The organism is Bacillus sp. jun7, assembly GCF_051034795.1.
GTDB lineage: Bacteria > Bacillota > Bacilli > Bacillales > Bacillaceae > Bacillus > Bacillus velezensis.
This window is the reverse complement of record NZ_CP093219.1, coordinates 1,311,805-1,369,137: the sequence shown is the minus strand read 5'-3', so window position 1 is coordinate 1,369,137 and position 57,333 is coordinate 1,311,805. Positions and strand designations below refer to the sequence as shown.

At 47.5% G+C, this 57,333-nt stretch carries 56 protein-coding genes and 3 pseudogenes (1 of these 59 only partly in view); 30 read left to right on the top strand and 29 right to left on the bottom strand.

The features are described from left to right. Positions 1-56, bottom strand: partial view of a DNA alkylation repair protein gene (locus MJQ52_RS06195; RefSeq protein ID WP_173612612.1) — the 5' portion only. 1,084 nt of this gene lie to the left of the window's left edge; only the first 56 of its 1,140 coding nucleotides appear in the window; its start codon is at positions 54-56; the stop codon falls past the left edge of the window. A gap of 383 nt (positions 57-439) precedes the next feature. On the opposite strand from MJQ52_RS06195, the gene MJQ52_RS06190 reads away from it, so the two are divergent. The 3 genes from MJQ52_RS06190 to MJQ52_RS06180 all read left to right on the top strand — a co-directional run bounded on the left by MJQ52_RS06190 (position 440) and on the right by MJQ52_RS06180 (position 4,312). Further along, on the top strand, positions 440-1,306 hold the full coding sequence (locus tag MJQ52_RS06190) for a Cof-type HAD-IIB family hydrolase (protein WP_031378450.1): 867 nt from the start codon (positions 440-442) through the stop codon (positions 1,304-1,306). Positions 1,307-1,418: 112 nt separating this feature from the next. Next, entirely contained in the window at positions 1,419-2,921 is a 1,503-nt protein-coding gene (locus MJQ52_RS06185) for a coproporphyrinogen III oxidase (RefSeq protein ID WP_007409236.1), read from the top strand. Positions 2,922-3,022: 101 nt separating this feature from the next. Next, positions 3,023-4,312 carry a lysine N(6)-hydroxylase/L-ornithine N(5)-oxygenase family protein gene (locus MJQ52_RS06180; protein ID WP_003155267.1) on the top strand — a complete coding sequence of 430 codons (1,290 nt, stop codon included), beginning with the start codon at positions 3,023-3,025 and terminating at the stop codon, positions 4,310-4,312. 26 nt (positions 4,313-4,338) lie between these two features. On the opposite strand, the gene MJQ52_RS06175 is transcribed toward MJQ52_RS06180, so the two are convergent. Genes MJQ52_RS06175 through MJQ52_RS06165 form a run of 3 tightly spaced genes read right to left on the bottom strand, consistent with a single transcriptional unit; the run spans position 4,339 to position 6,439 of the window. Beyond that, entirely contained in the window at positions 4,339-5,553 is a 1,215-nt protein-coding gene (locus tag MJQ52_RS06175; protein WP_003155266.1) for a cation:proton antiporter, read from the bottom strand. A 7-nt stretch (positions 5,554-5,560) separates the two neighbouring features. Next, positions 5,561-6,058 (bottom strand): cation:proton antiporter regulatory subunit, encoded by a 498-nt coding sequence (locus MJQ52_RS06170; protein ID WP_061890517.1) that lies wholly within the window; start codon positions 6,056-6,058, stop codon positions 5,561-5,563. A gap of 27 nt (positions 6,059-6,085) precedes the next feature. Next, complete coding sequence (locus MJQ52_RS06165) at positions 6,086-6,439, bottom strand: hypothetical protein (RefSeq protein WP_094247100.1); 354 nt, start codon at positions 6,437-6,439, stop codon at positions 6,086-6,088. A 184-nt stretch (positions 6,440-6,623) separates the two neighbouring features. Here MJQ52_RS06165 and MJQ52_RS06160 point away from each other — a divergent pair, with 184 nt between their 5' ends. Continuing rightward, complete coding sequence (locus MJQ52_RS06160) at positions 6,624-7,391, top strand: enoyl-CoA hydratase (RefSeq protein ID WP_015239501.1); 768 nt, start codon at positions 6,624-6,626, stop codon at positions 7,389-7,391. A 24-nt stretch (positions 7,392-7,415) separates the two neighbouring features. Here MJQ52_RS06160 and MJQ52_RS06155 read toward each other — a convergent pair whose 3' ends face one another. Further along, a complete protein-coding gene (locus MJQ52_RS06155; RefSeq protein WP_070081577.1) occupies positions 7,416-7,601 on the bottom strand; it encodes a YhzD family protein in 186 nt (61 codons plus the stop codon). A gap of 105 nt (positions 7,602-7,706) precedes the next feature. Between MJQ52_RS06155 and MJQ52_RS06150 the strand changes: the two genes are divergently transcribed. The 6 genes and pseudogenes from MJQ52_RS06150 (at position 7,707) to MJQ52_RS06125 (ending at position 15,426) form a co-directional block, all read left to right on the top strand. Then, positions 7,707-8,603: an ABC transporter ATP-binding protein gene (locus tag MJQ52_RS06150; RefSeq protein ID WP_003155257.1), complete on the top strand. Its 897-nt coding sequence runs from the start codon at positions 7,707-7,709 to the stop codon at positions 8,601-8,603. Next, positions 8,596-9,855 (top strand): ABC transporter permease, encoded by a 1,260-nt coding sequence (locus MJQ52_RS06145; RefSeq protein WP_014304724.1) that lies wholly within the window; start codon positions 8,596-8,598, stop codon positions 9,853-9,855. The genes MJQ52_RS06150 and MJQ52_RS06145 overlap by 8 nt, the downstream gene beginning before the upstream one ends. 110 nt (positions 9,856-9,965) lie before the next feature. Continuing rightward, entirely contained in the window at positions 9,966-11,189 is a 1,224-nt protein-coding gene (locus MJQ52_RS06140) for a metallophosphoesterase family protein (protein ID WP_043866965.1), read from the top strand. Then, entirely contained in the window at positions 11,186-14,068 is a 2,883-nt protein-coding gene (locus MJQ52_RS06135; RefSeq protein ID WP_094247099.1) for an ATP-binding protein, read from the top strand. Before MJQ52_RS06140 ends, MJQ52_RS06135 begins: the two co-directional genes overlap by 4 nt. Positions 14,069-14,141: 73 nt before the next feature. After that, positions 14,142-15,084, top strand: a pseudogene (gene yhaM, locus MJQ52_RS06130) (3'-5' exoribonuclease YhaM). Positions 15,085-15,198: 114 nt separating this feature from the next. Continuing rightward, complete coding sequence (locus tag MJQ52_RS06125; protein WP_007409227.1) at positions 15,199-15,426, top strand: sporulation YhaL family protein; 228 nt, start codon at positions 15,199-15,201, stop codon at positions 15,424-15,426. 38 nt (positions 15,427-15,464) lie between these two features. Here MJQ52_RS06125 and MJQ52_RS06120 read toward each other — a convergent pair whose 3' ends face one another. Beyond that, entirely contained in the window at positions 15,465-16,316 is an 852-nt protein-coding gene (locus MJQ52_RS06120; protein WP_003155249.1) for a peptidylprolyl isomerase, read from the bottom strand. A gap of 158 nt (positions 16,317-16,474) precedes the next feature. Here MJQ52_RS06120 and yhzE1 point away from each other — a divergent pair, with 158 nt between their 5' ends. Continuing rightward, positions 16,475-16,561, top strand: coding sequence for a sporulation protein YhzE1 (gene yhzE1, locus MJQ52_RS06115; protein ID WP_017417375.1), 87 nt, complete (start codon positions 16,475-16,477; stop codon positions 16,559-16,561). A 124-nt stretch (positions 16,562-16,685) separates the two neighbouring features. Continuing rightward, on the top strand, positions 16,686-16,772 hold the full coding sequence (yhzE2, locus tag MJQ52_RS06110) for a sporulation protein YhzE2 (RefSeq protein ID WP_003155248.1): 87 nt from the start codon (positions 16,686-16,688) through the stop codon (positions 16,770-16,772). Between the two features lie 56 nt (positions 16,773-16,828). On the opposite strand, the gene MJQ52_RS06105 is transcribed toward yhzE2, so the two are convergent. Both MJQ52_RS06105 and MJQ52_RS06100 read right to left on the bottom strand, forming a co-directional pair. Next, positions 16,829-17,047, bottom strand: coding sequence for a hypothetical protein (locus MJQ52_RS06105; RefSeq protein ID WP_003155245.1), 219 nt, complete (start codon positions 17,045-17,047; stop codon positions 16,829-16,831). 60 nt (positions 17,048-17,107) lie between these two features. After that, positions 17,108-17,638, bottom strand: a complete 531-nt coding sequence (locus MJQ52_RS06100; protein ID WP_007409225.1) for a DUF3267 domain-containing protein — start codon at positions 17,636-17,638, stop codon at positions 17,108-17,110. A gap of 211 nt (positions 17,639-17,849) precedes the next feature. On the opposite strand from MJQ52_RS06100, the gene MJQ52_RS06095 reads away from it, so the two are divergent. After that, a complete protein-coding gene (locus MJQ52_RS06095) occupies positions 17,850-18,191 on the top strand; it encodes a DUF1878 family protein (protein ID WP_094247098.1) in 342 nt (113 codons plus the stop codon). Here MJQ52_RS06095 and MJQ52_RS06090 read toward each other — a convergent pair. Both MJQ52_RS06090 and MJQ52_RS06085 read right to left on the bottom strand, forming a co-directional pair. Next, positions 18,188-18,799, bottom strand: coding sequence for an HTH-type transcriptional regulator Hpr (locus MJQ52_RS06090; RefSeq protein WP_003155240.1), 612 nt, complete (start codon positions 18,797-18,799; stop codon positions 18,188-18,190). The two genes, MJQ52_RS06095 and MJQ52_RS06090, sit on opposite strands and share 4 nt — an antisense overlap. Before the next feature lie 179 nt (positions 18,800-18,978). Beyond that, positions 18,979-19,335, bottom strand: coding sequence for a YtxH domain-containing protein (locus tag MJQ52_RS06085; protein ID WP_007409224.1), 357 nt, complete (start codon positions 19,333-19,335; stop codon positions 18,979-18,981). A 117-nt stretch (positions 19,336-19,452) separates the two neighbouring features. Between MJQ52_RS06085 and MJQ52_RS06080 the strand changes: the two genes are divergently transcribed. Next, positions 19,453-19,644, top strand: a complete 192-nt coding sequence (locus MJQ52_RS06080) for a hypothetical protein (RefSeq protein ID WP_007409223.1) — start codon at positions 19,453-19,455, stop codon at positions 19,642-19,644. A gap of 57 nt (positions 19,645-19,701) precedes the next feature. Here the strand turns inward: MJQ52_RS06080 and MJQ52_RS06075 are convergent, their stop codons facing one another. From MJQ52_RS06075 to MJQ52_RS06065, 3 genes are all read right to left on the bottom strand, one after another. Further along, on the bottom strand, positions 19,702-20,220 hold the full coding sequence (locus MJQ52_RS06075; protein WP_003155234.1) for a tryptophan transporter: 519 nt from the start codon (positions 20,218-20,220) through the stop codon (positions 19,702-19,704). A 120-nt stretch (positions 20,221-20,340) separates the two neighbouring features. After that, positions 20,341-21,420, bottom strand: a complete 1,080-nt coding sequence (serC, locus tag MJQ52_RS06070; protein ID WP_060386843.1) for a 3-phosphoserine/phosphohydroxythreonine transaminase — start codon at positions 21,418-21,420, stop codon at positions 20,341-20,343. A 136-nt stretch (positions 21,421-21,556) separates the two neighbouring features. Further along, positions 21,557-21,994: an HIT family protein gene (locus MJQ52_RS06065; protein ID WP_057080120.1), complete on the bottom strand. Its 438-nt coding sequence runs from the start codon at positions 21,992-21,994 to the stop codon at positions 21,557-21,559. Positions 21,995-22,484: 490 nt separating this feature from the next. Between MJQ52_RS06065 and ecsA the strand changes: the two genes are divergently transcribed. From ecsA to MJQ52_RS06050, 3 genes are read left to right on the top strand one after another with little or no spacing between them, the layout of a single operon-like run. After that, a complete protein-coding gene (ecsA, locus tag MJQ52_RS06060; RefSeq protein WP_003155231.1) occupies positions 22,485-23,228 on the top strand; it encodes an ABC transporter ATP-binding protein EcsA in 744 nt (247 codons plus the stop codon). Then, positions 23,221-24,447, top strand: a complete 1,227-nt coding sequence (locus tag MJQ52_RS06055; protein WP_007409219.1) for an ABC transporter permease — start codon at positions 23,221-23,223, stop codon at positions 24,445-24,447. The genes ecsA and MJQ52_RS06055 overlap by 8 nt, the downstream gene beginning before the upstream one ends. Positions 24,448-24,489: 42 nt before the next feature. Further along, a complete protein-coding gene (locus tag MJQ52_RS06050; RefSeq protein WP_025649550.1) occupies positions 24,490-25,194 on the top strand; it encodes an EcsC family protein in 705 nt (234 codons plus the stop codon). Positions 25,195-25,214: 20 nt separating this feature from the next. On the opposite strand, the gene MJQ52_RS06045 is transcribed toward MJQ52_RS06050, so the two are convergent. The 3 genes from MJQ52_RS06045 to hmoB form a co-directional block, all read right to left on the bottom strand. Then, positions 25,215-26,402: a M20 family metallopeptidase gene (locus tag MJQ52_RS06045; RefSeq protein ID WP_167860027.1), complete on the bottom strand. Its 1,188-nt coding sequence runs from the start codon at positions 26,400-26,402 to the stop codon at positions 25,215-25,217. A 68-nt stretch (positions 26,403-26,470) separates the two neighbouring features. Next, positions 26,471-27,856 carry a hypothetical protein gene (locus tag MJQ52_RS06040; protein ID WP_058906679.1) on the bottom strand — a complete coding sequence of 462 codons (1,386 nt, stop codon included), beginning with the start codon at positions 27,854-27,856 and terminating at the stop codon, positions 26,471-26,473. A gap of 118 nt (positions 27,857-27,974) precedes the next feature. After that, positions 27,975-28,475 (bottom strand): heme-degrading oxygenase HmoB, encoded by a 501-nt coding sequence (gene hmoB / locus MJQ52_RS06035; RefSeq protein ID WP_265210061.1) that lies wholly within the window; start codon positions 28,473-28,475, stop codon positions 27,975-27,977. A 125-nt stretch (positions 28,476-28,600) separates the two neighbouring features. Between hmoB and MJQ52_RS06030 the strand changes: the two genes are divergently transcribed. From MJQ52_RS06030 to MJQ52_RS06005, 6 genes are all read left to right on the top strand, one after another. After that, complete coding sequence (locus tag MJQ52_RS06030) at positions 28,601-30,739, top strand: transglycosylase domain-containing protein (protein ID WP_265210163.1); 2,139 nt, start codon at positions 28,601-28,603, stop codon at positions 30,737-30,739. A gap of 123 nt (positions 30,740-30,862) precedes the next feature. Further along, the gene (gene hemE, locus MJQ52_RS06025; protein WP_167860028.1) at positions 30,863-31,924 is read left to right on the top strand and encodes a uroporphyrinogen decarboxylase; all 1,062 of its coding nucleotides are present in this window, start codon (positions 30,863-30,865) and stop codon (positions 31,922-31,924) included. Positions 31,925-31,999: 75 nt separating this feature from the next. Next, positions 32,000-32,935: a ferrochelatase gene (gene hemH, locus MJQ52_RS06020; protein ID WP_003155221.1), complete on the top strand. Its 936-nt coding sequence runs from the start codon at positions 32,000-32,002 to the stop codon at positions 32,933-32,935. Between the two features lie 27 nt (positions 32,936-32,962). Further along, positions 32,963-34,396: a protoporphyrinogen oxidase gene (gene hemY, locus MJQ52_RS06015; RefSeq protein ID WP_146283662.1), complete on the top strand. Its 1,434-nt coding sequence runs from the start codon at positions 32,963-32,965 to the stop codon at positions 34,394-34,396. Positions 34,397-34,544: 148 nt separating this feature from the next. Continuing rightward, a complete protein-coding gene (locus tag MJQ52_RS06010) occupies positions 34,545-35,117 on the top strand; it encodes a TetR/AcrR family transcriptional regulator (RefSeq protein ID WP_032874350.1) in 573 nt (190 codons plus the stop codon). 74 nt (positions 35,118-35,191) lie between these two features. Continuing rightward, positions 35,192-37,525 (top strand): YhgE/Pip domain-containing protein, encoded by a 2,334-nt coding sequence (locus tag MJQ52_RS06005; RefSeq protein WP_033574487.1) that lies wholly within the window; start codon positions 35,192-35,194, stop codon positions 37,523-37,525. 50 nt (positions 37,526-37,575) lie between these two features. Here MJQ52_RS06005 and fabHB read toward each other — a convergent pair whose 3' ends face one another. Both fabHB and MJQ52_RS05995 read right to left on the bottom strand, forming a co-directional pair. Further along, a complete protein-coding gene (fabHB, locus tag MJQ52_RS06000; RefSeq protein WP_003155217.1) occupies positions 37,576-38,553 on the bottom strand; it encodes a beta-ketoacyl-ACP synthase III FabHB in 978 nt (325 codons plus the stop codon). 137 nt (positions 38,554-38,690) lie between these two features. Then, positions 38,691-38,897, bottom strand: coding sequence for a hypothetical protein (locus MJQ52_RS05995; protein ID WP_052585646.1), 207 nt, complete (start codon positions 38,895-38,897; stop codon positions 38,691-38,693). A gap of 131 nt (positions 38,898-39,028) precedes the next feature. On the opposite strand from MJQ52_RS05995, the gene MJQ52_RS05990 reads away from it, so the two are divergent. Beyond that, positions 39,029-40,060 (top strand): M42 family metallopeptidase, encoded by a 1,032-nt coding sequence (locus MJQ52_RS05990; RefSeq protein ID WP_015388474.1) that lies wholly within the window; start codon positions 39,029-39,031, stop codon positions 40,058-40,060. Positions 40,061-40,100: 40 nt separating this feature from the next. Here MJQ52_RS05990 and MJQ52_RS05985 read toward each other — a convergent pair whose 3' ends face one another. Beyond that, positions 40,101-41,390 (bottom strand): cation:dicarboxylate symporter family transporter, encoded by a 1,290-nt coding sequence (locus MJQ52_RS05985; protein WP_003155211.1) that lies wholly within the window; start codon positions 41,388-41,390, stop codon positions 40,101-40,103. Positions 41,391-41,624: 234 nt separating this feature from the next. Next, positions 41,625-41,747: a protein YhfH gene (yhfH, locus tag MJQ52_RS05980; protein WP_370465857.1), complete on the bottom strand. Its 123-nt coding sequence runs from the start codon at positions 41,745-41,747 to the stop codon at positions 41,625-41,627. A 169-nt stretch (positions 41,748-41,916) separates the two neighbouring features. Here yhfH and MJQ52_RS05975 point away from each other — a divergent pair, with 169 nt between their 5' ends. From MJQ52_RS05975 to MJQ52_RS05960, 4 genes are all read left to right on the top strand, one after another. Then, a complete protein-coding gene (locus MJQ52_RS05975; RefSeq protein WP_014304736.1) occupies positions 41,917-42,651 on the top strand; it encodes an MBL fold metallo-hydrolase in 735 nt (244 codons plus the stop codon). Between the two features lie 12 nt (positions 42,652-42,663). After that, positions 42,664-43,659 (top strand): lipoate--protein ligase LplJ, encoded by a 996-nt coding sequence (lplJ, locus tag MJQ52_RS05970; protein ID WP_017417390.1) that lies wholly within the window; start codon positions 42,664-42,666, stop codon positions 43,657-43,659. Positions 43,660-43,739: 80 nt separating this feature from the next. After that, complete coding sequence (locus MJQ52_RS05965; RefSeq protein WP_017417391.1) at positions 43,740-44,384, top strand: SDR family oxidoreductase; 645 nt, start codon at positions 43,740-43,742, stop codon at positions 44,382-44,384. A 131-nt stretch (positions 44,385-44,515) separates the two neighbouring features. Beyond that, positions 44,516-46,057, top strand: coding sequence for a fatty acid--CoA ligase family protein (locus MJQ52_RS05960; protein WP_017417392.1), 1,542 nt, complete (start codon positions 44,516-44,518; stop codon positions 46,055-46,057). 47 nt (positions 46,058-46,104) lie between these two features. Here MJQ52_RS05960 and MJQ52_RS05955 read toward each other — a convergent pair whose 3' ends face one another. Further along, positions 46,105-46,500 carry a hypothetical protein gene (locus tag MJQ52_RS05955; RefSeq protein ID WP_007409201.1) on the bottom strand — a complete coding sequence of 132 codons (396 nt, stop codon included), beginning with the start codon at positions 46,498-46,500 and terminating at the stop codon, positions 46,105-46,107. A gap of 154 nt (positions 46,501-46,654) precedes the next feature. Between MJQ52_RS05955 and MJQ52_RS05950 the strand changes: the two genes are divergently transcribed. After that, on the top strand, positions 46,655-47,905 hold the full coding sequence (locus tag MJQ52_RS05950; RefSeq protein ID WP_007409200.1) for a M48 family metallopeptidase: 1,251 nt from the start codon (positions 46,655-46,657) through the stop codon (positions 47,903-47,905). 44 nt (positions 47,906-47,949) lie between these two features. Here the strand turns inward: MJQ52_RS05950 and MJQ52_RS05945 are convergent. Continuing rightward, a pseudogene (locus tag MJQ52_RS05945) lies at positions 47,950-49,099 on the bottom strand (S8 family peptidase). A gap of 487 nt (positions 49,100-49,586) precedes the next feature. Between MJQ52_RS05945 and MJQ52_RS05940 the strand changes: the two are divergent. Continuing rightward, positions 49,587-50,465, top strand: coding sequence for an ABC transporter substrate-binding protein (locus MJQ52_RS05940; RefSeq protein WP_077722019.1), 879 nt, complete (start codon positions 49,587-49,589; stop codon positions 50,463-50,465). Between the two features lie 14 nt (positions 50,466-50,479). Here the strand turns inward: MJQ52_RS05940 and MJQ52_RS05935 are convergent, their stop codons facing one another. From MJQ52_RS05935 to MJQ52_RS05905, 7 genes and pseudogenes are all read right to left on the bottom strand, one after another. After that, on the bottom strand, positions 50,480-51,055 hold the full coding sequence (locus MJQ52_RS05935) for a histidine phosphatase family protein (protein ID WP_007610462.1): 576 nt from the start codon (positions 51,053-51,055) through the stop codon (positions 50,480-50,482). 50 nt (positions 51,056-51,105) lie between these two features. Next, positions 51,106-52,197: an acetyl-CoA C-acyltransferase gene (locus MJQ52_RS05930; RefSeq protein ID WP_070081591.1), complete on the bottom strand. Its 1,092-nt coding sequence runs from the start codon at positions 52,195-52,197 to the stop codon at positions 51,106-51,108. Then, positions 52,185-53,621, bottom strand: a complete 1,437-nt coding sequence (locus MJQ52_RS05925; protein WP_094247095.1) for an acyl-CoA synthetase — start codon at positions 53,619-53,621, stop codon at positions 52,185-52,187. The genes MJQ52_RS05930 and MJQ52_RS05925 overlap by 13 nt, the downstream gene beginning before the upstream one ends. A gap of 11 nt (positions 53,622-53,632) precedes the next feature. After that, positions 53,633-54,190 (bottom strand): biotin transporter BioY, encoded by a 558-nt coding sequence (locus MJQ52_RS05920; protein ID WP_094247094.1) that lies wholly within the window; start codon positions 54,188-54,190, stop codon positions 53,633-53,635. Positions 54,191-54,320: 130 nt separating this feature from the next. Beyond that, positions 54,321-55,118 carry a methyl-accepting chemotaxis protein gene (locus tag MJQ52_RS05915; RefSeq protein WP_371979927.1) on the bottom strand — a complete coding sequence of 266 codons (798 nt, stop codon included), beginning with the start codon at positions 55,116-55,118 and terminating at the stop codon, positions 54,321-54,323. Between the two features lie 9 nt (positions 55,119-55,127). Further along, positions 55,128-55,502: pseudogene (locus MJQ52_RS05910) on the bottom strand (protoglobin domain-containing protein); the annotation flags it as partial. A 233-nt stretch (positions 55,503-55,735) separates the two neighbouring features. Further along, entirely contained in the window at positions 55,736-57,259 is a 1,524-nt protein-coding gene (locus MJQ52_RS05905) for an FAD-dependent oxidoreductase (protein WP_003155183.1), read from the bottom strand. Positions 57,260-57,333 lie beyond the last annotated feature (74 nt).

Here is a 57,333-nt window from a genome sequence, read left to right as displayed (position 1 = left end):
GCTTTTTTTCTTTTATTATATGCGAATATATGTTCCCTTTCAACTTTATCATACATTCAGCACAGATATTTCCCCTGATTTTTTTAGTTAAAAAAACCCTTGTTTTTTAACAATATTATTGAGATAATAACTCTGAAAGCGCCTACACTTACAGATGATCTAAGGATACGGTCGCCTATACTGCCTGGTATGTTAAGGGGTAGCAACAGAGAGTAAGTGAAACGAGCGCATCAACGGTCAAATAAGGGGTTCCTGATATATTTCGTAAATAGAAATGCACATTGGGGAGAAGGCAGCAAATCGATCGTATCCCAACAAAACGACAGTTCAAAGTCTGCTTGAGGCAGGCTTTTTTGCTGCGGAGAAAAGGTTGTTCTAAACAAAGAGACAGGGTCATATCCTAATGACAAGTACAGTCATCAAGGAGGGGGACTTCTCTGTGTCAAAACAAATGCTGGCGTTAAATATAGACGGAGCGCTTCTTCGCTCCAACGGCAAACTTCATCAGACGACAAAGGATGCCATCGAATACGTCAAGAAAAAAGGGATTTACGTCACACTGGTCACAAACCGCCATTTTCGCTCCGCTCAAAAAGTGGCGAAAATATTAAAGCTTGATGCAAAATTGATTACCCACAGCGGTGCATACATTTCTGAAAAAATAGATGAGCCGTTTTTTGAAAAGAAAATATCAGAAGATCACACGTTTAATATCGTTCAGGTGCTGGAAAGCTATCAATGCAATATCCGGCTTCTTCACGAAAAATATTCGATCGGAAACAAGAAGAAAGTGAACTCCAATCTGGTCGGAAAAACGATGATTCATCCGTCTGACCCGATTTTTTATCCGGTGCAGTTTGTCGAATCATTAAGTGACCTGCTCCTTGATGAGCCGGTTTCAGCGCCCGTCATTGAAGTGCATGCTGAAGATGGCCTGCAGGCTGATATAACGGATACGATAATGAAAGCATTCCCGGCCGTCGATGTGATCCGCGTCAACGGAGAAAAACTGAACATCGTGCCTAAAGGGGTTTCAAAAGAAAGCGGACTTTCGATGGTCGCCGCTGATCTCGGGCTTTCAATGGAAGAGGTTGTAGCTATCGGCCATCAGGAAGATGATCTGCCGATGATCGAGCTGGCCGGTCTCGGCGTCGCGATGGGGAATGCCTCAAATGAATTAAAAAGAAAAGCGGACTGGGTGACAAGGTCAAATGATGAACAGGGAGTCGCCTATATGATTAAGGAATATTTCCGCATGCAGCACCGCAAAGGCTTTCTCGATAAGTTCCATATGAAACGGCCGTAATCAAGAGCCGCAGACGCGAAACGCCGGTCTGCGGCTTTTTCGCGGATTGATTTTAGCCTGTTCTTTCTGTACACTAAAGAAAGTTTTGAATCTGAAAAATAAGGTGATCACATTGCAAATAAAAATAGACGGCATAACGGATGACAGGCTGCATCGTCCGCTGCAAAACATCGCGAATTTATTTTTTGAAGAGTGTGTTCTTGCGTACGGCGAAACGGAGGAACCCTCTGATCTCGTCATCTCACTTGCCATTTCTCAAGATGCAGACAGCGTGTCGGTATCCGGAGAAATCAAAGGAACCGGCGAAAAGGAACATCACACGAAACCGCTTCTTGCCGGATGGAGCGAAAAAGAAGTATTTAAACAGGTGAAAAACACGCTGTCATATGTCTACTTAAATCTTCTTCAATCACATACGGGCATGACACAAAAATGGGGAATCTTAACCGGCATCAGGCCTACTAAACTTCTTCATAAAAAGCTGCAGAGCGGCCTGACAAAAGAAGAGGCGCATGCCGATCTGAAAAAAGACTATCTGATCCATGATGAAAAAATCAATCTGATGCAGGAGATTGTCGACCGCCAGCTCGCTGCGGTTCCCGATCTGTACCGGGTCAAAGATGAAGTCAGCATATATATCGGCATCCCGTTCTGCCCGACGAAATGCGCCTACTGCACGTTTCCGGCTTATGCCATTCAAGGACAGGCGGGAAGAGTCGGCTCCTTTTTATGGGGGCTTCACTATGAAATGCAGAAAATCGGAGAATGGCTGAAGCGGCATGATATCAAAGTGACGACCATTTATTTCGGCGGCGGCACGCCGACAAGCATTACCGCTGAAGAAATGGATCTTTTATATGAAGAAATGGTCCGCTCTTTCCCGGATGTCGCAAATATCAGGGAGATTACCGTTGAAGCGGGCCGTCCCGACACGATTACGGAGGAAAAGCTGGCCGTTTTAAATAAGTATAAGATTGACAGAATCAGCATCAACCCGCAATCTTATGAAAACGAAACGCTAAAGGCCATCGGCAGACACCATACAGTTGAAGAAACCATCGAAAAATACCATCTTTCCCGCAAACACGGCATGAATAATATCAACATGGACCTGATCATCGGCCTGCCGGGAGAAGGGACGGCTGAGTTCAGGCACAGTCTTGAAGAAACGGAAAAGCTGATGCCTGAATCTTTGACCGTTCATACGCTTTCTTTTAAACGGGCGTCAGAAATGACGAGAAACAAGCATAAGTATAAAGTTGCCGACAGGCAGGAAGTATCCCGCATGATGGATGACGCCGTCCGCTGGACAAAAGAGCACGGCTATACGCCGTACTACTTGTACCGGCAGAAAAACATTCTCGGAAACCTTGAAAATGTCGGCTACTCCTTCCCGGGTCAGGAGAGCATCTACAACATTATGATTATGGAAGAAGTGCAGACGATTATCGGTATCGGCTGCGGCGCGGCAAGCAAATTCATTCATCCGGAAACCGGAAAAATCACGCACTTCGCCAATCCGAAAGATCCGAAATCATATAATGACCGATTCGAGCATTATACAGAAGAGAAAATCAAATACTTAGATGAGATGTTCGTCAAATCTGCATTATAATATCAAAAACGGCACGGAATCAGCGTGCCGTTTTTTTATGTTTAACCGTCTGTAAAAACGGGAAAAGTTCATCAGACTGTTATTCGCAAGAGGTGCATAATATGTATGATGTCATAGGAGCGGGAATCGGGCCGTTTAATTTAGGGCTTGCCGCATTGTTAGAGGATATACCCGGAACAGACGCTCTTTTTTTCGATAAAAAGAAAGAATTTGCGTGGCATCCCGGTCTATTAATTAAAGGAACGGATTTACAGGTGGCGTTTCTGGCGGATCTGGTCACGCTCGCCGATCCGAAAAGCCGCTACACGTTTTTAAACTTTCTCCATGAACATGACCGGCTGTACCGGTTTTATACGTTTAATGAATTTGATATTCCGAGACGGGAATTTAACGACTATTTAAGCTGGGCGGCTTCAGAAATCAAATCATGCCGTTTCGGCTCAGAGGTAATCGGCGTGAAAAATGCCGGCGGACATTATGAAGTCAGCGTCAAAAACATTGAGGACGGAAGCATCAGTGTCTATCAGACGAAGCATTTCGTCATGGGGACGGGGTCTGAACCGCTTATTCCCGCAGAGATTGATGACGGAGCGCGTCAGGACACGATGGTCAGCACGGAATATTTGTTTCGGAAAGACGAGCTCGCCGGCGCCGAATCAATTACAGTGGTCGGCTCCGGACAGAGCGCCGCGGAGATCTTTTCTGACTTATTGCATGATGAACAATACCGCCGCAGCCGGCTGCAATGGGTGACACGCTCCGCCGGATTTCGAGAATTGGAAACCGCCAAGCTCGGGCAGGAAATGTTTACACCTGATTATGTGGAATATTTTAACCGCCTGCCTTTTAAAGAACGGCTGAACACACTCCCTGAGCTGGACGGACTGCGCCACGGCATTGATTCTGACACACTTGCCGCCATTTACGATGCCCTGTATCACAGATCGATCAGCGGAGGTTCGCCTGACGTGTATATTCAGCCGATGGCGGAGCTTGAAAAAATTGAAAAGCAAAACGGGCGCTGCGTACTGAGCTTTCATCAATGGCAGATGGATGAAACTTTTACGGCCGATTCAGAAAAAGTGATATTGGCGACCGGCTTTAAACCTCATATTCCGGAATGGTTTACGGCAATCGCCCCCGATATTGAATGGGAGGATGAGAAACGGTTTAAAGTGACGGCCGATTCCCGTCTTGTCTTTAAGGACGACAGGCGGCATCACTTTTTCACATTAACGAATCTTGATCATGCTCACGGAACGGGCGCTACGAATTTGAAGCTGTCTGTTTACAGAAACCAAAAAATCATCAATACCATTCTGGGAAAAGAGCATTTCTCCATTAATAAAAAAACGGCTTTTCAGCAATTTCTTCCCGCTCAAAAAAACTGACCTCTTATGAAGAGGTCAGCTTTTTTTTATGATTTCTGCGGCTTCTTTTCAGGCGTCTTCCATTTGAATACGCTGTTCAGCAGGAGATATATCCGCTTCGATTCTTTCGTGAGCAAAGGGCCGAAGATGGCCAGTATCAAAACATATAAGGCGGCGAAAGGTTTAAGTGAAGCGGACAGGCCGCCGGCGATGCCGAGGTTTGCGACGATAATGGAGAATTCGCCGCGGGACACAATGGTCAGCCCGATATTGGACGATGCTTTATGAGAAAGCCCCGCCCGGCGCCCGGCGATCATGCCGGCGATAAAGTTTCCGGCAATCGTCAGCAGAACGGCGCCGAGGGCAAGCCATACCGCATCTCCGAGTGAAAACGGATCAATGCTGAGGCCGAAGCTGAAGAAAAACATGGCGCCGAAAAAGTCACGGAACGGCACGACAAGATGCTCAATCCTGTCAGAATGGGCCGTCTCCGAAAATACGAGTCCGAGCAAGAGCGCGCCGATCGCTTCAGCGACATGAATCGTTTCGGAAAAGCCGGCAATGAAAAAGAGCGCGGCGAAAATGACGATGACAAATACCTCGTTTGAACGGATATCAAGCAGCTTGTTCAGCAGAGGCGGCAATTTCCGGGCGGCAATGAAAAACAGCAGCATATATCCGAAAGCGATCACGATTGACATCAGCGCGCCCCCGACAGACGTCGCGTCTCCCAGAACAAGCCCGGAAACGACGGACAAGTAAACCGCCAGAAAAATATCCTCAAACATAATGATGCCGAGAATCAGCTCCGTTTCCGGATTGGCCGTGCGCTTTAAGTCGACAAGCACCTTTGCGACAATGGCGCTTGATGATATCGTGATGACGCCCGCCAATACAAGCACTTCCAAAAAGGAAAAGCCCGTGATAAAGCCGTAGATCAGCCCTAAACTGAAATTAATCAGAATATAAATCGTTCCGCCGGCGGCGATTGAACGTCCGGATTTGACTAATTTTCCGACCGAGAATTCAAGCCCGAGGTAAAAGAGGAGGAACAGGACGCCCATCCGTCCGAAAAACTCAATCACTTCCCGGCTTTCGATAAACGTCAGGTCAATGATGCCCGCTTGGGGCGCGTGCGGCCCGACAAGCATTCCTAAAATGATCAGGAAGGGGATGATCGAGAATTTAATTTTATTGGCGATGACACTCGCAATGGCCACAAGAACTAACGCCGTACCGACTTCAAATACGAGATGATCCATAAACAGATCACACTCCGTCTCTGGAGAGGAAGTCTTGGATCAGTTTTTTCAGATGCTTTCTTTCACCTGAGAGGACGAGTGTATCGTTTGCTTCAAGGAGCGAATCAGCGCCCGGGTTTAAAAACTTTTTCTGGTCATGCTTAATGATGGCGATAACCGTCACGTCATAGTTTTGGCGCACATCCAGTTCGCCGAGCGTCCGCCCTGCCGCTTTTGCCCCTTTTTCAACTTTAAACCATTCGATAATCAGATCGCTGAACGCCATTTCAATCGATTCAAGCGCCTGCGGTTTGTACACCATCCCGCCGATAATCGCGGCAATCTGTCTTGCTTCCGTATCATCAAGTGAAATGCTTGCCAGAAGCTCATCAGGGTCGCGGTCATCAAATCTGTAAATTTCCCGCCTGCCGTCATCATGAATGATGATCGTCATTTTTTCATGATTTCTCGTTTCGATTTCGAATTTTTTCCCGATGCCGGGCAGATCGTTTTCTTTAATATTCATAAAAAATCCCTCCGGAATATACTGTTTTTACACCGTAAATACAGATTGGCAATGAGAAATGGTCTGATGCCGGAGGTAATTTGACTGGTATTGTATCGGAATGGCGCATGTCCTTTCCATTGTGGAATCAATGAATTGATCAAGAGGTTTGACAGATAACAGGGAGATCATCCGGGATAACGCACCGTATCCTTTTGACAGGCCTTGCGGAGCGGTTTTGGTTTGAACCGGCGTCTTTGCCGATTCCGTTTCCTGCGGGTAAACCGAAATTTGTACATGGCTGTCTGTTTCTGTCACCAATTGGGAAGGAAGAGCGACATCCGAAGGGGGGAACAGCACCATCAAAAAGCTCAGTAACAAGCTGAGTATCACATATTTCATTATCGGTGTTTTTCCCCCCTTTTGTTTTGTATATCAATTTCACTATATAAAAATGTATGTTCAGTTTCAAATGATATGCATTTTTCGGTATCTGTTGACCTTGAAAAATAGAGGAGTTTCGTTTCGGGGGAAGGAATATATCATTTGAACAAAATATGTAAGCGGATTCAAGGAGGGAGTAAACATGAAGTATATTCGTTATGAAGAAAAGGGAAAGATCGCAGAGATTGTGCTGAACCGGCCTGACAGTTACAACGCGCTGAATGAACAAATGCTCCGGGAATTGGAAAATGCATGCGTTATGGCAGCCGACAGTGAAGCGCTTATCGTCCTCTTGCGGGGGGAAGGCAGGGGATTTTCCGCGGGCGGTGATATCCAGATGATGACGTCTGATCATGATTCAGGAGAATATGAACGGCTCATGAAAATGATTGAATCCATTACGCTGACGCTCTATGATATGAAAAAAATTGTGATAGCCGCCATCCACGGAGCCGCGGCGGGGCTCGGGCTGAGTTTCGCGCTGTGCGCCGATGTGGTGCTCGCCGAAGAAAACGCCCGACTCGCGATGAATTTCATCGGCATCGGATTGGTTCCCGACGGTGGAGGCCATTATTTATTAATGAGACGCGTCGGTGAGATCGAAGCGAAAAAACTGATTTGGAGCGGTGAAAAATTGCCGGCTGAAAAAGCGGTGCGGCTCAAGCTTGCCGACGGGCTGTTCAGCGGCGGCCCTGCGGAGGGGGCACAACCGTATATCGACCGATTGCTGCATGCGCCGCTGTCAGCGATGATTGAAACGAAGGCTATTTATCAGAGCCTTCATATCAGCCGGTTAAAAGACGTTTTGTCTCTTGAACGAAAGGCCCAGGAAAATATGAGAAAAACGGATGATCATAAAGAGGGCATCCGCGCTTTTTTAGAAAAACGGACGCCTCAATTTAACCGGTAAAATACAGAAGCCGGAAAGCTTCTGTTATCTGTGGAATAAAATCAGCTTTCCGGCTTCATTTACCAAGCGGTGAGTACTGTGCTCAAGCTTTTTTTCCTTTAACAAAGCCTCTCCGGCGGCCTTCGCCTCCGCCTCATTATCTGCTTCGATCCGTTCATCCAGCAGCGTTTCTCCCGACGCATGGAATGCGGTCAATACATATTGTCCCATCATGTCACCCCCTTTATAGAATGATATTCTGATAAAGAATTTAAAATCCTCCATTAATTTTTACCCATTATTAGTATATAATGGGTCAAGGAAGGAGTTGGATTCGTGCTTACAATTGAAAATGTAACGAAAACATTCGGCAGCTTTACCGCTGTTGACAATTTGAACCTGCAAATACCTGAAAGGGAAATGTTCGGGCTGCTCGGCGCAAACGGCGCGGGAAAAACGACGACCTTTCGGATGATTTTAGGTCTTTTAAGCCTGACTGACGGGCATATCACCTGGAAAGGGAAGCCGGTCAATTATTCCATCAGTGAAAAAATTGGCTATCTCCCGGAAGAGCGGGGGCTGTATCCGAAAGTAAAGGTGAGTGACCAGCTTGTCTATCTGGCGAGATTAAAAGGAATGAGCAAAAAAGAAGCGGAAAAAGAGCTCATGACATGGCTCGAACGCTTCGGCATTACAGATTACAAGAATAAGAAAGTCGAAGAGCTGTCAAAAGGAAACCAGCAGAAAATCCAGTTTATTTCGGCCGTCCTGCATAAGCCTGAACTGCTGATTCTCGATGAACCTTTCAGCGGTCTTGATCCGGTGAATGTCGAGCTGCTGAAAGAAGCGGTTATTTCTTTGAAAAACAGCGGCGTTTCCATCGTTTTTTCAAGCCACCGAATGGAGCATGTGGAAGAACTTTGCGAGAATTTGTGCATTCTCCAGAAGGGAAAACCCGTCGTTCAAGGCAATCTGAAAGACATTAAGCGGTCTTTCGGCAAAAAAAATGTCACCGTTCATTCAGATGATGACCTCAGCTTTTTAAAAACGCATGAAGGTGTCGTGAAATGGAAGGAAACAAATGACGGAATCAGACTGCAGGTCGCGAATGAACCGGTTTCGCAGGATATTTTCCGGGCGCTGCAAGGGAAAGGTTTTATACGGAAGTTCGAATTGGAAGAGCCGTCACTGCATGATATTTTTATAGAAAAGGTGGGGGCCGTATATGAATAAATTTTGGATTATGCTGTTTCATACATATAAAAACAAAATCGCAACAAAGTCATTCATTATTTCGACCGCCATTACCGTTTTATTAGTATTAGCGGTGACCAACCTGCAATCGATTATTTCCGTGTTTCAATCGGATGACGGCAAGCAGCAAATCGCGGTGATTGATGAAACGGGCGGGCTGTACCCGGCGTTTGCAAAACAGCTTAAAGCGGCGGATACAGACAATGATCTGCAGGCAATGGAGACGAAGGAGTCCGAAAAAGATGCCGTAAAGCGTGTCAAAGACGGTGAATGGGACGGACTGTTTATCATCAGACAGGATCAAAAAGGAACGATAACGGGAGCATACAAGGCGCTGACCATTTCTGATGAATCAGCGTATAAACTGCTCAAGCAGGCTTTAACCCAGACGAAAACCGCTGTCGAAACCGCCAAGCTCGGCATTTCGGCAGAAAAAGTCAGCAGCCTCTACACTCCGCCGGAAGTCAGCAAAGACGCGCTGGAAAAAGGGGCGAAATCTGAGGAAGAGCTCGGTCAGGTAATGGGGCTTGTATACATCATGCTGTTTGTCATCTACTTCTCAGTTATCATGTACGCAAGCATGATTGCGATGGAAGTGGCGACGGAAAAATCGTCCCGCGTCATGGAAATTTTAATTTCAAGCATGCCGCCGATTCAGCAGATGTTTGCCAAACTGTTCGGTATCGCGCTCGTGGGGATCACACAGTTTGCGGTGCTGATTGCAGCGGGTTATCTCTCACTGAAGCTGAACCCTCAAAATGATGCGTCGTCGCCGATCAGTGCATTCCTCAATTTTACGGATGTTCCCGTCTCGACGATAGTCTATGCCGTCATTTTCTATTTGCTCGGCTATTTTCTTTACGCGACGCTTGCCGCGTTTCTCGGCAGTGTTGTCAGCCGGATAGAGGACGTACAGCAGACGATTCAGCCGATGGTTTTTTTGGTCGTGGCAGGTTTTATGATCGCCATGTTCGGCATCGGCAATCCTGACGCCGGTTTTATTACCGTTACATCTTACATTCCGTTTTTCACGCCGATGATTATGTTTTTACGCGTCGGGATGCTCGATATCCCGTTTTGGCAGGCTGCGGCCGGAATCGCCCTGACACTGGTCACTATTGTGATCTTTGCGGCGGTCGGCGCGAAAATTTACAAAGGCGGCGTTTTGATTTACGGAAACGCCAGCGGATTCAAAGCGATCAAACAAGCGCTGCGCATCTCCAAAAAATAAATGAAACAGCCCGGAACAGCCGGGCTGTTTTTTTATTTTACAGAACGTGCATTCGTATAAAAACGGTGCTAAAATAAGGGTAATTCAATCTGCAGAAAGGGGAGGGCGAGATGGCTGATCTGACGTTTATTCATGCCGCTGACCTGCATCTGGACAGCCCGTTTTACGGCATTTCGAATCTGCCTGAACCGGTATATGCGCGTATTAAAGAAAGCACATTTCACAGCGTCCGCCGTCTGACGGACGGGGCACTCCGGGAGCAGGCAGATTTCGTGCTGCTTTCGGGGGATCTGTTTGACGAAGCCAACAGAAGTTTAAAAGCCCAGCTGTTTTTGAGAAAACAGTTTACGAGATTACAGGAAGCGGATATCCAAGTGTTCGTCATATTCGGCAACCATGATCATTTGGGCGGTAAGTGGACGCCGATTGAATGGCCGGAAAATGTACATATCTTCACCTCGGGTACACCGGAGGAAAAGTCTTTCTTTAAAAACGGAGAGCTTGCGGCAAGCATATACGGATGCAGCTATCAGGAAAGAAGCGTAACGGTCAATCAGGCGGCCCGTTACCGGAAAATGACCGGCGCGCCTTATCATATCGGCATGCTCCACGGCATGTTATCAGGAGCGGAAGGGCATGACCCGTACTGCCCGTTTACGAAAGAAGACCTTGAAAAAAGCGGCATGGATTACTGGGCGCTCGGACACATTCATAAACGGCAGGTTCTGTCCGCCCAGCATCCCGCCGCTATTTACCCCGGGAATATTCAAGCCCGGCATTTAAAAGAAACCGGGCCTAAGGGATATTATCTCGTCCGGGCGGCAAACGGTGAGATGTCTTGGGAATTCAAAGAAGCGCATGATGTGTTATGGGAGGAAATTGATCTTGATATCTCAGGAGCTGAACATATGACCTCACTTCTGAAAGCCGCATCGGATACATTCTCCGGCTTGCGCGCGGCGGGCCGTCCGGCATGTGTCAGGCTGGTGCTTCGCGGCGCGGCGCCCCGCTTTTGGACGGAAGCGCCCGCAGGCATCGCAGAGGAGTTTCTTTCCGCTTTACAGGAGGAAGAGGCCGAAGAGGAATGTTTCGTCTGGCCGCTAGCGCTTGAGGATCGGACGGATGAAACAGACAGCGTGCCGCCCGATCCGTTTTTTAAAGGGCTGCTTCAGGACATAGAACAATGCGCGGACATGAGCGGTGTATTTGAAGCCCTTGAGCGTCATCCCGTATATCGGCGTCAGATCACTTCATTTACAGATGAAGAGATACTGGATATTAAGCGGCAGGCTCAAGCCGTTTTAAGACGCCAGATGAAGGAGCTTCAGCGATGAAAATAACGGCAATGCATATTTACCAATACGGAAAATTTTCCGACCGAAGTTTTCAGCTGTCAGATTCTCCCGTGCAAGTGATCTACGGATTAAATGAAGCGGGCAAAACAACATTGATGTCCTTCATCAAAAGCGTGCTGTTCGGTTTTCCGAAATCAAAAAAATACGAACCGAAAAACGGCGGGGTTTACGGCGGCACTGTGGAATTGAAGCATGGCGATCACGGTGCCGTCAAAATCGAACGGACAAAAGGCGCTGCCGAAAAAGTCAGAGTGTATACGGCTTCAGGCGAAATAAAGGACGGAGAATGGCTCAAACAGCTTCTTTCCGATACAGATCGGGCGCTGTACGAGGCGATCTATTCGTTCGATGTATTCGGACTGCAGGAGATTCAAGCTTTTAACCGGGACAAAATCGGCGAGTTTCTCCTGTATTCGAGCTTATTCGGGTCGGAAGCGGCGGCAAAGCTTGACGGGCGGCTGGCAAAAGAACTTGACAGGATGTATAAGCCGAACGGGCGGAACCCCCGCTTAAATCAGGAGTTGGATACATTAAAGCGGCTCAGCGCCCAGCTGAAACAGGCGGAAGCTGCGGAAGCGGGCTATCACAGCCTTCTGGAAGAGAAAAAAAGCGCCGGCGGCCGTTTGCAGGATGCCGAAGCACGATTGAAAGACATAACTGAAGAAATCAAAACAGTAAAATCGGCGATAGAAGCAAAGCCGCTCGCAGACAAAAAAACAGCCTTGGAAAGCGAACTTTCTTCTTATCCGGATGCATTGAAGCAATTCCCGAAGGACGGGATGCATCAGCTTGAAAAATACGAATCGCATCTCCATCCGAAAGCTGCCCGTCTTGAGGGACTTCGGGCAAAAGCGGCTGAACTCAGGCGGCAGGCTGAGCTGCTCGCTCCAAATGAGGACTTGCTGCAAACAGAGCGGCAGCTGCAGGAGCTTTCCGGCGAGCAGCATATGTACGAATCGCGCGGCGAACAGCTTGCCGCCATCCAATCACAGATCCGGCAGACATCTGCCCGCGTTTTGTCAGGATTGCAGCAGCTCGGAAGACATGAGGAAGACGGCATTCTTTCACTGAACACCGATTATGAATATGAATGGCGGCTGCAGGAAGCCGTGCAGAGCGCCGGACAGGCAAGAGAAAGAAAGACACAGCTTGATGCGATTTTCGAACAAGCGCGGCTGGAGCTGGAAGAAGCCGAACGAAAACATGCCTTGACGGTGGAAAACATTTTGGACCCCGCTGTCAGGAAAGAAAAAGAAGCCGCTTTACAATCATATAAGCAAACGGCTGATACAGAAGGAAACGAATGGCAGGCACATGTACAGCAGCTGGAAAAACAGCGCGCCAAACAAAAAAAGCTCTTTCTCGGTGCGGGCATTCTGTTCATTGCGATTTTCGCTATGTTAAAGGAATGGCTGCCCGCCGCCCTTTTTACCGGCGCTCTGCTGCTGTATATGCTGTCCGGCATGCAAAAACCGCTGCCGTCAGAAAGAGGAGGGGCCGGTCACAAGAAAAAGAAGCCGACGATCTCCAAAGAAGCGGCTGACCTTCTGCAGGAAGAGCTTTGGCGTGACGGCCGGCACCGGCAGCAGCTGATTGCGGATCAAGCCGTGCTTGAACAGAAAGAAGCGGCATATGAAAGAGTCATCCGCCAATATGAAGAATGGGAGGCGGAAATGGCGCCGTCTGAAAAACAGGCGGAACTTTTTATGAAGGAACTGGGTTTTTCAGGAAGTCCTTCCCATCTTCTTGATGCATATCATGTGATGAAAGATGTCAAAAAAGAAATCCTTAATAAGCATGAGCTGACCATTGAAGCGGGCCGGCTGCAAAAGCTGCAAAGAGCATTTGAGGACCGGGTCAAAAAGCTGAGTCCTTCAGACGGAAGGGAGCTGTCCGTAAAAGAAAGACTGCGCGTTTTGCTGGCGCAGGCGGAACGGGCCCGTGAGGAAGCAAAACGAAAGCAGGCGCTCGAAACGGATCTGCTGCATGCACAAGAGCAAATGCGTGAATTAAATGAAGAAGTCCATTACTACGAACAGCAGGTCAAACAGCTTTTCATGGCGGCAGGCGCAAAAAATCGCGAACACTTTTGTGAACTCGGCAGACTGAATGAAAGCCGCCGGGAAACAGAGCGGCAGCTGCGCGAAATCAAAACGCACTTGTCCGGCATAGGCGGAAAACAGCTTGAGCCGTATATGAGCCGCACAGTGTCCGAACTTGAACATACAGTCGTTCAGAAGGAAACAGAGAAAAAAACGCTTGAGGAAAAAAGCGCGCAGCTCCGTGAGAAAACCGCTTTATTAACGGTGAAACAAGAGCAGCTGGAGTCCTCGGGGCTTGTATCCGATTTAAAACAGCAGACAGAAATGCAGAAGGAGCGCGTGAAAAAAACCGCTAAAGAGTGGGCCGCATTACAGACGGTCAGACACATCATCAGGGAAAAAATGGAGCGGCATAAAAAAGTGACGCTTCCCCGTCTGTTAGAAACCGCCGGTGCATTATACGGACCGCTTACGGACGGACGCTACCGCAAATTGTATTTCTCCGAGGCGGATGATTCCATTATGGTCATGCGGAAAGACGGAACGGTGTTTTCAGCAGGCGAACTCTCACAGGCGGCATGCGAGCAGCTTTATGCGGCGATCCGTTTTGCCCTTGCGTCAGAGAGGGAATCTGCGGTATCACTTCCGTTTTTACTTGATGACAGTTTTGTCCATTTTGACAGGCAGCGGCTGGAGCGGCTGTTTGATGTGCTGAATCAGCTCTCAGAAGGCGGGCGGCAGATACTTTATTTCACCTGCCATGAGCATGTCAGCCGGTCTTTTCACAGCGGACAAGTCATGCGGCTCCTGTCATAAAAGAGTTTATTTTCAAAAAAGAGGTATGTGCTATACTGGTATTATGTAAGATATGGAGGGAGCTTTTAATAGAATGGCAAAAGGTATTATGCTGCACGAGGTCGGCGAGCAGGTCGATCAATACTTTCTGATTAAATCTTCGACTAAGGGAATCGCAAGCAACGGGAAACCATTCCTGACGTTAATGGCAGGACCAATCGGGAGATATCGAAGCGAAGCTGTGGGATGCCAAGCCGACTGATGAAGTAACGTACGCGGCGCAGACGATCGTGAAGGTGATCGGAGATGTCCATCACTATCGCGGACGAAACCAGCTTAAGCTGAGAAACATCCGGCCGGCCGGCGAGAACGAAAATGTCAGCATTGATGATTTTCTGGAAACGGCGCCGATTCCGAAAAATGAAATGATGGAAACCGTCACTCAATACATTTTTGAAATGAAAAATCCAAATATCCAGCGGATCACAAGACATCTGGTCAAAAAATATGCGGCTGAGTTTATGGATTACCCGGCGGCGGCTAAAAACCACCATGAGTTCGTCTCCGGGCTCGCGTATCATGTAGTGTCCATGCTGAACCTGGCAAAAGCGATTGCCGATCTGTATCCGTCTCTTGACCGGGATTTACTGTATGCCGGAGTCATTCTGCATGATCTCGGCAAAGTAAAAGAGCTTTCAGGCCCCGTCTCCACGACGTACACCGTGGAAGGGAATCTGCTTGGGCACATTTCGATCATGGTGACAGAGCTTTCAAAAGCAGCCGAAGAGCTTCAGATTGACGCTGAAGAAGTGCTGATTCTGAAGCATTTGATTTTAAGCCATCACGGAAAAGCGGAATGGGGAAGCCCGAAACCGCCGATGGTGAAAGAAGCGGAAATTCTGCACTACATTGACAATCTGGATGCAAAAATGATCATGATGGACAGAGCGCTGGAACGGGTGAAGCCGGGCGAATACACAGAGCGTGTATTTGCGCTTGAAAACCGTTCTTTCTACAAACCGACGTTCCATCAATAAGATAAAAAGGCCGATTCTCTATGATCGGTCTTTTTTACGTTCAGCTCTCATAACTTGTCTTTATCAAGCATAGCTTAGAATAAAGACTCTGGGTGAAAAAGGGAGGAAACCGACGTGCTATTTTTTCCTTGGTGGGTATACCTTTGCATTATCGGAATTATTTTCAGCGCCTATAAGCTTTTCACAACAGCTAAAGAAGAGGAAAAGCTTGACCAGTCGTTTATTGAAAAAGAAGGAAGGGTGTATATTGAACGGATGGAACAGGAACGCGAGCGCCGTATGGCGGCGCCCGCAAGTGAAAACGCGGATGCGGAAGAAAACTCCAATCATTCCATCGCATAAAAAAACTGTGCGGCTCTCCGAGAGCCCGCACAGTTTTTTTATTTAGATTCAGAAGAAGTTGAAGTGTTAAACGTGTCTTTTAAGTCTTTGTCTTCCACTTTTACGTCAGCTTTTTTCATGACTTTTTGAATTGCCGCCTGTACAGCTGAGTTGTCGTTTAATTTCTGTTTAAGAACTTCTTCTTTCAGTTCTTTTTTCATGTCATCATATTTGCCGCGTTCTTCTGTCTTTTTGATGATATGATAACCGAATTTTGTTTTGACCGGATCGCTGACTTGTCCGACTTTCAGACCGAATGCAGCTTTGCTGAATGTTTCATCCATTGACTTTTTATCGAACCAGCCAAGGTCGCCGCCGTTGTCTTTTGAGTTGTCAGTTGAATATTCTTTCGCAAGCGTTTCAAACTTCTCGCCTTTTTTCAGCTTTTTCTCCACTTCGTCAGCTGTCTTTTTGTCAGCGACAAGGATGTGGCTCGCACGGATTTTACCTTTTAAGCCGTCGTAATATTCTTTCGTATCAGCGTCAGTCACTTTGATGTTGTCTTTCGCCGCTTTTTGTGCAAGCAGTTCGTACTTCACCTGATCTTTCAGGTAATCTTCGCCGTACTGCTGTTTAAGGGCGCTGTACTGATCGCCGAGCTGCGTTTTGTACTCTTTCAGCTTGTTATCGATTTCTTTATCCGATACTTTGTATTTTTTTGCTAATACTTTTTCTTGTACGAGCTGTGTCAGCACACTTGCGCCCGCGGTTTTTTTCATATTCGTGTAGAGCTCGCCTTTTGTTACATTTCCGGCATCCGTCTTGGCAATCACGTCGTTGTCGCCGCTGCTGCAAGCGCTGAGAGCCAGGACGCTCGTTGCCGTAATAGCTGCTATCGCGATTTTCTTCATTCCTTTAAACACTCCTAATCATCCAAATTAAATTGCATATGCGTATCATAACATATTGTGGCTTTCTGTAAAAAGATTTTAAATAAAGGGCATTCGTCTAGTCAAACTTTTTCCTGATACATACAAATATATTGATCATGAAAAGGAGGTAATGAACCATGGGCGGAGGATATTCAAACGGTTTCGCACTGCTCGTAGTACTGTTCATATTGCTTATCATCGTAGGTGCAGCTTACATTTGTTAAGCGAAACGGATCGCTTTTTCTAAAAGCGGTCCGTTTTCTTACCCGGGCGCCTAATCGTTTCAGAAGTAAATTGCATATGATGTAATTGGAAAAATAAAACGTTTTGTAGGAGGTGCTTTTGGAGATGGGTGAAGTATTTGCAGGCGGTTTTGCATTATTGGTTGTTCTGTTCATCTTATTGATCATCATCGGCGCTTCTTGGCTTTATTAAGAAAAAAATATGGCTGTCGGGGGTCAGACCTCCGTCAGCCATATTTTTTTGCCTGTTTACACAGTAAAGGAGATCTCGACGAATGAAGAGATCAGTAAAATTAAAATAGATACATTAATAAAACGGAATACCTTATCCTGCCGGTCTTCAGGAATCTCTCTGACAAGGCATAATGTATTTGTGAGCCTGTTTATGAAATAAAGAATAAACAGGGCAGCCACGATAAAATAGAATAAAATGATGGGAGATTCCCCCTCTCTCTGAACTGCTCCCATATTACATTACCAAATATTTATTAAAAAAGATAGAATGTAACCTGAAAAATCAGCGGGATATCAAGACTCCGGCACTTTTTTTACTAATATATCAAAACCGTCGGATTCCTGGTCAATCAGACATGATTTGGGCGCTTTGACCAGGTGCAGCGCAAACAGAAGATCAGGCAGGCAATAACCCGCATGAATGCTCGAAATCATATAAAAGTAATGAGCGTGTCTCGGAAATGCCAGTCCGGCATAAAACAATAACGGCGTAATGAATAAAAACGGGCTGATCGTAGAAATCAGCATCGTCGTTTTCGGTATGCCTTTCCATGTCGGCATCCGCAAGAAGTACATTTTCATTTCCTTTTTTCTTTTTTTACAGATCATCGGCAGGACATGTATGACTTTATGTACAAATAAAGTAACAACGAGCAGAACACAAAAAGCAAACACGTGCCCGTCACTTAAACTGATATTCGGACGCAGCAGCCCGAATGCCAAGAAGTTGCATATAAAAAACAGGATCATAAAACCTACAGCAGTCAATAATAAACGAACCGCACCATAATCTTTGATCAGATTAATGGTTTTCCAGCAATTCATCAGAGTCATCCTTCCGTACAAAGATGGAATACAATCTCAAAATAATTTACTCTCTTCAGGAGAAAAAATCAATCCTTTTTTAAAGAAAAAAAATAACCCCGGAAAGGGAAGAACAGAAGAGCTCGGTGAAACATGGAAATGTACGGTTTAACCTTTCTTCTCTATTCATTATCAGCTAAAATAAGATTAAAGATAGAAAGAAGTGAAACGGATGGATTCAATGGATCAGCGTATCGGGCGTTTAGAATATTACATACAATTGCTGGTGAAAACGGTGGATATGGATAAGTACCCTTTTTATGCGATGATGATTGAAAAAGGGCTGACCGAAGAAGAAGGAGAAGAGATCGGGCGGATCTGCCGCGAATTGGAGGACGAGCTGGAGTCGCAAAAAGCGCAAGGCTTTGTGACGTTTGACAAGCTCCTTGCACTTTTTGCGGGACAGCTGAACGAAAAATTAGATGTTCATGAAACGATTTTTGCTCTGTATGAGCAGGGGCTTTATACAGCGCTGATGGAAGAATTTATTGAGATTATGAAGCACTTTGATTAACTGTTGATCGGTTCCAGCTCTTCAGCCGTTTCATGGACAGCCGATTCGTCCGTTTTTTTCTTCAGCCTTCCGTCTTCACTATCAAAATCATTGTTTATGTTTGTCAATGATTTCTCGAATATCTCCATAAAATCTTCGCCGTAAATGTGGCGGATGACACAGGTTAATTCTTCAACTTCCGGAAACTTCCCGAATAAGTGGTAGATCGGCTGTGAGCCTTTAAACACCGCGTTTCTCGACGGGTCAAACTCCTCAAGCAGGCTTTCGAATACATTTTCCCCTTCTTCTGTTAACTGAATGTACGTGTTCCGTTTATCATTCAGCCGCTTGGAAAATTTCAGATATCCCCGTTCTTCAAGCTTTTTTGAAAAGTTAAATGCAGTTGATACGTGCATAACGCCGAATTTGGCGATTTCTGAAATAGAAGCTCCTTTAAGCTGATAGGCAATCCATAATATATGATGCTCATTAATATTAAGGTCGTACGGCTTCAGCCAATTCTGCCAGTCTTTCTCGATAGATTTCCAGAGCGCTTTGGACAGCTGCGCCATTTTTTGGGTATAGATTAAAGCTTCTTTTAGATCGTAAGGCGGTTCAACACGATTCAATACAGATCACCTGCTTCACATTTTCTTTTCCTCTATTATGCCAATAAAATAAAGATTAATAAAGATGAAAATTTAAGAATTTTATAATAAATTCTTCATCCGTTGCTGGGAAAGGCTTTAAACCGCAAAAAAAAGTGCGGAACGCAATATGTCCGCACTTTTTTTGGTTGTATAGGATATTAGTTTTGTAAGGTTTTCTCCAGCTGTCTGATTTTCTCTTCAATATCAGCGATTTCCTTTTGGAGATCCTGCTGGTGCGGCTTGATTTCCTCCTGCCACCTTTTAATGCTGGTCTGAAGCTCTCCGCCTACGTCTTTAATGACTTCTGCGCTTTCTTTCGCCGTTTGGACAAGCTGGTCCTTAAGCGCCATTCCGTCTTTTTTTAACCGTTTGATTGTGTCCTCAATTGAATTGCAATTTGCTTTGATTTTGCCCCGCAGCTCTTTTCCGGATGAAGGAGCCGAAAGTAACACCGCTGCGCCTCCGATCAATCCGCCTACGAAAAGGCCTGTTAAAAGGGAACGTCCGTCAGCCATTTGAAATCACCCCGTTTTTTTTCTCATAACTTTTATCATTTTTGTTCAGAAGAATAAACTTCTATACATAGCTTGCTTTATTTTAGCATATTTTTTAAGGGAAAAGGAGGGAGAAGGTTGTCTGTCTTTATGATTGTTTTATCTTGTATGGCTCTTGTCTTTGCGGCGGGCGCCGTTTATTACCTGAAACTGCTCGGTCAGGCCGCTTCTTATCCGCCGAAGCGGGTCGTCCGCCAAAAGGCCATCGTCTGCTCAGCAGGAACCGCCCTCGCATTGTTCCTTATCTTTTTCACAAAACTTCTCGTATAAAACATGCTGAAACACATTAAAAAACCTCTTCCGGCCGGAAGAGGTTTCGGTATGCGGTTATTTCACCGTTTCAATCATATTGGACCGTTTTAAGATCGTCTGCACAATCGGATGCATAATGATAATGGCGATCGCATTCAGCGCAGCCGCCGGAAGGACGACCGCGAGCACCAAGGCGGTGAATCCGCCCGGCAGGCCGACAATCAGAAGGGCCAGCGCCAGAAAGAGCAAACCGGAGATGAAGGTGCCGGCTATTGTAATGACGGCGGCGGCCGCTGTCTTTACGCTCTTTTTCACCAAAAGCGCCAGCGCGAGAAACAGAAACGCCGTTACCGGTTTTTCAATGATATTCGGAAGCTGTCCGCCCGGAAAAGATGTCGTGAGTGCGGAAATGATTCCCGTTACAATCCCGATCATCAGCACGTTCTGCACACGGGGGAATAACAGAATACCCATAAACATCATCACAAGCATCATATCGGGTTTCATTCCGAATAATACCGGCGGCATAATGGAATGAAGCACCGCTCCGATTGCCGCAAACAGGGCCATAATGACTAATTCTTTTGTTTTCATACTAAGCTCTCCTCTGCTAAGCTTTTTCGCCATCCAATAATATGCTCGTCATTTATTGCGATGGCCGGAAAAATTGATATGCAAACAGTATATCAAAGGAACCGTTATGTTAGAAGAAATTTATTCGTTTTCCTGCTGGAACTTTTTCATAAACTGAGCCAGTTTTTCACAATCAGCCAGGCTGACGGCGTTGTAGATAGACGCCCTGCATCCTCCGACTGAGCGGTGGCCTCCGAGTCCGGTCATTTTAGCCGCTTTCGCTTCTTCAACGAATTTTTTCGTGAGACTGCTGTCGCGGAGGGTGAATGTGACGTTCATGTGAGAACGGCTGTCTTTTGCGGCATGCCCCGCGTAAAACCCGCCGCTTGCGTCGATTGTGCCGTACAGGACGTCGGCCTTTTCCTGATTGCGCCGTTCAGCCGCTTCGACACCTCCGTTTTCAGCCAGCCATTCAAGGACGAGGCTCAGCATATAAATCGCAAATGTAGGCGGCGTATTATACAGTGAATCGGCTTTTGTATGAGTGGAGTATTTCAAAATTTTAGGGACGTTGGCGTTTTCGTTTTCAAGCCATGATTTTTTCATGATGACGACCGTGACGCCGGACGGACCGAGGTTTTTCTGGGCGCCGCCATAGATGACATCAAACGTTTTGACATCAATTTTTCTGCTCAGGATGTCGCTTGACATGTCGGCTACGAGCGGGATCGGTGAATTCGGGAACTCTTTCCACTGCGTTCCGAAAATCGTGTTATTGGACGTAAGATGCAGGTAGGCGCCGTCTTTGATTCCTGTGAGGTCCGCTTCCGGTATGTGGTTATGGTTTGAATCTGCGCTTGTTGCCGTGACGGATGTGTTTCCGAACAGTTTCGCCTCGGCGAGTGCTTTTTCAGACCATGCGCCCGTTACGATGAAGTGCGCCGTTTGCTGCGGCGTTAAAAAGTTCATCGGCAGCATGGAGAATTGAAGGCTTGCGCCGCCTTGAAGAAATAAAATATCATAATCGTCGGGAATATCCATCAGTTCTTTCAGAAGGCTTTTTGCTTTTTGATGCACCGCATCATATTCTTTGCTCCGGTGGGACAGCTCCATGACGGACATGCCGGTGTCATTGAAGTTGACAAATTCTTTCTGTGCTTTTTGCAGCACATCCAGTGGAAGGGCTGCGGGTCCTGCATTGAAATTCGTTGTACGTTCCATGTTTACGATCTCTCCCTGTTTTCCGCTTTAGTGTAAGAAATAATACAATTATCCTATCACAATTTTTTGATTTTTTTGATATGAAAAAATATAATTTTATGTTTTTTGTGTTGCCGGACGCAAAAAAACCTCATCTTTAAGATGAGGCAAGCCGTTTTCTGACGGTTGAAGCGATCTCCTGAAGATCGTCAGGCGCATAGTCTTCGGCGTGGGTCTTCCAGACAGCCCCGAAACCGTCGCCTTTTCCGTAACGCGGAATGATATGCATGTGAAAATGGAACACCGATTGGCCCGCTTTTTCACCGTTGTTATTGAGAATATTCAGCCCGATCGGCTCGAATTCATCGCGGATGGCGCGTGCGATTTTCGGCACCGCTTCAAAATATTCTTTAGAAAGCTCAGGCGTAAACTCGTACACGTTTTCGATATGTGTTTTCGGGATCACGAGCGTATGGCCTTTTGTAACCTGGCTGATATCAAGAAACGCCACAACATGTTCATTTTCGTATACTTTTGAAGACGGAATGTCACCGGCAATGATTTTGCAGAAAATACAATCGTCCGCTTTGTGCATAGATGGGTTTCCTCCCTGAAAAGAAATATATGTATATTCTCATCGTACCACAAAAACGGCCAAAACAAAAAACAGGATGAACGGCTGCGCGTTCACCCTGATGCAGAAGTACGAGCTTTATCACAGAAAATTAAATATGCCTTTTGTAAGCACCTCATTTGTTTTTAAAATGAAGACTTATGGGTCTGCTTAATCATTCCTGGGACAAACACCTCATTTGATTATTTCATCATGAATGAAGAACATCATCAAAGCAGTGTGTGAAGAAATTGTAAGCACAGGACATGTTGATTTTCATCCAACTGTTCTAAGACGTCTTTTATAAACACCTCATTTTCAGTTGATTAAAGCTGTTTCCTTCTACATACATTATGATGTCCGCCAAAACGATAACTATGCACGCTTTTCACGTGAGAAAAAAAGGGAATCGTTTCAAATCAGACTTTATTTTTGGTACTATGAAGAAAAACGAATCAGAAGGGGAGAAATTATGTCTCTGCTATCGGTAAAAGACTTAACCGGCGGTTATACGAGAAACCCGGTCTTAAAAAATGTTTCATTCACCCTTGAGCCGAACCAGATTGTCGGACTCATCGGATTAAACGGCGCGGGCAAAAGCACGACGATCCGGCATATTATCGGATTAATGGACCCGCATAAAGGCTCGATCGAGCTGAACGGCAAGACGTTTTCGGAGGATAAGGAAAGCTACCGCTCGCAATTTACGTACATCCCCGAAACGCCGGTGCTGTATGAAGAACTGACGCTCAAAGAGCATCTGGAGCTGACGGCCATGGCGTACGGCCTTTCCAAAGAAACGCTTGAAAAAAGGCTTCCTCCGCTTCTGAAAGAATTCAGAATGGAAAAAAGGCTGAAATGGTTTCCCGCTCACTTTTCCAAAGGGATGAAGCAGAAGGTCATGATCATGTGCGCGTTTCTCGCGGAGCCTTCGCTTTATATCATTGACGAGCCGTTTCTCGGCCTTGACCCGCTGGCGATCAATGCATTGCTGGAGCGGATGGACGCCGCGAAAAAAGCCGGATCAAGCGTGCTGATGTCAACCCATATCCTGGCTACGGCAGAGCGCTACTGTGATGCTTTCATTATTTTACATAACGGCGAAGTGCGGGCAAGCGGCACACTGGAAGAACTGAGAGAGCAGTTCGGCATGAAAGACGCAGCTCTTGATGACTTGTATATTGAACTGACGAAGGAAGACGCCGGCCATGAATAATATGTCTACTATTTGGCAGTCCCGGCTTGAAGAGCATATAAAGGAAACCAGAATGTATATGAAATATATGCTCAATGATCATCTCGTCATTGTGCTGATCTTTTTTATTGCCGGCGCGGCGAGCTGGTACAGCAAGTGGGTCAAAGACATTCCCGTTCATTTTCCCTCATTTTGGGTGATGGCGGTGCTCTTTTCATTTGTGCTGACCGGTTCATACGTCCGGACGCTTTTAAAGGAAGCGGACCTCGTGTTTCTGCTGCCGCTTGAACCGAAAATGGGGACTTACTTTAAGCATTCATTTAAGTACAGCTATCTGTCACAGCTGTTTCCGCTTATTGCTCTGTCGCTTGTATGCATGCCTCTGTTTTTCGCTGTAAGTCCGGGGGCGTCGCTTGCGTCGTATGCCGCCGTATTTATTCAGATGCTAGCGGTAAAAGCGTGGAATCAGGCCATGGAGTGGCGGATGACGTTTATGAATGACAGAAGCATGAAAATGATGGATGCGGTCATACGCTTTATCTGCAATATGCTGCTTTTATACTTCGTCTTACAGTCGTTTTATGTGTACGCTGCCGCCGTCTACATTGTGATGGCCGGCCTTTATGTGTATTTCACATCGGCCGCAAAACATAAATCATTAAAATGGGAAGCTCATATTGAATATGAATTAAGAAGGAAGCAGCGGTTTTACAGAATCGCCAATCTGTTTACCGATGTGCCTCACCTGAAAAAACAGGCAAAACGCCGTGCGTATCTCGACTTTTTGCTCAGAATGATTCCGTTTGAGCAGCGGAAAACGTTCTCCTATATGTATGCGCGGGCCTTTCTGCGTTCAAATGATTATCTCGGCATTCAGGTCAGGCTCACGATTATTTTTATCCTGATTATTATGCTCGTTTCCGCCAATCCGTGGATCACGGCGGCATTAACCGTATTTACCGTCTTTATTACGGGAATACAGCTTCTTCCGCTGTTCGGGCATTTTCATCATCTTTCTCTGCAGGAGCTTTACCCGGTCAATCAGAAAGCGAAGCTGCAAAGTTTCTTTTCGCTGATGAAATCGGCATTAACCGTGCAGGCGCTGCTGTTCTGTGCAGCGTCAGCCTATGCCGCGGGAGTCAGCGGGGCGCTGTATGCGGCCGTTGCTTCAGCCGTTCTGATTTTTGTGATCATGCCTTCGTATATGGGCGGAAGATTGAAAAAGTACGGCAAGCTGTAATCAATCGGGTTTTTGAAACCTCAATGAAAGAAGGAGACACAGATGACCGACGATCAGCAGCTGATACAGGAAGCACTGCAGTGGAAAGCGCGTTTTTTGCGCAAGGATTCCATGCTTGAACGCTTTTCTAAAGGAATGCAGGCGAAAATAAATGAGCGGATTCCCGATAAAATTCATGCCGTCATCACAGAAAGCATTAAAAAAATGACCGAAGCAACAATGGCGGGTTCAAATCTGGTGAAAAGCAAGCGGGATACAAACGGTATGACGCTTGCTGAAAAAGATGCCCTCGCCAGACAAACCATCGCATCGTACCAAAAGGTCGCGGCAGCCGAAGGTATCGGTACGGGGGCCGGCGGAATTTTTTTAGGGATGGCTGATTTTCCTTTGCTGCTATCCATTAAAATGAAATGTCTGTTCGATCTTGCCTCCATTTACGGCTATGATGTGAAAGACAGGGATGAGCGATTGTTCTTGCTGTTTATTTTTCAGCTGGCTTTCTCAAGCGGTGAACAGCGGAAACGCATATACTCAATGATTGAACAGTGGGATTCGAAAAAGCATGATGTCGATTGGAGAGTTTTTCAGCAGGAATACCGCGATTATCTGGACGTGGTGAAATTGTTTCAGCTTTTGCCGGTCGTCGGAGCCGCCGTGGGCGGAGCGGCCAATTATAAACTGCTGTCACAGCTCGGTGAGACGGCAAGGCACGTTTTTCATTTAAGAATCACAACAGCCGGTACGTAATGTACCGGCTGTTTTTTATGTCAGCGGGGGTAGCTTACCGCGGCGCCGATAAGCACCTTGGCGGCCGTCAGCATCGCTTTTTCATTAAAATCAAATTTCGGGTGGTGATGAGGATAAATGGTTTCCGCATTTTCTAAAGCGGCGCCCGTAAAGAAAAAAGCGCCTTTTGTATGCTGCAGATAATAGGAAAAATCCTCTCCCGCCATCTGCGGCTCTCCTTCAACGACTTTCGTAACGCCGTCTGTTTCCGCTGCGGCTGCCGCCGCGTGCGCCGCTTCCTCAGGATGATTGACGACGGCGGGATAGCCGCGTTTGAAACGATATTCATAGGAAGCGGAGTGCATGGAACAGATTCCTTTTACGACAGCTTCTATTTCTGCTTCGAGCAGGCCGCGCACACTTTCGTCAAACGAGCGGACGGTGCCTGAAATGACTGCCTGATCGGCAATCGCATTAAACGGATTTTCAGCGGTGAACGAGCCGGCTGAGATGACGGCCGGCTGCACCGGATTTACCCGCCGGCTGACGATATGCTGAAGAGCCGTGACGATTTGTGAGCCGATTAAAACGGCGTCCTTCGTATCGTGAGGGATCGCACCGTGACCGCCTTTGCCGATGACTTTAATCGTAAAGCCGTCAGCGGCGGCCATTACTGGGCCCGGGCGGCATAAGACCGTTCCGACGGGTTCAGTCGCCCATAGGTGTGTGCCGAAAATAGCATCGACATGTTCGAGGCAGCCGTCCTCAATCATTGCTTTTGCTCCGCCGGGAGATAATTCCTCAGCGTGCTGGTGGATCATCACAAATGACCCTTTCAGTTTTTCCCGGTTGCGGTACAGCACTTTTCCGGCCGCGAGCAGAGCCGCCGTATGGCCGTCATGCCCGCAGGCGTGCATGACGCCGGGAATTTGTGAAGCATAGGGCACATCTTTTTCATCCTGTATCGGCAAAGCGTCAAAATCAGCTCTGAGTGCCACGACCGGTCCCGGTCCACCGCCTTCAATACAGGCTGTGACGCCGTTGCCCCCGACATTCGTCCGGATGGGGACGCCGAGCTTTTCATAAAATGAGGCGATGAACGCCGGTGTTTTTTTCTCCTTAAAGGATGGCTCGGGATTCATGTGAAGGTGACGCCTGATTTCAACCATTTCCTCATACAGCCCGTCAAGCTGAGCGTTTAAGCTTTTTTGAAGTGTCGTTAACGTCAAAAGCGATGCCCCCTCGTCTGCTTTTCCCATGATTGTATAGAAAATGTCAGAAGATTTCAATCTTTTTGCTACGGGAGAATGATGATGGCGGCGATGGTCGTGACGATAAGTCCGGCCGCAACAGGGATAAAGTTTTTCCTGGCAAGCTCAAACGGGTCAACTTTACAAATAGCCGCAGCGGGAATCAGTGCCCAAGGGACCAATGTTCCGCCCCCGACCCAGATCGCTGAAATCTGGCCCAGCGCCGTTAAAACGGCCGGGTCCGTATGAAGCGCGGCAGAAAACAGCTTTGCCATCGAGCCTGCAAGAGATATACCGGAAAACCCTGACCCGTCGAGCCCGGTAATCGCACCGACTGCGGCCAGGGCGATGCCGGCGAATTCTCCGGACATCGGAAAAGAATGGGACAGGGCCAGTCCGAGGTCATTGACGATTCCCGCAGACCCTTTCGGCAGCGGGGTGTTCAAAATATTTTTAAACCCCGCGTCACCGAGATAAAAGAAGGCCGCGATCGGAATGACGGGGCCGAATACTTTAAAGCCGAATTGAAAACCGCCGATAAAATACTCGGTGATCTTTTCTAAATGCCGCTCTTTATATACAATGAAATGAATGATCAGGAGAATGCCGATCGCGGTTCCTCCGACGAGTGCCGTCGCATCGTTTCCTTGGAGGCGGTATACGATCATGCAGATAATATCGGCGAGAAAAACAAGCGGAATGAAAACCGCCAGGATCACCCTGAGTTTTTTCGGCAGATACATACTTGTGTCCAAAGAACCGGAGCTGTCCAAGGAGAGGGGGGCCTTCGTTTTTTTTCGATCCCGCATGATGAGGAAGAAAGCGGTGATTGTCGTCGTTAACCCCATGATCAAAACGAGCGGAATACTTGCCTGCATGACATCGCTCACGGGAATGCCCGCGGCGTCGGCCGTTAATTTCGGGGCCGCCTGAATGACGTAATCGCCCGATAAAGCGAATCCGTGGCCGAACAGGTTCATCGCCATAGCCGCGGCGATCGGAGAAAGGCCCGCCCGGATCGCTGCGGGAAGCAGCACAGCGCCGATCAGCGCCACCCCGGGTGACGGCCAGAAAAAAAGAGAGATGGCAAACATCAGACAGCCGATAACCCAATACGCGACAGCCGGCCCTTTCATCAGCTTTGCAAACGGAGAAATCATCGCTTCATTAATACCGGTTTCGGTCAAAAGGCCGCTCATCGCCACGATAAAACAAATGATAAAAATCGTCGGCAGCAATTCTCCGGCGGCATACGTAAAGCTGTGAAACAGGCTGCTGACCGAAGCGGAGAATGAATGCGTCGTCCATAGCGCAATCACAAAAATGCCGGCGAGTGAAATAAAGGTTGTATCTTTTCTGAGAAGCATAAAAACGATAATGGCCGCGATAAAAGCAACATAAAGCAGATGTACCGAGTAGACGCCGATCCCCAATTGAACCACTCCGTTTATAAATAGGATTGCTACAGGGTATTCATAGGCGGGCGGAAGGTGCAAAGAAGGATGCGTAAAATCGGGACATCAAAAAAGCCGGAGAATCTCCGGCGGTTTTTTAGTCTATTGCGTAATAAGCGGTTACATAAGACGGACGGGAAAAAATAGACGTCGTGTCGATACCGGCAGATGTTCCGCGTTTTTTATGAGCTTCCTGATAAGAGTTTGACTGCTGCCAATCCTGAAAGGCTTTTTCCTCTTCCCACAAGGTCAAAATGACATACGTATCGCCTTCGAGCGGTCTTAATACGCGGATGGCTTTAAAACCGGGTTCATTTTCCACTTTGCCGGCGCGGTTTTTAAACCGGTTTTCAAACAGCGGACGGCCTTCCTGGGTAACGGCGATGTTGTTGAGGACGGCGTAGCCCGGATTTTTGATTTCCCCGACGCTGTCGATGCTTTCATAGGAATGGGGCGCCTGAAAAACGGTTTCTCCATTTGTTTCATGAATTAAAACCGCATTATCCTCCCCCTGCATCAGCACCATATTCTCACTCGGGTGTTTCTTGGCAATCGTCTTTAAATAATCGGCTGTCCCGTATGTAATATAAACCTTCATATCAGCCACCTCCTGCTTGCTAGTATATCAAAAGAGTGGTATAAGTTTCTATTGGCGACTCATTCTGACATAATTCGAAACAATATTTCCCATACTACAAGTTAAGAAAGGCGAGGTGACTTACGCTGAAAAAGAAAAAAAGATTCTTTATTCCGGCTGTAATTGCGGCGGCAACCGCTTTTCTCGCGTTAATCGGATACATTATCATTATATTTCTCGGCCATTATGTCATCGATGAAAAGAAATTAATACTGCACGCATCTTCAAAAATCGTCGATCAAAACGGTGATGAAATCGCGAGCCTCTATACGGAAAATCGTGAGCCGGTATCCATTCAGCAGGTTCCGGAAGATGTGAGAGATGCCTTTATCGCCGTTGAAGATAAACGGTTTTACGAACATCACGGCATTGATGTGAAGTCTGTCGGCCGGGCGGTGTTCCGGGATGTTTTAGCAGGCGGCAAGGTGGAGGGCGGAAGCACGATCACCCAGCAGCTGGCGAAAAACATTTTTCTGACTCATGATAAAACATTTTTGCGCAAGACGAAGGAAGTCATTATCGCCATCAATCTTGAGCGTGATTACAGCAAGGACAAGCTGCTTGAAATGTACCTGAACCAGCTTTATTTCGGCCATGGCGTTTACGGCATTCAAGCCGCGTCCCACTACTACTTTAATAAAGAAGTAAAAGATTTAACCGTTGCAGAAGGAGCCGTTCTGGCAGCGATTCCGAAGGCGCCATCTCTTTATTCGCCGATTCAGCATCCGGATAAAAATAAAGAACGGCGCGATACGATTCTTGCAATGATGAACGATCAAGGCTATATCAGCGCCAAGGAAGCCGTCAGAGCCCAGGGCCGGACATTGGGGCTTAATGTCAAGAAAACATCAGAAACGCCTTGGTTTGACAGTTATATCGATCTTGTCATCAAGGAGGCGGAAGACCGTTATTCGATGTCAGGAGAACAGCTGCTTCAAGGCGGCTATACGATCCGGACGTCACTTGATTCCAAGCTGCAGAAAACGGCATATACCCTCATGAAGGAAAGCGGCTATTTTCCGGGGACGGATCAGGCGGCAGAGGGAAGCGCCGTCTTTATTGATAATAAAACCGGAGGCGTGCGCGCGGCGGTCGGCGGGCGCGACTACGTGACAAAAGGATACAACAGGGTTACGGCGAAGCGGCAGCCGGGCTCAACGTTTAAGCCGATTGCCGTATACGGGCCCGCCATGCAGGAAGACAAGTTCAAACCGTATTCGCTTCTCCAAGACAAACTGACGTCCTACGACGGGTATGAACCGAAAAATTATGACGGACAGTACAAGGGGGAAGTGACGATGCAGGATGCGATCACTTACAGCATAAATGCGCCCGCTGTCTGGACATTGAAGCAGATCGGCGTGGATACGGGAAAATCGTATCTTGAGAAAAACGGCATGAACATTTCTGACAACGGACTCGCGATTGCGCTGGGCGGTCTGTCTGAAGGCGTCACTCCGCTTCAGCTTGCCGGAGCTTATCATACCTTTGCGGCAAACGGAATGTATACGAAGCCATTTTTTATAGAGAATATCACGGACGAAGACGGAGAAACGTTATCCGGGCCTAAAAACGGCAAAACGCGCGTCTTCAGCGGACAGACGGCATGGAATATGACGAGAATGCTACAGCAGGTCGTAAAAGAAGGAACCGCTTCACAAGGCAGCTATCAAGGTGACCTGGCGGGGAAAACCGGCACGACCACATTTACCGGCATCCCCGGCGCGACAAAGGACGCCTGGTTTGCGGGATACACTCCCGGACTGACGGGAGCCGTCTGGATGGGCTATGACAAAACGGATAAAACCCATTACCTGAAAGGCGGCAGCCAATACCCGGTCAGACTTTTTAAAGATATCGTCACAAAAGCGGGTGAAAACGGCCGGACATTCAAAAAGCCTGAAAATGTGAAGGAACTGGGCAGCCCGATTGAGCTGGAGGCGGTAAAATCCCTGTCGGCCCGTTATACATTTAAGGCGATGGGACTGATTACGGTTCAATTAAAATGGGATATTCAAAAGGATGATCGGGTTGTTTACCGAATATATGAGAAGAAAGACGGAAAAGACAAGCTTCTGGATTCGGTGAAAGGAAAAGGCGGCTTTGACATACCGTACGCCAATCTGTTTTCAGGGGCTTCATACAAAGTCGTTCCATATAATTCACAGACGAATCAAGAAGGAGAGGGAACGGAATACGTTCAGCCGAAGCTTTTTTCTTCTTAATCATGAATTCGGCGATTTTTTGAACATTAAGCCTCAATTCTATACCATTCAGAAAAAACAAGGTATAGTGTAATGGGCGAAGAACACGAACGTATGGTTGCAGGAGGAAAGGTGGAAATTCAGATGAGTAAACGAGAAGCGTTTAATGATACGTTTTTAAAAGCGGCACGGGGAGAAAAAACAAATCACGTCCCTGTCTGGTACATGAGACAGGCGGGGAGGTCTCAGCCGGAATACCGCAAGCTGAAAGAAAAGTACGGCTTAGTCGAAATTACGCATCAGCCCGAGCTGTGCGCGTATGTGACGAGGCTCCCGGTCGAGCAGTACGGAGTGGACGCTGCCATTTTATATAAAGATATTATGACGCCTCTTCCTTATATCGGAGTGGATGTTGAAATAAAAAACGGAATCGGCCCGGTGATCGATCAGCCGGTGCGCTCTACTGCGGATATTGAAAAGCTCGGCGAACTGAATCCCGAACAGGATGTTCCTTACGTGCTGGAAACGATCCGATTACTCGTAAACGAACAGCTGAATGTTCCGCTCATCGGTTTTTCGGGAGCGCCTTTTACGCTGGCCAGTTATATGATTGAAGGCGGACCTTCTAAAAATTACAACAAAACAAAAGCGTTTATGCACAGTATGCCGCAAGCGTGGCAAATGCTGATGGACAAGCTGGCGGACATGATTATCGTTTATGTAAAAGCGCAGATTAATGCCGGCGCAAAAGCCATTCAGATTTTTGATTCATGGGTCGGCGCGCTGAACCGCGAAGATTACCGGCAGTTTATAAAACCGGTGATGGACAGAATATTCCGGGAGCTTTCAGCAGAGCAAGTTCCGCTGATCATGTTCGGCGTAGGCGCAAGCCACCTGGCCGGGGATTGGCATGACCTTCCTCTTGATGTCGTCGGTCTTGATTGGAGACTCGGCATAGATGACGCCAGAAAACAAGGCATTACAAAAACGGTTCAGGGCAATCTTGATCCGTCGCTTCTTCTTGCGCCTTGGGAAGTCATCGAGAAAAAAGCGAAAGCGATACTTGATCAAGGCATGAAAACGGACGGGTTTATTTTCAATTTAGGGCACGGCGTATTCCCTGATGTCAATCCGGCAACGCTGAAAAAGCTGACGGCGTTTGTACATGAATACTCCGCGGCCCAAAAAACGGAACAATCTTCCTGAGCAGATCGTTGGTTATAAGAAGATTTTCCTGTCAAAATCAAGATAGACAGACCATCAAAAGAGGTGTTTAACTAAATGAGCAGCAAAAAGAAAATGGGACTTCTCGTCATGGCTTACGGAACGCCTTACAAAGAAGAAGACATAGAACGTTATTATACACATATCAGACGCGGAAGAAAGCCTGAGCCGCACATGCTTCAAGACTTAAAAGACAGATATGAAGCGATCGGAGGCATTTCGCCGCTGGCAAAAATCACGCAGGAGCAGGCGGAGAAGCTCGCACAGCGTTTAAATGAAATCCAGGACGACGTAACATTCAAAGTGTACATCGGATTAAAACATATTGAACCGTTTATTGAAGACGCGGTGGCGGACATGCATAAAGACGGCATTACAGAAGCTGTCAGCCTTGTGCTCGCCCCTCATTTTTCAACATTCAGCGTCCAGTCATACAACAAACGCGCGAAAGAAGAAGCGGAGAAGCTCGGCGGCTTGACCATCAAGTCTGTTGAAAGCTGGTATGATGAACCGAAATTCGTTGATTATTGGGTCGGCCAGGTGAAAAAAACGTATGAGTCAATGCCGAAAGAAGAACGGGATGACGCGATGCTGATCGTCTCAGCGCACAGCCTTCCTGAAAAAATTAAAGAATACGGCGATCCGTATCCTGACCAGCTGGAGGAATCCGCAAAACTGATTGCCGAAGGCGCCGGAATTACCGATTACGCAGTCGGCTGGCAAAGCGAAGGGAACACCCCTGATCCGTGGCTCGGGCCGGATGTGCAGGATCTCACGCGCGAGCTGTATCAAAAGCATCCTTATAAAGCATTTGTATACGTGCCCGCAGGCTTCGTTGCCGATCATTTAGAGGTGCTTTACGATAATGATTATGAATGCAAAGCTGTGACCGAAGAAGTCGGCGCAAGCTACTATCGTCCGGCCATGCCGAACGCACAGCCTGAATTTATCGACGCGCTTGCAGCGGTCGTGCTGAAAGAGCTGGACAAATAGAATTAAACGGTAAAGAAGGCGATAAAAATGAGTGGCGATAAAAAACATCTGGTCATCATCGGCGGCGGCATAACGGGATTAGCCGCCGCCTTCTACATGGAAAAAGAAATCAAGGAAAAACAGCTGCCGCTTGAGGTCACCCTGATCGAAGCGGCCCCGAGAGCGGGCGGCAAAATTCAGACGGCGCATAAAGACGGCTACATCATTGAGCGGGGGCCGGATTCTTTTTTGGAAAGGAAAAAAAGCGCGCCGCAGCTCGTTAAGGATTTGGGGCTTGAGCATCTGCTCGTCAACAATGCGACCGGCCAGTCTTACGTGCTCGTCAATGAGACGCTTCATCCGATGCCGAAGGGCGCGGTGATGGGCATTCCGACCAAAATCGCTCCGTTCATCTCCACCGGTTTATTTTCTGTTCCCGGAAAAGCGCGGGCGGCGCTTGACTTTGTCCTGCCTGCGAGCAAACCGAAGGAAGATCAGTCTCTCGGTGAATTTTTCCGCAGACGCGTCGGTGACGAAGTCGTTGAGAATTTAATAGAACCGCTATTATCAGGGATTTATGCCGGAGATATTGATAAGCTGAGCCTCATGTCCACGTTTCCGCAATTCTATCAGACTGAGCAAAAGCACAGAAGCCTGATTCTCGGTATGAAAAAATCACGTCCGCAGCCTTCGGGACAGCAGCTGACGGCCAAAAAGCAGGGCCAGTTTTTAACGCTGACGACAGGGCTTCAAACGTTGGTGGAGGAGCTGGAAAAGCAGCTTACGCTGACAAAGGTGATGAAAGGAACGAAAGTCACCCATATCGGCCGCGAGGAGAAAGGATATTCCGTGACGCTTGATAACGGCAAAGTGCTCTATGCGGAAGGATGCATTGTGACAGCGCCGCATAAAGCCGCGGCGAAAATGCTTTCTGATCTGCCGGCGGTTTCATGTCTCAAAGACATGCATTCTACGTCCGTTGCCAACGTCGCCTTAGGTTTTCCTGAGGGAGCCGTCAAGATGGAGCATGAAGGTACGGGATTCGTTATCTCAAGAAACAGCGATTTCTCCATCACGGCCTGCACATGGACGAATAAAAAATGGCCGCACGCGGCGCCGGAGGGCAAAACGCTTCTCAGGGCGTACGTCGGAAAGGCCGGAGATGAATCCATCGTAGATCTTTCAGATAACGAGATCATTAAAATCGTAATGGAAGATTTGAAAAAAGTAATGAAAATAAATGGCGAACCGGAAATGACCTGTGTGACCCGCTGGAACGAAAGCATGCCGCAATACCATGTCGGCCATAAGGAGCGCATCAAAGAGTTCAGAGATGCGCTGAAAGCTTCCTATCCGGGCGTATACGCGACGGGCGCGTCTTTCGAAGGGGTGGGCATCCCCGACTGTATTGACCAGGGAAAAGCCGCCGTATATGATTCACTGGCTTATTTATTTGAAACGTACCAGCCTCCGTTATCGTAAAACGGAGGTTTTTTTGCATGTTCCCGTTCTGTAAAGGGAACACCAATAAAGAGAAAAAACATTTGAATCTTCTTTGCGACTGTGATAAGTTATCTTATGTACAAAATGACTAAAACGTTCAAACGGTCAATTTAACGAGGTGGGAAACATGTCCGTCGATCGGAAAAAGCTCATTCTGGAAGCGGCAACGAAGTCTTTTACACAATTCGGCTACAAAGCAACAACAATGGATCTGGTGGCAAAGCTTGCAAATGTGGGGAAGGGAACCATCTACACGTTTTTCAAAAACAAAGAAGAACTGTTTGATGATATTTTCACCACTATTTTAAGAGAAATGAAGGAACACGCAGACGAAGCGATGAAACCGGAGCTTTCATTTCACGAAAATGTTCACCGGGCGCTTATCGCGATTTTGGAATTCAGAAAAACACACCAGCTGACTATTAAAATTTTTCAGGAGAACGCTGAGATTGGTACAATAGCCGTTCAGGATGTCATTGCGAAAATGGAGCGGGCCATTCTGTCATACATTAAAGAAAAGATAGAAACAGCCATTGAAAACGGAAGCATTAAACCGTGTGATCCGGAACTGACCGCTTTTGTGATGCTCAAGCTCTACATCGCGCTGATATTTGACTGGGAAAAAAACCATCCGCCTCTTGAAAAAGAGACCATCGCCGAATTGCTGGAAATGTATGTTGGTCAAGGATTATCTAAATAATAGATGATCCTTCACTTTTTAGGTGCCGTGACCGTTTTGTCAAATGAGTCAGTTTGCGGAAGGAGGCAACAGGGTTGAATACAATAAAAAGCCAGTGGAAAGACATTGTAACGAACAAGAAACTGTTAATCCCCATCATTGCCATATTATTCGTTCCGCTGATCTACAGCGGAGTGTTTTTGAAGGCGTACTGGGACCCGTACGGCACGGTGGATCAGCTGCCGGTTGTCGTTGTCAACCAGGATAAAGGGGCGGACTACGAAGGGAAACATCTTCAGATCGGTGACGATCTTGTGAAAGAGTTAAAGAAAAATGATAATTTTGATTGGCATTTTTCAAGCGATCTTGATCAATCGTTAAAGGACTTATTAAATGCTAAATATTATTTATTGGTCGAGATTCCTGAAGATTTTTCTAAAAACGCCAGCACGGTAATGGATAAAAATCCGAAGAAGCTGGATCTGAAATATCATACGAATGCCGGATCAAACTATGTCGGCGCGACAATCGGAGAAAAGGCGATCGACAAGCTGAAAGCCTCCGTGTCGAAAGAAGTGACGGAGCAATACGCAAAAGTCATTTTTGACAATTTTAAAGATATTGCCAAAGGACTCGGCAAAGCCAGCAGCGGCGCCAAGAAAATAGACGACGGCACGAAAAACGCGAAAGACGGCAGCGCCAAGCTGAAGGAAAATTTAGCGAAGCTTACTGAAAGCACCGCCACCATCGGCGATAAAACGCAGCAGCTTGCAGACGGAGCGGCGAAAGTGACAAGCGGAATTCAAACGCTTGACAGCTCTATCGCAAAACTTCAGAGCGCAAGCGCCGAAATTCAAGATAAATCAGGACAGATTGCTTCAGGAGGAGGCCAAGTGGCCAGCGGGCTGAAAACGAGCCTTGACGCACAAAAGCAGCTCCAGCAAAAGCTTCCGGATTTAACGAATGGATTAAGTGCGTTAAACAGCAAGGCGCAGGAAGTGTCGCAAAAAGCGGCGGCATTTGAAGATGCGATCAATTCAGTCAACCTCTCAGATATTGAAAAAGCGGTTGGGGAGCTTGAGCAGACTGAAAAGGAATTGCAGCAGTTTAAGAAAAAGCTTTCTGATCTGAAAAACAGCCTGGATGCCCGGGATGACGCGGTCAAAAAGGTGATTAAGGACAGTGATTTCTTAACGGATGAGCAAAAAGCGAAACTTGTTCAGCTTCTGAATGAGAAGCTTCCGAAGGCCGACCTTCCGGATTTAGACAATATCGTCAGCCAGCTTCCGTCCGGCGGAGATATCCAGCTTCCGGATATGTCAGTCATAAAAAGCGCGCTGGCAGATGTAAAAGCGAAGGCTGATCAGCTGAAAGCACTGCCTCAGTCCACATCGAAACTGTATAACGGCGCGGCGGCGGTACAAGACGCAATTAACCAGCTGACGGCTGGAACTGATAAATTGTACAGCGGAGCGCAGACCGTCTTTGAAAGCCAAAACAAATTAACGGCCGGTATCGGCGAATACAACAGCAAGTTCGGACAGCTTAAATCAGGATCAGAAGCGTTAGTGTCAGGGAGCGGCCAGGTGTCTGGCGGCTTAACGAAACTGCTGGACGCGCAAAACAAAATCCATGACGGCTCGTCCAAAATTGAGCAGGGTCAAGCGTCTCTCGGCACCGGTTTAAGCAAACTTTTAGACGGCACCGGACAATTGTCCAGCCAGCTGAAAGATGCGGCTGATCAAACCGGGGACATTAAGACAGATGACAAAACGTACAGCATGTTTGCCGATCCGGTAAAAACGGACGATAACGCGATTCATTCCGTGCCTAACTACGGTACCGGACTGACGCCTTATATTCTCTCTATGGGCTTGTATGTCGGCGGATTGATGCTGACGGTCGTATTCCCTCTGAGTGAAGCTTCAGGGCGTCCGAGAAACGGTTTTGAATGGTTCCTCAGCAAATTCAGCGTCATTCTGCTCGTCGGACTGATTCAATCCGTAATAGTCGCCACGGTTCTGTTAAAAGGAATCGGGCTTGATGTGGAAAGCACTTGGAGATTCTATCTCTTTACGATGATTACCAGCATCGCGTTCCTGTCGATGATTCAATTATTGGCGACAACGATGGGAAATCCGGGACGCTTTATCGCTGTCATCATTCTGGTGCTTCAGCTTGGGGCAAGCGGAGGAACCTTCCCGCTTGAACTCCTGCCGGGATTCTATCAAGTGATTCACGGGGCACTGCCGATGACTTACAGCATCAACGGGTTCCGTGCCGTCATTTCAAATGGCGATTACGGCTATATGTGGCAGCAGGCATCCATTCTGTTGGGCATCGCCGTTGTCATGATCGCGCTGACCATCGTGTATTTTACGGTGCAAAGCAAAAAAGAACACAAAACGGAAGAAGAAATAACAGCATAAGAAAAAGAGGCGCTGAGCAGATGCTCAGGGCCTCTTTTTTTTGATTTCGATTAAAATCCCCATCTCACCAACAGTCCGGTATACGTCAATCCGCCGCCGAACCCGAACAATACCAGCGTCTGGCCTTCCGACAGTTTTTTTGCTTTCACAGCTTCATCCAAAGCGAGAATAATAGAAACCGATGAAGTGTTGCCGTAATATTCAACGCTTGTCAATGTCCGTTCAAGCGGGAAAGGCAGTTTTTCACAGATGGATTCGATCATCCGCATGTTGGCGCTGTGAGGAACGAACCAATCCAGATCGTCTTTTGAAAAGCCGGCTTTTTCTAAAAGGGCATTGCATTCCTCAGGCACGGTTCTGGCCGCCCATTTATATACTTCGCGCCCGTTTTGCACCATATTTCCTCCGCCTTTAAGCGGCTCGCCGTTTAATTCTGCGCTCAGTCCCGTGCGATACAGCACGTCCGCGCTTCCTCCCGCTGTTCCTTGCACGGCTGCCAAAAAGCCCGGCGCTGATTCGTCGCGTTCCACCAATAGGGCGCCTGCAGCATCTCCGAAAAGAACGCAGGTCGTCCGGTCAGTATAATCCGTTACCTTTGATAATGTTTCACCGGCAATGACAATCACTTTTTGATGGGAACCGGCGGTAATTAATGCGTCTGCGAGCTGAAGGCCGTAAGTGAGTCCGGCGCATGTGGCGTTAATATCAAGCGCTCCCGTGTGCGGCCAGCCGAAGTAAGCCTGCACGCGTGCCGCGGTGCTTGGAAACGCATAGTCCGCCGTCGTTGTGGCGACAAGAATCATATCGACATCATCAAGAGTTCCGCTGTATCGTTCTGCAAGGTTTTTCACCGCTTCCACACACAAATCCGATGTGAATTCATGTTCGCCGGCAATGCGTCTTTCCTTCATACCGGTGCGCTGGACGATCCATTCATCAGATGTATCGACGATGCGCTCCAAATCCGCGTTTGTTAATCGGCGTGCCGGAGCATATGTACCGATTGCTGTAATTTTAGATTTTGACATGAAAAAATCACTCCTTTATATCAGATTATAACACCTGATATTATTACTTGGTACTAATTTTAATAAAAAAACCCAAGCAGCATCCGCTGTTTGGGGAGCATGAGAATTTTATTTGTAAAACGGGCTTGTGTGAACGATTACCAATGACGGCAGCAGCGGCGGCATGAATGATGATGCTTCTTTTTGTCTTTCTTCTTTTTACAAGGGTCTTCTTTTTTCTTTTTACAGTGATCTTTTTCTTTTTTACAGCACCAGAAGGCTGCACCAGACCAATCATCCTCAAACCAATCCTCAAACCAATCATTATGAAACCTTTTCCGCTTGTGCGGTTTACGGCTGATCATACATTTCCCTCCTATGCTCATGCTCCCTTCATTCTATGAAAAAAGAGCAGGAAAAGATTGGACGGGTTATGGATCAAAAGAGTATATTTTAAGAAGAATAAAATTGATAGGAGGAATGACCTGTGGAAAATATGAAACATACGATGGAACTGATTAAAGAATTGGTGTCGATTCCGAGTCCGACGGGCAATACATACGAGGTTATCGCCTATACAGAAAGTCTTTTAAAAGAATGGGGCGTCTCCTCTTACAGAAACCGCAAAGGCGGTCTTTTTGTCACAATTCCCGGCCGTGATGACAAGAAACACAGATTGCTGACGGCGCATGTCGATACGCTCGGCGCGATGGTAAAGGAAATAAAGTCGGACGGCCGGCTGAAGATTGACTTGATCGGCGGCTTCCGATATCACTCGATTGAAGGGGAATATTGCGAGATCCAAACTTCTTCCGGCAAAACCTATACAGGCACCATCTTAATGCATCAGACTTCAGTGCACGTCTACAAGGACGCCGGCAAGGCAGAGCGGAATCAGGAGAATATGGAAGTCCGCCTTGATGAGCCTGTCCGGACGAAGGAAGAGACGTCCGATCTCGGCATCAGGGTCGGCGATTTCATCTCATTTGACCCGCGCGTGCAGATTACGCCGAGCGGCTTTATTAAGTCCCGGCATCTTGATGACAAAGCGAGCGTGGCTCTGCTCTTGAATTTAATCCGCCGCATCACGGAAGAGAAAATCGAACTTCCGTATACGACGCATTTTCTGATTTCTAATAATGAAGAAATCGGCTACGGCGGCAATTCCAACATTCCTCCTGAGACCGTCGAATACTTGGCTGTTGATATGGGAGCGATCGGCGACGGCCAGTCTACGGATGAATATACCGTCTCCATTTGCGTGAAGGATGCGAGCGGACCGTACCATTATCAGCTCAGAAAACATCTGGCCGGGCTTGCGGAGCGCTATGGCATTGATTATCAGCTTGATATTTATCCGTATTACGGTTCTGATGCCTCAGCAGCCATCCGTTCGGGCCATGACATCGTTCACGGGCTGATCGGCCCGGGAATTGACGCTTCACACGCTTTTGAACGCACGCATGAATTATCGCTTCTTAATACGGCGAAGCTTTTGCACCGGTACGTTCTATCGCCGATGGCATAAAAAACCCTGCGCGGAAATCATTCCGTGCAGGGTTTTCATTTTAACCTGAAATGGTTGTGTTTTGTTCTGTTTTGGCGAGGCTCATGACCTTCGCGCCTTTAACGGGATCATACTGGCCTTCCCATTTTGACATCACAACGGATGCCAGCGCGTTTCCGGTCAGATTGACGACCGTGCGGGCCATGTCCATAATCCGGTCAACACCGGCGATGAATGCAAGGCCTTCTGCAGGAATGTTGAATGCGCCTAATGTCGCAAGCAGGACGACGAAAGAAGTCCCGGGCACGGCAGCCATTCCTTTGGAAGTGACCATCAAGACAAGCACAAGGGTAATCTGCTGCCAAATGGACAAGTCAATGTGGTATACCTGAGCGAGGAATAAAGCGGCGATAGATTGGTACAGCACAGATCCGTCTAAGTTAAAGGTATATCCGATCGGCACAACAAAGGAAACAATACCTTTCGGACAGCCGATTTTCTCCATTTTTTCCATAACGCGGGGGAGTACGGTTTCGGAGCTTGACGTACTGAACGCTAATAAAATTTCATCCTTCATATAGGCGAGGAATTTGAAAATGTTTACTCCGGCAAGCTTTCCGACGATTCCGAATACAACAATGAGAAAGAAAGCCAAAGCTACATACACTAAACCGACCAGTTTACCGAGTGAAAGCAGGGAACTGAGCCCAAATTTGGAAACGGTAACACCAATCAACGCAAAAACACCAAACGGCGCAACTTTCATGACGAGGTTCACAACATGGAACATCGCATGAGAAACACCTTCAAAGAAGGCCAAGACAGGCTTTCCTTTTTCACCGATTGCCGAGATGCCGAGTGCAAACAGCACGGTAAAGCAGATGATGGCAAGCAGATCTCCTTCGGCTAATGATTGGAAGAAGTTTGTCGGTACGATATGCAGGAATGTGTCTGCGATAGATTTGTTATTTTGTTCTTTTTCTGTTTCAACATATTGACTGATATCTGTCTTTTGAGCTTCATGTATATTAACGCCTGTTCCCGGATGAAACAGATTCGCCAAAGCCAGCCCGAGAATAATGGCAAAAGTGGTAATGATCTCAAAATACAAAATCGTTTTGAAGCCTAATTTTCCGACTTGTTTTCCGCTTCCCGCGCCGGCAACGCCGATGATTAAGCTGGAGACGACAATTGGAATCACTATCATTTTGATTAAGCGTAAAAACAAATCGCCGATAGGCTGTAAATATGTTGGAATGGCGGGATTGCCGTACCAGATGACACCGACTACAACCCCTAGTATGAGTCCGACGAAAATTTGCGTCGCTAGTCCAAAGCGTAATTTTTTCATAGATTACCTCCCGAAGAAAAAAGTGCAATAAGTATCTAAAAAGATAGCTATTAGAACAAATTATAATAGAAAAGAAAACAATCCGTCTATAGAAAAATATAGATTGAAAATACTGAATCTTTTAAAACGTACAGATAATTGCTAATAATGGTGAATAACGCCCTATTCAGAAAGTATGATGACGGCTGAAAAAAACGGGCGCCGCACAACTTAGAATTGTGCGGCGCCCTATTGTCACATATCCTTAATTTTCAAGCAGTCATTGCACAGATTAATGTGACACTCATACTGCTCAACAATCTCATTTCCGCATTCTTCGCATTTCTTACCGGGTAAATTTCTGAAAAAATCCGACATCTTTTCCAACATACCCATCCCTCTTTCATTGTTTTGTCTCTACATTGTATTATAACAGTTTTGGAAAATCAACGGCTGTTTTGGCACAATGTTTAAAACATGCAATTTGTACGAAAAATAGGTATATTGGAGGAAAGGATCTTTTTATCATAAACATTCGGAGGGTCATATGAAAGTTACAGTTATTGGATGCTGCGGCGGGTTTCCGGCCGCAAACGAAGCAACTTCAGGCTATCTGTTTCAGTCCGGCGGCTATTCTCTGCTCGTCGATTGCGGAAGCGCCGTATTATCAAAGCTGTTTGCCTATGTTCCGGCAGAAGAGCTTGATGCCGTCATTTTGTCCCATTATCACCATGATCACATCGCTGATATCGGGCCGCTTCAATTTGCCAAACAGGTCGGCTCCTTTCTCGGAAAAGGGACGCATGCACTGCCGATTTACGGGCATGATGCTGATATAGAACAGTTTGAGCGTCTTACATATAAAACGCATACGAAAGGAGTGGCCTATCAGCCGGACCGCCCGCTTTCTGCCGGGCCGTTCACCATTACCTTCCTGAAAACGGTGCATCCGGTCACTTGTTATGCGATGCGGATTACTGACGGTTCAGCTTCTGTTGTGTATACGGCTGATTCAAGCTACCAGGACGCGTTTATCCCGTTTGCGGAAAATGCCGATCTGCTGATCTGCGAGTGCAATTTTTACGCGGACCAGGACGGCACGTCAGCCGGCCATATGAACAGTTTGGAAGCCGGACGTATCGCGGAGGAGGCCGGAGCGGGGGAGCTGATTCTCACACATCTGCCTCATTTCGGCGAGCACCGGAAGCTGAAAGAAGAAGCGGAATCCGTGTTCGGGGGCGAAGTGACAATCGCCGCTTCCGGATTGAAGTGGGAGAAATAAAGGAGGAGCACCATGTTATTTATCGACAACCAAAACATAACCGACCCGAGGATCAACCTCGCAATCGAGGAATATTGCGTGAAACATCTCGACCCTGAACAGACATACCTGCTGTTTTACGTCAATCAGCCGTCGATTATCATCGGGAAGAACCAAAACACAATAGAAGAAATCAATACGAAATACGTAGAAGATAACGGAATCATCGTCGTCCGCAGGCTGTCAGGAGGCGGCGCGGTTTACCATGACCTCGGGAATCTGAATTTCAGTTTTATCACCAAGGATGACGGCGACAGCTTCCACAATTTTAAAAAATTCACCGAACCCGTTATTCAGGCGCTGCGCCAGCTCGGTGTGGAAGCTGAATTAAGCGGCCGAAACGACATCGTCGCGGACGGCAGAAAAATTTCCGGCAACGCTCAATTTTCGACGAAAGGGCGTATTTTCAGCCACGGAACATTAATGCTGGATTCCGCCATTGATCATGTCGTGTCAGCCTTGAAAGTGAAAAAAGACAAAATCGAATCAAAAGGCATTAAGTCAATCAGAAGCCGTGTCGCCAATATCAGCGAGTTTCTTGATGACAAAATGACGGCGGACGAATTCAAAAAGCATCTGCTTCACCATATTTTTAATACAAATGATCTTTCCGAAGTGCCGGAATATAAACTGACCGATGAAGACTGGAAAGCGATCCGGAAGATTTCCGAAGAGCGCTATCAAAACTGGGACTGGAATTTCGGAAGGTCGCCCGCATTCAACCTTCAGCATTCGAAACGTTATCCGGTCGGATCGATTGATCTGTGTCTTGAAGTGAAAAAAGGAATCATTCAGGACTGCAAAATTTTCGGTGATTTCTTCGGTGCGAAAGATGTGAGTGAAGTCGAACAGGCACTGACCGGAAAACAGTATGACCGAACCGCTATCAGGGAGGCGCTGGCCGGAATCGATCTGAAACAGTATTTCGGCAAAATAGAGCTGGAAGATTTCCTCGAGCTGATTTATTAGAACATTTGCCGAACGCATGATTTGAATCAGCGCCCGTTTTTGTGAAATGATAGAACCATAATGAATAGGGAGGGATCATGATGAAAGTATTTCTCATCGGAGCAAACGGACAGATCGGACAGCGGCTTACCGGGCTGTTTCAAAAAGACGGCACGCATACGCTGCGGGCGATGGTCCGGAAACAAGAGCAGAAAGAAGCGCTTCAAGCCGCGGGAACAGAAGCCGTTCTTGCAGATTTGGAAGGAAGCCCGGAAGACATCGCGAAAGCCGCCGAAGGCTGTGACGCGATTGTGTTTACCGCCGGATCAGGAGGAAGCACCGGCTACGATAAGACGCTTTTGATTGATCTTGACGGAGCGGCGAAAGCGATAGAAGCGGCAAAGAAAGCCGGCATCAAGCGGTTCATTATGGTAAGCGCCCTTCAGGCTCATAACCGCGGCAATTGGAATGAAGCGCTGAAGCCGTATTACGCCGCAAAGCATTATGCGGATAAAATTCTTGAAGCGAGTGGTCTGACGTATACGATTATCCGGCCGGGCGGGTTATTAAATGATCCCGGCACGGGAAATATCAAAGCCGCGGCCGATTTAGAAAGAGGCTCCATTTCAAGAGACGATGTCGCCAAGACCGTTATCGCATCCCTTGATGAACCGAATACGTATGAAAAAGCATTCGATCTGACGGCGGGCGGCACGCCGGTCAGTGAAGCGCTGAAACAATTATAGTTTCCGGTTTTACGGCACTCGGGGCTTTTTGCCCTTGAGTGTTTTTCTATATTTTTCTATAATAAAAGTGAACGTTTATTCCGGATAAATGAATGACTATTCATTCATTACATTTTTAAAGGGGTGGGAAAATGAATCTGGTTTCCAAATTGGAAGAAACGGCATCGCAGAAACCGGAAAAACCAGCTTGTCTGTTTCAAGATCAGTACATGACGTATGAGGAGCTGGCAGGTAAAATCAAAGCATTTGCAAACGGCTTGGAGGACAGGGGACTGAAAAAAGGGGATCATCTCGCGCTTCTGCTCGGAAATACGCCTGACTTTGTTATTGCGTTTTTCGGCGCGTTAAAAGCGGGAATTGTCGTCATACCTGTTAATCCGGCATATACACCTTCAGAAATCGCATACATGCTGAAAAACGGCGATGTCAAAGCGATCGCCGGCATCGATCTATTAATTCCCGTATTTGAAAGCCTGCACGGCTCGCTGCCGCTGCTGGAGCATATCATTATCAGCCAGACAGCAGAGAACGCTCCATCGACAGAAGACCCTCAATTGCGCTTAAAAATGACAACGTTTACAAAAATGCTTCGCCCGGCGGAGCGCAGCAGAACTTATCCGACATTGTCAAAAGATGATACTGCCGTCATTTTATACACCTCAGGGACGACCGGAAAACCGAAAGGCGCCATGCTCACCCATCAGAATCTTTTCTCCAATGCAAATGATGTCGCCGGATACTTAGGAATGAATGAGAAAGACAAAATTGTGGCGGCATTGCCGATGTTTCACGTTTTTTGTTTAACCGTTTGTATGAATGCGCCTCTGATGAGCGGAGCGTGTGTCTTAATCGAGCCGCAATTCAGCCCGGCTTCTGTGTTTAAACTGATTAAAAGCCGTCAGGCAACCATTTTTGCCGGCGTTCCGACGATGTATAACTATCTGTATCAATACGAGCACGGCAAGGCGGAGGATTTTGCGACCGTCAGACTGTGCATTTCAGGCGGCGCCTCCATGCCGGTCGCTCTGTTGCAGACGTTTGAACAAACCTTTGACGTCACCATTCTGGAGGGGTACGGACTTTCTGAAGCGTCTCCGGTTACGTGTTTTAATCCGTTTGACCGGGGGAGAAAGCCCGGCTCGATCGGGACGAATATTTTACATGTCGAAAATAAAGTCGTCGATACACTCGGACGCGAATTGCCCGACCATCAAGTGGGAGAATTGATCGTGAAAGGGCCGAATGTGATGAAAGGCTATTACAAGATGCCCGAGGAGACGGAGCACGCGCTGAAAGACGGCTGGCTGTACACGGGTGATTTGGCGAAACGCGATGAAGACGGTTATTTTTATATCGTCGACAGAAAAAAAGATATGATTCTCGTCGGCGGATACAACGTCTATCCGCGCGAAGTAGAAGAAGTGCTCTACAGCCATGAGGGCATTAAAGAAGCCGTGGTCATCGGCGTTCCTGACGCCAAAACGGGGGAAGCGGTGCATGCTTATATAGTGCCTGGGGACGGTGAGCTGACAGAGCAGGCGGTTTTTGATTACTGTGAAACACATTTGGCAAAATATAAACGGCCGGCGGAAGTGGTTTTTCTTGATGAGATTCCGAAGAACGCGACCGGGAAGCTGCTGAGACGGGCGGTCCGGGACATGCTTCCGAAATGACGGACGAAAAGCGAAGCCGGGGGCTTCGCTTTTACATGCTGATCCGGTCAGCTCTGCGATTCTTCCTTAATGATGCTTTGCACAAGCTTCGTATCATGCCGGGTCAGTTTGTAATACGTGTTTTTATACTTGTACATCATATAATTGCCGCCTTCGAGCCACATGCTGAATGAATCAAAACGGTCTTCATGATATTTGACCGTTCCGTCGTAATCGGGAGACACGCTTTTGGTCAGTTTGACTTGTTTTCCTTGGTTCAAGATATCGAGCATATCTTTTACATTCTGCCTGTCTTTAATTTTGATTTCTTTTTTTCCGTGCTCAGACAGAATAATCAGATCTGCGTTGCTTGATGGAAACACATCGCCGGTCCGGCTGTATACATAGAAGAAAGCAATAACCAAAAGGGCGATTACTACAATAAACGCGATTATTTTTTTCATATTCATCACTCCGTCTTTTAGTCTTTCCCGCTTCCTGTTGTTCCATTCTTTTCTGTTGTGAAAAGATTAACATCCGTTTCGGAGGCTTGGTTCTATTTATTTGCATTTATGCTTACAATAGGAGTAAGTCATAAGGCTAAGGAGGGAGACTTCCATGCGCAAATGGATAGCGGCAGCGGGACTTGCCTATGTGCTGTACGGCCTTTTTTTCTATTGGTATTTCTTTATGACAGGAGACTCCGCCGTCCCGGAGGCCGTAAAGGGAACGAAAGCCGATCCGTCCTCGTTTATGGACCCGGGCCGCCTGGCAGCCGCTGAAAACTTTTCAAATGTAAAGGATTTTTTATTTTTCATCGGAGCGCCGTTAGATTGGTTTTTATTTTTTCTGCTGCTCATTACGGGGCTTGCCAAAAAAATAAAGCATTGGCTGGAAGCAGCGGTGCGCTTTCGGGTGCTGCAAATCGTAAGCTTCGTATTTGTGATTTCACTCATCGTTACGGCGGCTTCGCTTCCGCTTGAGTGGATCGGATATCGGGTTTCGCTTGCGTATCATATTTCGACGCAGACAACAGCAAGCTGGATAAGAGACCATGTCATTGATTTCTGGATCAGCTTTCCGCTGTTTGCCGTGTGTGTGCTTGTGTTTTACTGGCTGATCACAAAGCATACAAAAAAATGGTGGTTTTACGCTTGGTGTCTTACTGTGCCGTTTACCCTGTTTTTGTTTTTCCTGCAGCCGGTCGTGATTGATCCTTTATACAATGATTTCTATCCGCTGAAAGACAAGGAGCTGGAAAGCAAAATTTTGTCGCTTGCCGACAAGGCCGATATTCCGGCCAGCCATGTTTATGAAGTAAATATGTCGGAGAAAACGAATGCGCTGAATGCGTATGTGACGGGGATCGGTTCGAATAAGCGAATCGTTTTGTGGGATACGACGCTTAACAAACTGAAGGATCGGGAAATTTTGTTCATTATGGGGCATGAGATGGGGCACTATGTGATGAAGCACGTGTACATCGGACTGGCCGGGTATCTCCTGCTGTCATTAGCCGGGTTCTATATCATTGACAAGCTTTATAAGCGGCTGTCCAAATTCTTCGGCCGAATGCTTCATATAAAGGGGCCTGAAGATCTGGCCGCCCTCCCGCTGTTATTGCTCCTCATATCCGTTCTCAGTTTTGCTTCTGATCCGATTACGAACGCCGTCTCCCGGTATCAGGAAAACGCCGCCGACCGTTACGGCATCGAGCTGACCGGAAACCGGGAAGCGGCGATTGAGACGTTTCAGGACTTGGCCGATACGGGACTGAGCCGGGTCAACCCGCCGTTTCTCGTCAAAATTTTCAGAGGGAGCCACCCGTCGATCATGGAGCGGATTGAACATGCGGAAGAAGAAAAATAATAAAAAAACCGGCGGGGCCATGCCCGACGCCGGTTTTTTATGTTTTACTGAGCTGCCGCCTGTACGTTGATCAGCCCTTTTCCGTAGTAGAAAGCATCACCAAGTTTTGTAGTGGTGTTTTCTAAACTGCTGCGGACTTGAGTGTTTGTCCAGTTCGGGTGCTTAGAAAGAATCAAAGCAGCCGCTCCGGCAACGTGCGGAGATGCCATTGACGTACCATTGTACGCACCGTATTTGTTTCCAGGAAGCGTGCTTTGGATAGAGACGCCTGGTGCCATGACATCAAGCTCAGAACCTACGCTTGAGAAAGATGCTCTTTGGTTGCTGCTGTTAACAGCGCCTACCGCAATGACAGAAGGGTATTTACCAGGGTAGCCCACTGTGCTTGAGCCGCCGGAAGTGCCTTCGTTACCGGCTGCCGCAACCACTACGACGCCGGAAGCAACGGCTTTGTCAACTGCCGCTTTTAACGCTGCAGAACCAGAAGGTCCGCCGAGGCTCATGTTAATAACGTCCATATTGTTTGCGATCGCCCACTCAATTCCGTTAATGATCCAGCTGTACTGGCCGGAACCGTCAGCGCCGAGAACTTTTACAGCGTAAAGAGATGCGCTTGGCGCAACGCCTAATACACCGACTGAGTTATTAAGAGCCGCAACTGTACCGGCAACATGAGTTCCGTGAGAGTTGTTGTCTTGGAAAGGATTTGTTTCAGAAGGAACCATGCTGGCTCCGCCTGCTACCTTTAAATCAGGATGAGAAGAATCGATACCGCTGTCGATAACCGCTACTTTAACATTTGATCCGGTGAAGCCTTGAGAGTGCAGAGCAGGGGCTTTAATCTGTGATACGCCGTAAGGCACGGACTGCGCGTACGCCTGTGCAACGTGATCTTCTTCAACGTAAGCGACGCTAGGGTCTTTTTTCAGCTCTTTTACAGCTTTTTCATTTAATGTAGCTGAAGCTGCGTCTACATATTTGAATTGCTTTTGCACTTTCCCGCCTTTTTCAGAAATGACATCTTTTTTTCTTGGCGGCGCTCATCGTGCTCATTGTCTGCTTAAATCCGACAATATATTTCTTTTCCCCGTTTGATTTCCCTGCAGCCTGGGCAGAAGTCGTGCTGCCGAACGCCATCGTAAAGATTAACGCTAAAGCAAACAGCAAACTGATCCATACCTTTTTGCCTCTCACTCTTTATCCACTCCTTTTTTCATTTGCAGAATAACCAATAGACAGATTATTCTGTGGATTAATTGTATAGTATGGAATAATATTTTAGTAGACCCAATTTTTTTCAGTTTGTTTTATTTCTATTTAGGTATATCATCTCTCTTTCGTTTAATAGGAACCCGAAATATTTAAATTTTAATGGAAAAAACCGATGGAAGGACATGAGTATTTGTACACAGCGGCAATCGCTCTCTTGTTTACTGGGTCGAACGGTTTGATTCCATTTTTGGGAGCTGCGGCAAAAACAGGATAAATGTCACCTTTTGTTGAATGCAGAAGTCTGATGGAATCGAAAGCGGAATGAAATAAAGCGGCCGGCATGAATCAGTCTTTGGCTTTCTTGACGGAGAAAGCTGTGAAACCATTTTATGAAAATAATGATATTGAATATCATTGATACTTATATTGTCAATGATATAATTGCGGAAAAACGAAAGAGGGGGAGCAGATGAAACTAATTTTCAGTATGCTGATGATCTTATCCGTTCTCTTCATAACGGCATGCTCAGAACAGGAACATGAAACCGCCGTCAGGCACGATCTGGGGACCGCGCATGTGGCTGCGCACCCGCAGCGCATCGCCGTATTGAATGAGGGCTTTATTGACACCCTCCATGATCTCGGCATAAAGCCGGCGGCCGCGGCGGATAACCGGAAAGAGCGAAACGACGGCAGTCCGTCCGTCGGGCCTCCGTCACATCCCGATTTGAAAAAGATCACTTCGTTAAAACCCGATCTCATCATTGCAGACTCAAGCCTGCACAGGGGGATATACCATGAGCTGACAAAGATCGCTCCGACAATCGCTTTAAAAAATGAAGCTGCGGATTATCAGGATGCGGTTGATGCTGCCCTTACCATTGAAAAGGCGGTCGGTAAAGAGGGCATCATAGAGAAACAATTGTCGGCTCAGGAAGAAAAGCTGAATGACATCAAAAGAAAGCTGGATGCAGAAGGCGGCACGATTTTATTAATTGACGCTGCAAATGGCAGCATTTCCGTAAAGGATGACCGGTTTTTCACATCCCGGCTTATGACGCTCGCAGGGTTTACATATGCGGTCCAGACAGATTCCGGCGGGAAATCAGGCGCTATCAAAATGACGCCCGGGCAGCTTTTGCATATCGATCCTGATTACATCGTACTATTGGACGGTGAGAAAGAACTCGAAAAAAATCACCTCTGGAAACAGCTGACTGCCGTAAAAAACGGCCGCGTTTACCGCGCGGACAGGGCGGTATGGACGGAGCGCCGGAGCATTGACGGTGCGGACGCCGTATTACATGATCTGCAGAAAAAAATGCTCGCCAAAAAGGCCCAAAACTAATTCGGGCCTTTTTGTTATGATTCTGATAGGTGGCTGCTTACATTGTAATCTTTGACGCGCCACTTATTTTCAATTCGTTCGATATTGCTCAGGCACGCATTGACAAGCTTTGCGTTTTGTATGTCGGTATCACCGTCAGAAATGGCGGACAAGAGGGCGTGAATGGCTGCGCCGTGAGCGACGATCAGTACTTTTTGCTCAGGAAACCGCTCCTGAACTTTCACTAAACCGGCAAGCATTCTGTCTGTCAGCTCTTCTGCGGTCTCCATGTTCGGGTAGTTTTTATCCGGGTAGCGCTTCGACCGTTCCGGTAAAGACATTCCTTCCGCATCACCGTAGCTCCGTTCTCTGAAATCTTCCATGACGACAATGGGAAGATTCAAAAACCCGTTAATAATGTCAGCCGTTTTTCTGGCCCGTTTCATCGGGCTCGAGACGATGACATCCCATTCGGACCCCTTTAAGTACTCTCCTGTTTCTTTCGCCTGACGCTCTCCCGTCGCATTTAACGGAATATCCGATTTGCCTTGAAGCTTCTTTTGGGCATTCCAATCAGTCTCTCCATGTCTTACTAAACAAACGGCAGTCATAAAGTCTCCACTCCGATCATTTTTTATCGATATCATCTATTATACTGCCGTTACGTTAACACTTCAAAGAGAAGCGCCAGTCCGACTCCGCCTCCGCTGCCGATCGCTGCTGCTGCGTAGCGGGCATCCGGGCGTCTTTTTGCTTCATAAAAAAGCCGGGTGATAAGCGCCGCCCCGGAAGCCCCGTACGGATGCCCGACGGCCAGAGCGCCGCCCCGGACATTTATTTTAGAATACGGCACTTGAAGCTGCTGTGAAAAAACGCATATTTTGACGGCAAACGCCTCGTTGATTTCGTATATATCAATATCATCCGGTGACAGGTCCCGTTCCTTCAAAAGCTTTTTGACGGCATAAACCGGAGCTGCTGACGGATAATGCGGATGGACGCCGCTTACCGCGCTTCCGATAAAACGCAATCCCGGCTTTAAACCGAGAGACCGCGCTTTTTGTTCTTCCATCACACAAACTGCAGCCGCCCCGTCAGAAATTCCGCAGCTGTTGGCCGCGGTGACAGAGCCTCCGGACTGAAAGACGGGTTTGGCGCGGGCGATGAGAGGCTCCATGTTCCGCTTTTTCAGCATGTTTTCGTCAGCGGCGAATCCGTGACAGGGGAGAATTTCCCGGCGGTACAAGCCGTCTTCGTGCGCTTTGACGCTCCGTTCATAGCTGAGAAGGGCATATTCGTCCTGCATCTTTCTCGTTACGCCGTAAGCCTGTGCCGTATACTCGGCCGCTATGCCCATATCAGGATCGCCGATGTGTTCAGGAGAAAAGCGCGCCCGGGATGAGAAAGGGGAACGGCTGCTGCTCTCCGCTCCTCCCGCGATGTATGTGCTCCCCGCGCCGGCTTTAACAAAGTGGCACGCGATTCTCACGGCGTCCAATCCGGAACCGCACTGCCTGTCGATGGCCGTACCGGACACGCTCAAAGGAAGCCCGGCGGCCAAGGCTGACAGCCGGGCGAGGTTCCCGCCGCGGCCCGTCGCGTTTCCGATCAGGACTTCATCAATGTCTTCGGGCATGTTCCGGCTCAAATGTCGGATCAGCGGAGCTGCCAAATCTTCGGGGAGACAGTCTTTTAACAGGCCGTTTTCCCGGGCGAAAATCGTCCGTTTCGCATCCGTAATTACAGCTTCCATTCCATCATGTCCTTTGCCTGCTTTTGTACGGCGGCACGGGCGATCTTTCCGCCGGCTGTTTCCGGTATTTCTGAAAACAGCCACTTTTTCGGGATTTTATATGCCGCCAGCTGCTCGCGGCACTGTTTCTTCAGTTCCTTTACATTTGCATGTCCGTCGATCACCGCAACGGCGATGCTGCCCCAATAATCATCAGGAATGCCGATGACGGCCGCTTTTCTGACGCCCGGACAGCGGTTGAGCACACGTTCTATCTCTTCCGGGAATACATTCAGGCCGCCTGATACGATCATCCCGTTTTCACGTCCTTCGATATAAAGATAGCCTTCATGATCGATATATCCCATGTCATCAACCGTCATCCAGCCGGAATCATCAGGCTTTGCGCCGTTGATGTATCCGGAAAATTTCATCGGGCTGTTCACAAAAATCTTCCCCGTTTCGCCCGGCATGCAGCGTTCTCCGCCGGGCCGGCGGATTTCGATTGTAACATTTTCAAACGGACGGCCCGCCGCGTCAGGCTTCCGGACGCTGTCTTCAGGCGATAAGAACGCCACGAAACTCAGCTCAGACGTTCCGTAAAAATCGTACAACCGTAAATGGGGATAGCGCTCTGACAGCGCTTGTTTTGACGAAGCGGGCCAGTCTGCACCGGAAGAAATCACCTTGAGCGGTGTATCCGGAAACGCCTCTAGTGAGAGCAGGGCGTCCGTCATTGTCGGAACGGTATATAGAACGTCAGCTTGTCTGAGCCGGTCTTTCATTCCGGCCGGATTGAATTTTCTTTGAAGGAGGACGGTTCCGCCGATAAACAAAGTGCTGACGGCGCCGTATAAAAAGTGTGACGAGCGAAGCGTGCCCGGTACCAGCACTTTGTCATCAGGGGAAATGCCGAATTCACGTTTCGTACAAGAAAAGCTCTCCAGCCACGAACGGTGAGAGCGGGTGAAGGCTTTCGGCTTACCGGTCGATCCCGAGGTGAATCCGGTATAAAAGGGCAGGCCGGTGTTTTTGATAAAAGTGCCTTCCGTTTTTTCCGCCTCGATCAAAGGCCTGCATTCATCCCACAGGATGACAGGCGTTTTGATGCCGTCCAGTCTGCCGCTCAGCCGGCGGTCACAGATGACGAGGTCGGTTTTGCTGATGTGCAGCTGGTCCGCGAGTTCCGCCGCAGCCGAGCGGGGATCTAACGGAACCGCCGTGCAGCCGGCATGCGCCGCCCCTGCGAAAAGTTGTAAAAATGGGATGCCGTTCGGCAGTAATATTGCAATGTTTTCCGGCTTATCTGAAAGGCTGCCAAGCCAGTTTGCGGTTTGGTTTACTAGCCTGTTCCAAGTTTGATAGGTGATCTGTTCTGTTTCTGTCTGAATTGCGATCCGTTCCGGCGCTTGTCCGGCTGTATCTGAATATGATGATGTAATCATGATGACTAAAATCAGCTTCCTTTCGTCGGCAAAAGCCGGCTTGCTTGAAGAGTTTTTCTGATTCTTACGGCTGCGAATGAGGCTGCGGCCGCTTTAAGCAGATCTCCGGGCACATAGATGAGGCTGAGCTTTACGGCAGTCAAGATATCAATGTGCATTATAAAAGCCTGAACGGGAATGCCGATGACATACAAAAACAGCACGCCGAACAAGAACTGTCTGATAAACAAATGGGGGACAGCAGCTGAGCGAAGGCCTTGGGTGCTGAGGCTCAGCAGTAATGCCGCCAGCGGATATGCGATGAGATATCCGGCGCTCGGCCCGAAAAAAACCCCGAACCCGCCTCTTCCGCCTGAAAGGAGAGGCGCTCCGCATGCCACAATCAGCAAAAAAAGCAATTGGCTTAAAAACGCCGCTTTCGGTTTCAGGATGCTTCCCGATAAGAGCACACCGATCGTCTGGAGCGTAATCGGAACCGGCGTAAAGGATAAGAAAAGCGGCGGAAGCAGCCCCAAAAGTCCCATAATGGCGGTAAACACGGCAATATGCATCATTTCTGTCAATTTCATTATGTATTCCTCCAGCTTATCAAAATATGTTTATACAATAAAGCGAGTCTTTATATATGTCAACTCTATTATATTTTAAGTTAACATTAAAAAGACCGGCCTTTTATGAAAAAGGCCGGTCGGTTTATCTTTATTCTTCTGTAAGGATAACAAGTGAATCAACGGATGATGCAACGTGGGAAACGGCGCGGCTGACTTCTTGAAGGCCGCCGAGAAAGGCCTGCAAATCAACGTCGATTTTGCCTGTCTGGTCTTTGCTCGTTTTCATGCTTTGGACGATGTCATCAAACAGACGGTTGATCTGCGTCATTTTTTCTTTCGTTTCGCTTACAAGTCCGTTTACATCTTTAATATGTTTGGACACGATGTTGATTTGTGTATTGGTATTGTTCACGAGCTCTGATACGGTGGAAACAGTTTTTTTCGTATCCTCTGAAAGCTTCCTTACCTCCGTCGCGACAACGGCGAACCCTTTGCCATGCTCCCCGGCTCTCGCGGATTCTATTGAAGCGTTGAGTGACAGGAGATTCGTTTGCTCGGCGATCCCCGTCACGATGCCGAAGATTTTTTCGATCTGCTGGGCGATGTCATTCAGCTTGTCCATTTCTTCTTCAATCTGCAGAAGGCTGGCGTCGATTTTATTCATCTGCTGCTGCTGGCTTTCAAGCTCTTTTTTCCCGCCGATTGATTTTTCTTCGACATGTACGGAAGTGACGGTGCCGGCTTTTGACGCCTCGGAAATGCCCTCAGATTTATCGACCAGCTCCTGCACGGCTCTGCTCGTTTCTGAAAACAAATCAGCGAGTGATCCGGAAGTTTCCTGGATTTTCTGATGAAGGCGGGCTTTCTTTTCCTCTTGTTCGTCACGCTGGCAGTTATATTCAGTCTGGAATGCTTCAAGGACGAGCTGCTGTTCAAGATTCAATATTTTCGTCGTCGCTTTGATCGCTTTTAAAAGCTCATGCAAATCCGGAATGGTTGCTTCATATATGTTCATCATCGACAGAAGCAGATCCTGAAACGCTCCCATATACCATTTCGGTTCAAGGCCGATCCGCAAGTGGATGGAAGCGATGCGCTGTCTTTTTTCAATGAATTCATCATCAATCGTGCCGGCGAACATCTCATGGATATGACGCCGTAATGTTTTTTTCAGGCGCTCGACCGTGCTGTGGTCGTTAATGATCGTCATTAATGATTTTTCGTGATCCAGGTTTCGGTAAAAGGAATCGACGATTGTTGAGATATGTTCTTTAATTAACGGCTGCAGCTCTTCAAGCACATGAAGTTCTTCGTTTCCGAGCCTGACCATTTTCAGCTGTTTTTGGACATCTGCATATTGATTTGAAAGCGCGATGCGTTTTTTTCCATCGGCTTCTGAAAAATATGCTGTTTCTTTTTTGCGGTCTTTTTTAAATAACAATATTAGTTCCCCCAGATATTCTCTTTTTCTTTTTATCGGTTTGGAAGGAACTTGAATGAAGGAATCTGATAAAAATATTTTAATGCGGAAAAAAATAAAACCATTCGTACAGAATGGTTTAGTCAATCTTGGGTGAGACGTTTCAGCGGCTTGATGGCGGGACCTTCGGCAACCCCGCCGTCGGGTGTGAACCGGGACCCGTGACATGGACAGTCCCACGTCCGTTCACCGTCATTCCATTCAACCTCACAGCCTAAATGGGTGCATGTCGTATCGACAAGATGCAGACAGCCTTTTTCATCTTTATAGGCGCCGGCCCGTTTGCCGTTTACCGTTACGATTTTTCCCTCCCCGGGCCCAAGACTCTCAGGCGAAGCGTCCGGCCTCTCAAGTTTGCCCGAGATAAGGTGTTTGGCCACGTCGGCATTATAGGAAATCAGTTTTTTCAGTCCGGGATCTGCGTGGAAGCGTGACGGAATAAACAGGCCGGAAAACGGGTTCTTTTTGTTTTGAATATGATCAGCCAAAAGCTTCGCGGCGAGCGCTGAGCTTGTCATGCCCCATTTTTTAAAACCGGTCGCCGCCAAAATATGTTCTTCATCGCCTGAGATCGGACCGATGAACGGAATTTTGTCAATGGTGACAAGGTCTTGTGCAGACCAATGATATGGGATGCTTTCAACTCCGATTGTGTCTTCCGCAAATTGTTTCAGCGCTTCGTAATGCCCGGACATTTCTTTTCCTTGGCCTGTTTTGTGGCTTTCACCGCCGACAAGCACCAGTTTTTCACCGTTCAAATCGGTGTATCGCAGTGATCTGGACGGCTTGTCTATGCTGAGATACATCCCGTCCGGATACGCTTGTTTCGGTTTTACCGCGAGTACGTAGGATCTGCTGGCATACATTCTGGCGGCATAAAGCCCGCCTCCGTCATAAAAAGGAAAGTGGGAAGCGCAGACAATGTAGCTGCACTTGATGCCGTGTCTGTTTTTCGTGACCACTTCCGGGTGCGGTTCTTTTTTTATGTCGATCGCAGCCGTCTGTTCAAAAATCCGCGCCCCGTTTTTAACGATCTCTTTGACGAGCGCCGCACCATATAAAAGCGGATGGAATTGCGCCTGATTCTTCATGGCGAGGCCGAGCCTGCAATCAACGGGGACGGGAAGTTCTTTCACAAGCTCGTGTTCAATACCGAGCTTGGTATAAGCTTCTTGCTCACTGCGCATTTTTTTGACGCCTGATTCTGTATTGGTGTAAAGATATGCGTCTTGTTCAATCAGTCTGCAGTCAATCGAAAGGTCCTTGATGATCTGCTTCATGTCTTCCATGGCGCGGAGATGGGCTTCGAAATACAGCCTTGCGCTGGTCAGGCCGATCTGCTGAATAAGATCGGCATAGATGAAATCATGCTGGGCGGTGATTTTTGCGGTCGTGCCCGCGGTCGTCCCGTTTAAAATCCGGTCTGCTTCAATGACAGCGACACGGAAACCTCTTTTCGTCAGTTCGTATGCCGTTGTCAGGCCCGTAATTCCTCCGCCGATCACCGCAACGTCACATTCCGTATCTTCAGTGAGGGCGGGAAAGGAAGGAATGTCAGCTGTTGCTTTCCAATAGGAAGCCGGTTCCTCGTTTGAAAAAGTAGTCAATTCAGATTTACCTCCTCTGTTGTATATTCTTAATTTTTCCAATAAGACTCTGTTCATACATGAAATTCGTATAA

What these genes read in the sequence shown, in the direction of transcription:
- MJQ52_RS06180 (WP_003155267.1), top strand. Translation starts at nt 3,023, where the DNA reads ATGTATGATGTCATAGGAGCGGGAATCGGGCCGTTTAATTTAGGGCTT.
- MJQ52_RS06175 (WP_003155266.1), bottom strand. Translation starts at nt 5,553, where the DNA reads ATGGATCATCTCGTATTTGAAGTCGGTACGGCGTTAGTTCTTGTGGCC.
- MJQ52_RS06170 (WP_061890517.1), bottom strand. Translation starts at nt 6,058, where the DNA reads ATGAATATTAAAGAAAACGATCTGCCCGGCATCGGGAAAAAATTCGAA.
- MJQ52_RS06165 (WP_094247100.1), bottom strand. Translation starts at nt 6,439, where the DNA reads ATGAAATATGTGATACTCAGCTTGTTACTGAGCTTTTTGATGGTGCTG.
- MJQ52_RS06160 (WP_015239501.1), top strand. Translation starts at nt 6,624, where the DNA reads ATGAAGTATATTCGTTATGAAGAAAAGGGAAAGATCGCAGAGATTGTG.
- MJQ52_RS06155 (WP_070081577.1), bottom strand. Translation starts at nt 7,601, where the DNA reads ATGGGACAATATGTATTGACCGCATTCCATGCGTCGGGAGAAACGCTG.
- MJQ52_RS06145 (WP_014304724.1), top strand. Translation starts at nt 8,596, where the DNA reads ATGAATAAATTTTGGATTATGCTGTTTCATACATATAAAAACAAAATC.
- MJQ52_RS06140 (WP_043866965.1), top strand. Translation starts at nt 9,966, where the DNA reads ATGGCTGATCTGACGTTTATTCATGCCGCTGACCTGCATCTGGACAGC.
- MJQ52_RS06135 (WP_094247099.1), top strand. Translation starts at nt 11,186, where the DNA reads ATGAAAATAACGGCAATGCATATTTACCAATACGGAAAATTTTCCGAC.
- MJQ52_RS06120 (WP_003155249.1), bottom strand. Translation starts at nt 16,316, where the DNA reads ATGAAGAAAATCGCGATAGCAGCTATTACGGCAACGAGCGTCCTGGCT.
- yhzE1 (WP_017417375.1), top strand. Translation starts at nt 16,475, where the DNA reads ATGGGCGGAGGATATTCAAACGGTTTCGCACTGCTCGTAGTACTGTTC.
- yhzE2 (WP_003155248.1), top strand. Translation starts at nt 16,686, where the DNA reads ATGGGTGAAGTATTTGCAGGCGGTTTTGCATTATTGGTTGTTCTGTTC.
- MJQ52_RS06105 (WP_003155245.1), bottom strand. Translation starts at nt 17,047, where the DNA reads ATGGGAGCAGTTCAGAGAGAGGGGGAATCTCCCATCATTTTATTCTAT.
- MJQ52_RS06100 (WP_007409225.1), bottom strand. Translation starts at nt 17,638, where the DNA reads ATGAATTGCTGGAAAACCATTAATCTGATCAAAGATTATGGTGCGGTT.
- MJQ52_RS06095 (WP_094247098.1), top strand. Translation starts at nt 17,850, where the DNA reads ATGGATTCAATGGATCAGCGTATCGGGCGTTTAGAATATTACATACAA.
- MJQ52_RS06085 (WP_007409224.1), bottom strand. Translation starts at nt 19,335, where the DNA reads ATGGCTGACGGACGTTCCCTTTTAACAGGCCTTTTCGTAGGCGGATTG.
- MJQ52_RS06075 (WP_003155234.1), bottom strand. Translation starts at nt 20,220, where the DNA reads ATGAAAACAAAAGAATTAGTCATTATGGCCCTGTTTGCGGCAATCGGA.
- serC (WP_060386843.1), bottom strand. Translation starts at nt 21,420, where the DNA reads ATGGAACGTACAACGAATTTCAATGCAGGACCCGCAGCCCTTCCACTG.
- MJQ52_RS06065 (WP_057080120.1), bottom strand. Translation starts at nt 21,994, where the DNA reads ATGCACAAAGCGGACGATTGTATTTTCTGCAAAATCATTGCCGGTGAC.
- ecsA (WP_003155231.1), top strand. Translation starts at nt 22,485, where the DNA reads ATGTCTCTGCTATCGGTAAAAGACTTAACCGGCGGTTATACGAGAAAC.
- MJQ52_RS06055 (WP_007409219.1), top strand. Translation starts at nt 23,221, where the DNA reads ATGAATAATATGTCTACTATTTGGCAGTCCCGGCTTGAAGAGCATATA.
- MJQ52_RS06050 (WP_025649550.1), top strand. Translation starts at nt 24,490, where the DNA reads ATGACCGACGATCAGCAGCTGATACAGGAAGCACTGCAGTGGAAAGCG.
- hmoB (WP_265210061.1), bottom strand. Translation starts at nt 28,475, where the DNA reads ATGAAGGTTTATATTACATACGGGACAGCCGATTATTTAAAGACGATT.
- hemE (WP_167860028.1), top strand. Translation starts at nt 30,863, where the DNA reads ATGAGTAAACGAGAAGCGTTTAATGATACGTTTTTAAAAGCGGCACGG.
- hemH (WP_003155221.1), top strand. Translation starts at nt 32,000, where the DNA reads ATGAGCAGCAAAAAGAAAATGGGACTTCTCGTCATGGCTTACGGAACG.
- hemY (WP_146283662.1), top strand. Translation starts at nt 32,963, where the DNA reads ATGAGTGGCGATAAAAAACATCTGGTCATCATCGGCGGCGGCATAACG.
- MJQ52_RS06010 (WP_032874350.1), top strand. Translation starts at nt 34,545, where the DNA reads ATGTCCGTCGATCGGAAAAAGCTCATTCTGGAAGCGGCAACGAAGTCT.
- fabHB (WP_003155217.1), bottom strand. Translation starts at nt 38,553, where the DNA reads ATGTCAAAATCTAAAATTACAGCAATCGGTACATATGCTCCGGCACGC.
- MJQ52_RS05995 (WP_052585646.1), bottom strand. Translation starts at nt 38,897, where the DNA reads ATGATCAGCCGTAAACCGCACAAGCGGAAAAGGTTTCATAATGATTGG.
- MJQ52_RS05990 (WP_015388474.1), top strand. Translation starts at nt 39,029, where the DNA reads ATGAAACATACGATGGAACTGATTAAAGAATTGGTGTCGATTCCGAGT.
- MJQ52_RS05985 (WP_003155211.1), bottom strand. Translation starts at nt 41,390, where the DNA reads ATGAAAAAATTACGCTTTGGACTAGCGACGCAAATTTTCGTCGGACTC.
- yhfH (WP_370465857.1), bottom strand. Translation starts at nt 41,747, where the DNA reads ATGTCGGATTTTTTCAGAAATTTACCCGGTAAGAAATGCGAAGAATGC.
- MJQ52_RS05975 (WP_014304736.1), top strand. Translation starts at nt 41,917, where the DNA reads ATGAAAGTTACAGTTATTGGATGCTGCGGCGGGTTTCCGGCCGCAAAC.
- lplJ (WP_017417390.1), top strand. Translation starts at nt 42,664, where the DNA reads ATGTTATTTATCGACAACCAAAACATAACCGACCCGAGGATCAACCTC.
- MJQ52_RS05965 (WP_017417391.1), top strand. Translation starts at nt 43,740, where the DNA reads ATGAAAGTATTTCTCATCGGAGCAAACGGACAGATCGGACAGCGGCTT.
- MJQ52_RS05960 (WP_017417392.1), top strand. Translation starts at nt 44,516, where the DNA reads ATGAATCTGGTTTCCAAATTGGAAGAAACGGCATCGCAGAAACCGGAA.
- MJQ52_RS05955 (WP_007409201.1), bottom strand. Translation starts at nt 46,500, where the DNA reads ATGAAAAAAATAATCGCGTTTATTGTAGTAATCGCCCTTTTGGTTATT.
- MJQ52_RS05950 (WP_007409200.1), top strand. Translation starts at nt 46,655, where the DNA reads ATGCGCAAATGGATAGCGGCAGCGGGACTTGCCTATGTGCTGTACGGC.
- MJQ52_RS05940 (WP_077722019.1), top strand. Translation starts at nt 49,587, where the DNA reads ATGAAACTAATTTTCAGTATGCTGATGATCTTATCCGTTCTCTTCATA.
- MJQ52_RS05935 (WP_007610462.1), bottom strand. Translation starts at nt 51,055, where the DNA reads ATGACTGCCGTTTGTTTAGTAAGACATGGAGAGACTGATTGGAATGCC.
- MJQ52_RS05930 (WP_070081591.1), bottom strand. Translation starts at nt 52,197, where the DNA reads ATGGAAGCTGTAATTACGGATGCGAAACGGACGATTTTCGCCCGGGAA.
- MJQ52_RS05925 (WP_094247095.1), bottom strand. Translation starts at nt 53,621, where the DNA reads ATGATTACATCATCATATTCAGATACAGCCGGACAAGCGCCGGAACGG.
- MJQ52_RS05920 (WP_094247094.1), bottom strand. Translation starts at nt 54,190, where the DNA reads ATGAAATTGACAGAAATGATGCATATTGCCGTGTTTACCGCCATTATG.